Below are 44,342 nucleotides of genomic sequence, written 5' to 3'. Positions count from 1 at the left end.
TTTGTGACGGGAGCCAAGAATTTCATGACTGTTCCCTTTCCCTTCGCCGGCTTGCACACGAGCCGGCGGGCCTGACGTGCAACAAGGATATGACAGTCGAACCAGGCTCGGCTGTGGGAATTCCCACACCGGGGAAAACATTGGCGAAATCCGCTCCCAGTTTGCATCCCGGAAAGCGGGGCCTGCGGCCATCAAATTTCCTTGGATAGGGGGTAAGGTGAAGTACACTTGATTGAACAAGAGACCGTTGTGACAGGCTCTCTGGCCTTCATCTCAAGACTTTGCGATGCCGACCTCGCCGCCCTGACCAAACGGTGGCACGAGCGCAGCTATCGACATAACGAGCTAATCATTTCCCACGGCGACACTGGTCGCGATGTCTTCTTCCTGCTGGAAGGACGGGCTCGCGTGACACTGGTTTCAGCGGACGGCAGGGAGATAGCGTATCGCGATGTCGAACCGGGTGACATTTTCGGGGAGCTCGGAGGCATTGACGGGATTGCACGCTCTGCCAGCGTAGTCGCGCTGGAGGCAACCCGCGCTGCACGGCTGTCCGGCACAGCATTCCGGGATATCGTGATGACCCACCCGACTTTTGCCTGGATGCTGCTTGAGCATCTGTCTGCCCAGCTCCGGCGCATGACCGAGCGGGTATTCGAATACAGCACTCTGGTCGTGCGAAAACGGCTGGTCGTCGAGCTCCTGCATCGGGCGGAGAAAGCCGCAGTCGTGGACGGCGAGGTGTCCATAAGCCCGGCACCGACGCATTCCGAGCTGGCGGCAACGATGAGCACGCACAGGGAAGCGGTCTCGCGCGAAATGAGCGACCTCGCCAAGAGAGGCCTGATCGAAAAGCGCGGCAGCAGGTTATTGCTGCATGACGTCTCGGCACTACGGGCGCTGGTCGACAAGAAGGAATAGCGAAGGCTGTCGCTGCGGCGGGGGGCACCGCACGTTTCATACTCCTCGGCCGCAAGTGATTATTCCTTCCGGCAAACCGGGCAACCTAGCGTGCCAGCGCGCGGGTCGGCCTTTGATCGCTTCACCCCTTGCAAGAATCATGACTCGGCTTCTTGATGCGGGCCCGGAACGTTATCCCCAGCCTGCTTGCAGACTTACAAGGGCGGATCGAAGCGTGAAGCTGCATGGACGTTAAATACCAAATCTTCGTCAGCTCGACCTACGCCGATTTGGTGGACGAAAGACGGTCGGTCATCGAGGCAGTTCTTAACCTCGGGCATATTCCTGTGGGGATGGAGGCACACCAGCAGGGCGCGACGGCAAAAAGGGGGGTCGAGATCATTGTCTCGGCCGATCCCGAGGCGGGCTGACAACCAAAATCCATGCTCTTGTGGACGCCAAAGGCAGGGCCGATCAAGCTAACGCTCACGGGAGGCCAGAAGAGCGACATCGCCTCCGCAGCGGATCTGATCACAGATTTGCCGCCAGGTGCGATGCTGCTCGCCGAGAAGGGCTATGACGCTAACGCCTTGCGCACTGCCATCACCGATCAGAACGCTTGGGCCAGTGGTTCACCCACGGCGTTCGCGCGAGCCGATATTTGCCAACGATCTGTGCGTGGAGCTGGAGCGCGGCGCCAGTATCGTGCCACGGCAGATAGGGGATATCGGGCCACCGCTCATCCATGTCTCACTCCGTTCGCTTCGCCAACCACGAACGGATGACCTCACATCATTTGCGTCAAATTAACAGGTCCCGACCCAGTTGCATCGCTGGCATCAACCGCGGCGTGCGATCTTGCGCAGAGTGGGGCACCTGGATAGGCCCAAGCCTTGCGGTTGCTCCGTGTTCGGTCAACCCTTGAGTGTGTTTTGAAAAGCTTTGAAGGCACTCCCTGGCGGCTTGGCGGTCAGCTGCTCCTGGAACTTGGCGAAGTCGGCTACCTCCCAGTGCTCGGCGAGCTTTCCGTCGGCGATCCGGTAGAATTGAAAAGCAGCGCAATCGACGCGATTGCCGGTCGCCTTGATCTCACCGAAGTCATTCACCTGGGTGCCGCTGACGCGATTCATGACCGCCACCCGATCGCCCTCACCGATGATCTGCTCGATGGTCCAAGTGAAATCGGGAAAGCTGGACTTTAGGCCCTCGAGATAGCCGCGGATGACGTCGATGCCGGAGGATTATCCATTCAGCTTGTCACCATAGTCCTGCGAAACAATGTCGGCGAGCTGGGTCAGATCACCGGAATTGAACATATCGAAATAGCGGCGGACGATGGCTTTATTGGCATCAGAACCGGACATAGGCTGCTGTACCCGGTTCCATTCGCTGGCAGGCTGCATCGTCGGCAGTGACCGTGCTGAGCCGTCTGTGACTCGAAGAGTCGAGTAGATGAACGATGAACGAGCGCTGGCCGCGCCGAGATGGCGGTCACTTGGAGGGCGGTAGGTCTGGAAGGTTTGGTTTTTGTCTCGCTGGCGGAGAGGGACTTCATGCACGAGCGCAGCAACGGTTCAGGTGGAAAGCGTTTGGTCGTTGCCAAGACCATCGGCGACTTCTGAAATAGCGAGCGGGCGTGCTGGTCCTTCAGGGGATAATTCCCCGAGGGCCCCGGCGTAGCTGAATCTGGCGGGTACCGCAGCATTTCTTGAACTTCATACCTGAACCGCAAGGACATTGATCATTGCCGCCGCGTTGCAGCCGGCCGACCAGGGGCAGCAGCGCTGCTGAAGGCAGGAGCGCTGCCGCAAGGGCAGCCAACTTGCCCGAGATTCCCGGTACGACGAGGCGACGACCGGATTTGAACCCTCGCCACGCCCGTTCGGCCACATACTCCGGATCCACCTTGGGCAAGATGTTGAAGAGCGCCGTCTGATTGGCGCCTGATCTTGCGAGAAACTCCGTCGACACCGGGCCTGGTGCAACGCATGTGACCGTCACACCGGTTCGGCGCAATTCCTGGTGAAGCGCCTCTGAGAAGAAGCGCACGAAAGCTTTGCTGGCGAAGTACAGAGCCATATAAGGCCCGGGAACGAACCCGGCCACGGAACTGAGATTGAGCACCCCGCCCCGTCGGCGCGCCACCATTCCCGGCAGAAAATGGAGGGTCAGTTCTGTGAGGGAATGTATGTTGAGATCGATGATGCCCAGTTGATCATCAATAGGCAGCGCCGTCGTCGCGCCCCGCAGGCCATAGCCGGCGCTGTTGACCAGGACATCACAGACCAGGCCGTGTGTGGACAGAAAGCCCTCCATGCGCGTCGGCGCATCGCCTGCCACGAGATCCAACTCGAGCGTGAATGCCTCGCCGCCCGCCTCCCTAACCTCAGACGCCGCGGCGGCCAAACCCTCGGGCGAGCGGGCAACCAGCACAACCGCACCGCGCTCCCTTGCCGCGACGCTCGCAATCGCCCGGCCAATTCCACCCGAGCCGCCAATCACGACGATCGCTGGCCGGTATTCACAGTGCGAAATCACGTCGCGTTCCTCTGTCTTGCAGGAGCGGAAACTCCTTGACCGAGCAGCATCACTTCATTGGCGACAGTGCCGTTCAGGATCTTTTCGAATCTCTCCAGTGCTCGTGCGACGTTCGCTCCATCCATGACCCGGTGATCGTAGTGGATGCGGACATTCACCGATCCGTCTTTGCCGATCGGACCGTAGTTCAGAAGCGTGGTCAGTGGTGTCAGCGGGTTGAGTGATTCCGCACCGAGACCAGAATAGACCGACAGTTGGAAGGTACCGAAGTAATTTGCCCTTTGCCGGGCGATGTTCAACCCTAGCCACATAAGCAGCCACCTGACTGGCGCGGGCGCACCTGCCACCCGCAGGGCACGCCGAAACTCCGGGACCTCCAGGATCGGCCGTGATCGAGCCGCATGGATGGATCCCTCAAGTTCCGTGATGGAGTAGCGCTCCGGGCACTTGATGCAGCTCAGCAGAACGGCCGGCTCGCCATCATATTCGCGCTCGTGGGCAATCGAGGCTACGCTTGCCGGATACTCATAAAGCTGCGGCCAGGGCAACTTGACATAGGCGCGCCGCAGCTCCGGCATCTCTAGGGCAAGAAGCGCATATCCTTTCAGGAAGATCGCGGTCCAGGAGGGCCTGGTCTGCTGCGCCATTCTAGCCCTTACGAGTGGGCCGAGGTTCATCTGACGCTGCACCGCGACCCGTGGCACGCCGATCGAAAACCTCATCAGATCGCCAACAAGGCGCCGGGGCGCGGAAAGCTTGAGGGCTCGGCCTCGCATAAAACGTACCTCTAATAAAGATAAGGGACTATTCGCTTGGTCTTTTCCATATAGGCACGGTATTGCGGGCCGAAATTCTCCAGCATCATACGCTCTTCCTCGTCCACTCTCAGCAGGAAAAGGACTGCGAACCCAATCAAACCCGATATGCCCGCAATCCAGTTCGCCAGCAAAAAGACCTGGCCGAGGCCCATGAGCAGGAACGAGGTATACATCGGGTGGCGGACCAAAGCGTATGGTCCGGCGCAGATGAGTTCATGCCGTTCGCGAATCTCCAGCGTAATCGACCAGTTCCGGCCAAGTTCCTTATGGGATCTGCGAAAAACCCATAGCGCGGAGCAGAAGATGATTGTGCCGAGAGCCACGGCCCAAACGCTGGCCGGGTGGTCAGCCGCTGCGGGCATGCCGGTGACAACATAGAAGGCAGGCAGGATTGCGAGGCCAAACAGAGCAGATGCAAGCCCGACGATGTCGGAACGTGAGCGGTAGCCAGTTACAATTCGCACGCGCCTTGCCCGGCGCTCGAAGGGATACCGAATCACGTACCAAGCAACGATGCCGATCACCCAAATGACCTCGCCAAGTGAGGCTGCCGCAATGCTCACTTCAGGTCACCAGCGCCCTTTCTGCGATCGCGACTGTAGCAGCTGCCCCTGAGTATGGCCACTTCACCCATCGTCTCGATTTCGTCACCGGCCGACCTTCAGGCGCAGCGATCCTCTCCGAGTTAGTCCGCAGACGCGAAAGCCGGAGGGGCAGTACCGATCGCATTCGGTCCCATTCATCCCTCGAATCTTGGTTATGTATTCATCTCCCGAAGCTCGGTTATGAATTGTTGCGGCCGGAGCTGAATGGCGGGAGTCTTATATCCCATGGAATGAGCGATGTCCGCCACGAAGCCGTTGCAGTTCAAGACCGTCGCCTGCCAGACATGCGAGCTCGCCTGCAGCTTGCGGATGTAGGCAACGACTTTGTCGTATTCGGCCCGGGTCAATATGATTTGCCAGCTTGCGGATCTGTATGGTTCTTCCAGATCACCGTCGCTCCACCCGGTTTCGGCTGGCACCGGCACGATATGGCCCAGAACATAGGGAACCGCACTGTTCGAAGCCGGGTGAAGGCCCGCGACTTGGGGATCGATCATTCTCCCGGCCCGGTCCAGGCGCCCAAAAACTGCGTAGGTGTGGCCGTAGCTTAGGGCGTAGCGGGAGCGGAACTCGATGAAGTACCGCTCGTCGTTTTTTTGAGGCGCAGCTCCGCCATCGGCATAAGATACGAAATTCGGCTGGGGCGGCAGGTCTTTCGTCTGACATGCCGCTGCCGGGAGGGCCACCAACGCCACAAGCAAGAGACGGCTACTTAGAAGCGTCATCGCCGCGTCCATTCCCGAACTTCACAAAGCACAGACCTAATAACGGCCTATGCTCGCCAACCGCTATGAAGCCGGCCAAAGCCCCGGCTGCGTATGTATGGGGAAGGGCTTGGCACCCCTTCCCCATACAAGCCGGTCCTTACTTAATCACTGGCTGCTCTACCGGAGCGGGTGCCGGAGCCTTACCCTTTCCTTTGCCGATCCAGTCGTTCGCGCAGCCGCTCAGGCTGGCAACGGCGAGCACAGCAACCATTGCAATCAATATCCTGTTCATCAAGCAATCCTTTCCCCGAGGGCGGAATAGCCTATGGAATCGCCACAACTAAAACGATATGCAGCCCCACGAAGTTAGCTGCGATCTACACCAACGCCTAGTGCAGAAATGACACAGTTGGCACCCGGTTGCCGGCGGCACCTTTGCGGTGACGTGCTGGCAGGGTTCACCATCCAACGAAGATCAGGCCTGCCCACCATCAAACAACCACCACCGTCGTGCCCAAAGGAGTACGGTCGTAGAGGTCAATGACGTCGTCATTTATCATACGGATGCACCCGTTCGATACCGCTGTGCCTATCGTCCATGGCTCGTTTGTACCATGTATCCGGAAGTGGGTGTCGCGCCCGTCTCGATAGAGATAAAGGGCACGCGCACCAAGCGGGTTGTTTGGTCCGCCAGGGACCCCCCCTGCATACTGCACCAGGCGCGGCTTGCGCTGCATCATGCTGGCGGTGGGTGTCCACGACGGCCAGTCCGCCTTGCGGCCGACGGTCGCTGTACCCTTGAAGGAAAGTCCCTGCTCGCCGACGCCAACGCCGTAGCGCGTCGCCCACCCGTCAGACTCGACGGCATAGAGAAAACGGTGCGAAGTATCGACGACGATCGTTCCGGCCGGCTCGTTTCCGTCGTACCGCACATGCTGCCGTCGGTAACGAGGATTCAGGCCACGCCTTGGTCCGAACGCGGATGAAATCGACGTGCATCCGGAGATCATCAGAGCCAGACTACCCAGCACGAGCCCCCGGCGCGCAATGTGGTGTTCTTCCATTTGTACCTGCTAGGAAACTGGTCATCTACCGCCGCCCTCGTCTCTACCATTCCGAGGCCTGCGGGCCAAGTCTCGCTGTGTGGTGGCAAAAATGAATTCACAGGATTAAACAAGCGAATTGGAGCGAAACTTCTTGCGATGACCGTCTGCCTCTGTTCGGTTATGTCAGAAATGGCATAGGACAGAGCCGATGAAGCCTGACTTCCATGGTAAAGTCGCGATTGTGACCGGCGCAGGCTCCGGAATAGGTGCGGCTGTTTCACGGCAACTCGCGCAAGAAGGAGCCGAGATTGTTGTCGCCGACCTTGATGCCGAGGCCGCGCGCTGCACAGCCGCCGAAATAAGCTCGCAAGGAGGCAGGGCCTACGACTTTGCGGTAGATGTCACGGATGCGGCAGCAGTGGAAAAGCTGATCGAGTTCACTGTCCAGAAATGCGGCGGACTGGATATGGCGGTAAACAATGCAGGTATCGACGGCATTCGAAAAGCAACGGCAGACTATCCGCTCGACAACTGGCACAAACTGATAAACGTTAATCTCAATGGCGTTTTCTACAGCATGAAGTACGAAATCGCCGCGATGCTGGATCGAGGCGGAGGTGCCATCGTGAACATGTCCTCTGTTCTCGGTTCCGTCGGCTTGCCAACTGCGTCCGCTTACACGGCAGCGAAACACGGGGTCGTTGGATTAACCAAGGTTGCGGCGATTGAATATGCTAGGATGGGCATCCGGATCAATGTCGTCGGCCCCGGCTGGATCGAAACGCCTCTTTTATCGGAGCAAATGGAGGCATTAGCCAGCCGGCGCATGGCGGGTCTTCAGCCGATGGGCAGGCGAGGGAAACCGGAAGAGGTAGCGGCTCTTGTGTGCTTCCTGTTGTCCGACCAGGCCAGCTTTATCACTGGGAGCTACCATCTGGTGGACGGAGCTTACACCGCCCATTAGTGCAGTGGAGACCGGTAACTTCTCTGGGGTGAGCGCGGCCACGATTTGTTAGCGTCGACTGGGCCATCACCATCTCTTTGGTTTCGGAGGTAGTGATGGGAATGGAGTGGACGATTTCGATCGAAGGGACGAACGAATTCGGCGACATCTGTCGCCGAGAGGTCCGGATCGACAAAAGCGATGAGCGTCTGCGTGAAGGAGACCTGGGCCTGTCGATCGACGACGGCAAGAAGATCATGGCCACCCTGCAAACAGCGGTTGTGACCCAGGAGGCGGAAGCCTACACCCTGTTTCGACGGGTCTGTCCGGATTGCCACAATCTTCGGCAACCGACAGCAAGTTCCACGTGCGGCTGTCGGCGGCGTGATGCGGCATCCGTCCGCGGCAGGGTATGAAATCGCGCATCCTATTTATACGCCGTGACCGCAATTTACCGCAGGGCTTGATCGGCGCCCTTCCGGCGGAGGTTGATACAATCTAGATCCTGATCTCTGAACGGAAGTCCGTGCACCAGGGCGGACACATGCCGGCGGCGAGATCATGAAAAGCGACACCCTTTCCTATCCTCCTCGCGGCCTCTCTCGAGAAGAGGCCGCCCGATATATTGGCGTGGGCATAACCAAATTCGACCAGATGGTTGCTGACCGCCGCATGCCGAAGCCGAAGAAAGTTGACGGCCGCGTGATTTGGGATCGACTTAAACTCGAAGCGGCGTTTACCGAATTACATGGAGACGATGATGAGAATATCGTCGACTTCCTGTTGCAAGGGAATCATCGCAGGAAATAGATTCATTCTGCCATGACCGACAAATATCCAGGCCTCTCCTCCTACACCGATCGCCACGGAAAACTGCGGTGGCGGTATCGGACGAAGGAGCGTGTGGTCAGTCTGCCGGCCCCCAATCAGCCGGGCTTCAAGGATGCGTACCAAGCAGCGGTCGAGGGCCGGAAAGTCCCTAAAGCTCCCGTCGTGCGTATGCCTGGAGTCGCCCTGCCCGGGACGTTTGGAGCGGCCTTTCAACGGTTGAAGATCTCGGTCAAGTGGTTGGCGCTTGACGAAGCCAGCAAGCGCAAGAACACGCGGCTGATCGAAGAATTTTTAGAACTGCGCGTGGTCCCTGATCACCCGCTCATCTGGCGGGATGTAGCGGTTAAGAACCTTAGACGTATCCATATTGAAGAGCTTCTTGGCCGCTTCATCGCCACGCCCCACAAGGCCAAGCATCTGTTAGTGGGCATACGCAAGCTGGTCTATGTCGCAATGCGACAAGACTGGATCGAAATCGATCCGACAGCGGCGGTCGAGTGGCGGCCCGCCTATACCGGCTGGAAAGCGTGGCCCCGCGAAGCGATGGCGCAATTCGAAAACCGTTGGCCGCTCGGCACCGCGGCACGCACCTGCTACGGGTTGGCACTTTGGCTTGGCAATCGTCGCGGCGACGTTGCAGGGCTGCGGTGGAACCAACGGGTGACGCGTCGCGTCATCATTGACGGGGTCGAGCGTCAGTTCGACGGATTTGATATCGTTCAGGCAAAGAACAAGGGGCGGACCGGCGGCAAACGGCTCTTCGTGCCCATAACCCCGATGCTTTCGGAAATTCTCGACTCCGCTGACGAGCGCGGGGAAACCGTCTTGGTCAACGCTTATGGGCAGCCGTTCTCCGCCAAGTCACTGACTGGAATGATGGCGCACTGGTGCAAGCTTGCCGGTCTTCCGAAGGGCCTGACCCTGCATGGATTGAGGAAGTCGCTTGGCGTCTATCTGGCGGAGGCAGAGGCCTCAACCAGGCAGCTCATGGATGTGCTGGGTCACGACGACATCGATCATGCCGAACTCTATTCGCGCGAGGCATCGCAGGTTCGGCTGGCGGTGCAGGGCATGGATCGAGTCGTGCGTCTCGTGACGCGCAAGCCGATGCCTGGCGAACCTGTTGGCGAACCCCGTGGCGAACCACCCTATAAAGCATTGATAAATAACGATAATGGTGGGCCCGGAGGGTATTCAGAAAGCCATAAAAATCAATTGGTAAGAGATCAGTGGGACTTCAGAGCATTCAAATCTTTTCCAATGTTTTTCAATGTTGTTGTCCCACTCAGAAGTGCCTCAGTCCACCAAGCCGACGCACTGAACGCCTCACTCGGAAGGGAGGTTTGCGCGTCAGAGGACCGGCCGCTTCTCGCGCCAAGAAGCGGCTACCGCGACCTTTCTCAGGAAGGCTGCACACCGACGCGATCTTCCTTTCGCCTTGCGTCATTTGCGTGCGGCATTTGCGCCAACTGCTGACGCTCAGCGCGAAGACATCAATGTCCTGTTATGGGGCCCGTCTCGAAAGCGGATCTTTAGTGCTACCAGCACCAACGACCGTCTGCGGTCGTTCAGAACACGGGTTACCGTCTCTAAACCGTATATTGGACCGGGCAGCCGCCGGAAATTGATCGAATGGAGGTGATCGCATGTCAGGAGGCGTTCAAAAACGACCTACGACCGCGATCTTCATCGCGGCCGTTTTCATGGTGTCATTCCCGGCTATGCCGACAAGTTCTTTATGATCGGCAGCTTGCGGATCGTCTTGCCCGTCGCCGCCCGTAGCGCGTTGGCGACGGCCGGGCCGATCGGCGGCACACCCGGCTCGCCAACGCCCGTGGGCGGCTCGTCGGACGGCACAATGTGCACCTCGACGCGCGGCATCTGCTCGATCCTGAGCGGCATATAGGTGTCGTAGTTCTCTTGGTCTACGACACCGCCCGTCAGGGTCAGCTCCTCCTGGAGGATCGCGCCTAGCCCGAAGCCGATACCGCCCTCCATCTGAGCGCGGATCTGGTCAGGATTTATCGCGGTGCCGCAATCTACCGCGCAGACGACGCGGTCGACTTTGAAATCATTTCCATCGTTGAAGGTGATCTCGACCACCTCGGCGACATAAGTCGAGAGGCTTTCATGCAGGGCCACGCCGCGGAAACGGCCTTCCGGCAGAGGCTTGTCCCAGCCTGCCTTCTCAGCAGCCAATTTCAGCACGCCGGCATGCCGTGGATGGTGACCGAGCATCGACAAGCGGAAGTCGACCGGATCACGGTTCGCAGCGGCGGCGAGCTCATCGATCAGGGTTTCCATTGCGTAAGCGGTGTGGGTGGAGCCTACCGAACGCCACCACAGCACTGGGATTTTCACGTCCGTGGTGGTCAGCTCGACCTTCAGGTTCGGGATCGCATAGGGCAGGTTGGTGGCGCCCTCTACGGAGGTCGGATCGATGCCGTTCTCGATCATCGCCGCAAAGGGCGAACCGCCCGCGATCGATTGGCCCACGATGTGGTCATGGAGAGCGACGACATTGCCTTCCTTGTCGAGCCCCGCCTCGACTGCGTGCACATAGGCCGGCCGGTACCGCCCACCCCGCATGTCGTTCTCGCGGGTCCACTGCACCTTCACTGGCTTGCCGGGTCCCAGTGCACGCGCTGTGGAAACAGCTTCGATAATGAGATCTGCGTCCGAGACCGCTCGGCGGCCGAAGCTGCCGCCGGTCTTCATCACGTGCAGCCTCACCTTGTCCGGCGTGGTGCCGCCTACTTGAGCGGCAGCCGCCTGATAAAGGTCGGGCATCTGGTGTCCGCCCCAGACGTCGATGGTGCCGTCTTCGTTGATTCGGGCGGCCGCGTTGAGTGGCTCGATCGAAGCATGGACAAGATAGGGGAATTCGTAGTGCCCTTGGATGACTTTCTCAGCACTGGCCAACGCTGCGGGAGTGTTACCGTCGTCGCGCGCGGTGGCCGCGCCCGGATCGTCTGCTGCCTTAGTGTATTCGGCCATGATCTCGGCCGTGCCGCGCCTTTCGGCCTTCTCTTCGTTCCAGGTCACCTCCACGAGATCGCGGCCCTTGAGCGCCGTCCACATGTCCCTGCCGACCACGGCAATGCCGCGCGGCGTCTGGACGACATCGACAATGCCGTCGAGTGCCTTGGCTTTGGAGGCGTCGAAGCTCTCGATCTCAGCGCCGAACTTCGGCGGATGGATCATAACGGCCGTATTGAGTCCATCCATCTTCAGGTCGATCGTGTAGGTCTGCGCGCCATTGGTCTTGCCGGCGGAATCGTAGCGCTTGAGGCTGTCCGATCCGATCTGGGCCCACTTGTCGCGCGGCTTTAGCGGCACATCGTCGGGAACCGGCATTCCCGCTGCGGCTTCAGCCAGGTCACCGAAGCGCGCCTGCATCCCTGAGGCGTGCGACACGACCCCGGAAGCGACTGTGATCTCGCCGGCTGGCACGTCCCACCGCTGCGCCGCGGCCGCCACCAGCATGGCCCGTGCGGCAGCACCCGCCTTGCGGTAGCGCTCCCACGACGAACTCATCGACGTGGAGCCACCGGTTCCCTGCGCGGCCCCGCCCCAGGCGAGATTGCCGTAGAGCGCGGTATTGCCATATCCGCCGACCACGTGGACCTGCGCCCAGGCGCCGTCGAGCTCTTCCATAACCAGGGTGGCGATGCCGAAATAGGAGCCTTGTCCCATCTCGAACTGCGACGAGTGGATGACGATTCGGTTCTCCGGTGTGATCTCGACATAGGTCTGGAAGGGGTTCGCCTGGACCGCTGCAGGCGACGGTTGTGCGTTGGCGGGCGCGGCCATCATTAGCCGGTAACCCACGGCGAGGCCCGCGGTGGTGACGGCCGTGCCGAGGAGGAACTGGCGGCGCGTGGGCCCCACGGCATTATGCTTCGGGAGAAACTGCAACATGCCTCAAGTCTCCAGCCGGTTGGCGGTCTCGTGGATGGCCGCGCGGATGCGATGATAGGTGGCGCAGCGGCAGAGATTGCCGCTCATCGCCGAATCAATATCATCGTCCGTCGGCTTCGGCGTCTCGGTCAGGAGGGCCACGGCCGACATGATCTGGCCAGACTGGCAATAGCCGCATTGAGGTACGTCGAACTCGGCCCACACGGCCTGGACCGTTTCGCCGATCTTGCCCGACACGCCCTCAATGGTGGTGATCGAGGCTCCTTCGATGTCGCCGACTGCGGTCTGGCACGAGCGCGTCGGCATGCCGTTAACGTGAACCGTGCAAGCGCCGCACTGGGCAAGGCCGCAACCGAATTTCGTTCCTGTGAGTCCGATGCCGTCACGGATCGCCCAGAGCAGCGGCATCTCTGGATCGACGTCGAGTGTTCGCGCCTCGCCATTGAGGGTAAAAGCGACCATGGCTTGCTCTCCTTGTCCTGAGCTGGCTATCTCGTTGCGCCTCCGCCCGGCTAGGAACCGGACTCTTCTTGCTGAGGCATAGCGACCACAGACTAGGATCGCGCAGCTCGAGCAACAAGCCGCTAGCTGGCAATCGCGAGATCGTGAAGTGGCTCGTGTCGAAAGGCTGGAGGCAACTGAATGTCATTTTTGGGCCGACCGGCCGGTCAGTTTCCGGCTCGATGACCTGGTTGGCAGTCATTCCGCTTCTAAGCCTAAACCCCAGACATGAACTGTAGCAGCATCATAAAAGACGACATCAAGCGGCGGTTTTTCGTTGCGCTGCACCGCTAGCTCGTTCGCGTGGTTCATGATCCGCTGGTTATCCGCGGATGCTGGTTCACCATAGATGCCAGAAACTTGCCACGCGCTATGCGGTTAAGGATGTGGTCGTCATTCGTAGCGAGCGAATGGCCGAAAATGAAGAAGCAATGGCTGGCGGTCTTCACATTCGCGGTGAACTGCTTGAAGCCTTGGTACAGGTAGGCATTGTGACGGATCTTCGCCTTCTTCTGGGCGCTGGTGGGCTGATGAAGGGCGGCTTAGGGTCATGATTTCCCGCTGCAATGACCGATGAGTCACAGACGCTGCATTTCGCGCTAGACCGCAACTGCGGTATTCTCGATCATACGCTCAGCCATCCTATTCGCACCTCGTTGCCGCCGTTCGCCGCACCTATCGATCGGAGGCCTTCCAGCCTCGCGATAGCCGCGCTATGTGGCTGCACACAACCTGACGACGAACAGGAGCAAGATTGGACATAGAAGCCAGCACAAGATCGCCCTCCCCCGGTCCTTGCTCGTTTTCATGAGAAAACAATCGAACTGAGTGCTGCGGGGATAGCGAGGTCGATTTGGCCCACTTCAGAGCGAAGTCGGCCATAAGCCATTGATATAATTTTGGTGGGCCCTGAGGGTGCTTGGAAAGTCAGAATATCAAAGGCTATTCGACAGTGGGACTGTGTTGCGTTACTATGCTCTCCGGTCTTTTCCGGTTGATTTGTCCCACCCTGATGCCGATTGCGGTCATTCGCCGCTGCCTTGGTCAATTCCCGATTCCACAAGCATCCGGTCCTGAGTGGGCAGACGGCCTTCCTAGTGGTAATTAGTCAGCGACACGTTGACCGTTCTCGTCATGCGGGTGAAATCTACGTTCGACCATATACGTCGTCGAAGCGAACGATATCATCCTCGCCGAGATAATCGCCGCTCTGCACTTCAATGATCACCAGGTCAATTCTGCCTGGGTTCTCCAGCCGATGCTTATGGCCGCAGGGGATGTAGGCTGATTGGTTTGTCGCCAGGAACAACTCCTGCTCGCCATTGACGATTTTCGCGGAGCCGCTGACCACGACCCAGTGCTCCGAACGATGATAGTGCATCTGCAGGCTCAGCCGCCGACCGGGCTTCACCTCGATGCGTTTGATCTTGAAGCGCTCGCCTTCCTCAAGAACCGTGTAGGTACCCCACGGCCGGTGTACCGTGCTATGGACCAGGTGAGCTTCATGTCCTGAAGCCTTGAGGCCCTCGAACAGCTTCTTGACGTCCTGAACGCGGTCGCGGGATGCGACAAGCAAAGCGTCCGGGGAATCGACGATCACCAGATCGCTGACACCGACCGTGCCGATGACGCGCTTGTCGGAGCTCACATAGCTGCCGGTCGTGTCGACCATATGCACATCGCCGCGTATCCTGTTCCCGCTTTCGTCGGGGGCGATCAAATCGGCCATTGCGTTCCAGGATCCGATGTCGTTCCAATCCATGTCGCAGGCAACCACGGCAAGTTTGTTCGTCTTCTCCATGACAGCGTGGTCGAGCGAGATTCGCGGGGCGGAGCCGAAATGCTCAGGCGCGAGTTCGATTTTGGCAAAGCCTTCGCCTTGACTGAAGCGCCCGTTCTCGTAGCTGTCGGAGGCGGCCTGGATCACCGCGGGGCAATGCGATGCCATCTCGTCGAGCATGGTTTGTGCGCTAAAGCAGAAAATGCCGGCGTTCCAGAAGAAGCGCTTGGACGCGACATAGGCTTTGGCTGTGTCCAGATCCGGTTTTTCAACGAAACGGACGACTTTCTCACCATCCGCTTCGATATAGCCGAATGCCGTGTCCGGTCTGGTTGGGGTGATGCCCAATGTGGCGATCCGCCCGAGCTTCGCATGTTCGATGGCCCGGCACATGACGTCTAAAAATGCAGGCAGGTTGCCAACCATGTGATCGGCTGGGAAGACGCATAGAATCGCGTCAGGGCCTTGCGTTGCCTTGGCATGGATGGCGGCTGCCGCAACGGCTGCGGCCGTATCCCGGCCTTCAGGCTCGAGCAAAAAGGTGCGTGGCAGGACCACGGAATCTAGTTCGTCGAACTCGTCCTTGGTAAGGAAGAGGTGTTCCCCAGATGTCACGGCGACGAGTTCCACTACGCCCTTTATCGAACCGACGCGCAGCACAGTGTGCTGAATGAGAGAATGTCCATCTGCTACTTTAAGGAAAGGTTTGGGGTGCGATTGCCTCGAAGCGGGCCATAGCCGCGATCCGGCTCCACCGCTGATGATGACGGGAACCACTTTCATTAAACAACCTCGATTTCGTCTCTGGACGTCATTGCCCGCGCCCTTAGCGTCAGCGTCACGACCGCCGTCGCTCTAGGATGGTCTTGCGGCGCTCCGAGTAACAGCGAAGTTCTGGCGCGTTGCCGGACGGCCGCAGATGAATGATCTCGTCATTCTGTATTCGTGCCCTAAGGCCGTTGGTTTCATCGACGTCGGCAACAGTCCCGAATGGAGCCAAGAACTGCTGCAGTGTGTCCGGATCCTCAAGCCTGCGGATCAAGCTGAGCAGCTGCGGGACATTTAGCGTATGCCATGGCCCGCCTCTCGTGGATTGCGGTCGATGTCTCTATGCCTGTTCGTTCCATTTGCCGAATTGCCCAGGTAGCGGTCTTAATCAAGATGAGAGACTCTTTGGCTGCCTTCTATCAAAATCAAACGACTTGGGTCCTTCAGATCGAACTCAATTACCCGCGGTACGAAAAGGCGTGCATATCGTGTAAAGGCGCTCGTCGGAGGAAACCGAACTACAGTATCGCAGCGCCCGAGAAGATACATCTCAACGAGGGCGGAAATTGCGCCGTCCATCCCAAGTGCTGCAGTGTGTAAGGGGCCGTCTTGATCGGATCGGAAATGCTTGGGGACGGTGAGAAGATCGGGAAACTTGGCCGACAGATGATCCAGGATTTGCGCGCTGTCCGTGCACAAGAACAGCCGCACAGGCTTGGGGTGCGGCAACGCTTTAGCCTTATCAACCGCAGTGCACACTTGTCGAACGGCGAACTCCGGATCGGCCCAGTAGGGCGCATGGTCCATGATGTCTTCACCGTTACCATGTCGAACATGAACCCCGATGATGCTGTGCCCCACAAAACATTCTTGGTAAATGGCATCTATGCGTGTTTGAATTTCAGACCGAGGCTTGACACTCTGGAAGACCTGCCGCTCGGCATCCTCATCGCAGCGCCACATCAAGCAAGCGTCACACACTACTGTGTTCGCTTCGACATCGTGTTCGGCCTGAAAGAGCTCGCCCAACTCGTCGCGCTCTTGGAAAATCTGCTCATCTGGGCGGTAAAGGCAGTCGATCGCTGGCCTATTCCACCACTCCGGGAAGAATGGACCCGGGAAGGAAAAGTCGTTGATCCGGTCGTCGCAAATAGCCGGTACGCCAGCGATGTCATTGATCGGTTGGAAGAACACCGGAAAGGCATTTGTGAAGGGTTGGTCGAGATAGCAGGACCCGCGCCAGTCGACGGCTAGCGTTCGTCCCGACCGCTGAGCGTAGCGCCAAGCGGCCGCCAGCGACCACAGACAATCACCGAACCCCGTACGCCTCTGAGAGACGACGAACCTGCGCTTTACCAATCCACTGACCTGCATTTTCGGAAATCTCGTTTCAGAGACGAGGTTGCATCTGACTTGGGATCTCTTAATCGATACTAGTCGACCGTTACGCCGGGCGATTTGGTAGAGGCTGCGCGTGGGGCAGAAGAGCTCCTCAGCACTGCCTATCCTTATCTCTGTGACGCTCGCAAATCTTGACGCCGGGTACACTCGCTTCCGGTTTAAATTCAGCGTTCTCTAATGCGCCCGGCGACATGTGTAAAATTGATTGCGTGAATGTGGCCCATCCATGTGATGGATACTAAGGCGTTCCTTGACCATGAGCCTCTGCTGACGTGGGGCCGCGCTTTGCTAAGCGAAACAGCCGGTCGAGGCAGTCCACAAAGTCCCTTTTTCAAGTCCAATTCTTAACTGCCTCAACGTAACATGTCATTTGCGGGCGTTTCCTGAAGGACGGATGTGCAGGACCCGCCAGCCGTCGAATGTCAGGCGCAGGCCATCCACGTCATTTATGGCCATCATGGCGTCCGGTCCCATCGAAAGATGCGACACGGCGCCCTCTGACGCTTTCAAGTGCGCCAACATGGCGCAACTCCTGCCGGATAGCTTTCGAGCCGGCTGGACTGAGCGACTGGCACGCGATGCTGTGCGACGATGGCCGGGAGAGGAATTTTGGCGTCTGCAGCCATGTGGAGGATCGTTCCGACGGTTCTGCGGATTCTCGGTGTCAGAGCGGACACCTGTGCGAACCCGCTCTCGTCCGTTTTCGACAGGCCCTTGAGGTTCATGACCCTGTTGTTCGCCGAGATCACCCGCCAGTTCAGCGATCCAGGTGAAGATCGGCACGCCTGTCGATGCGGCGATCATCGCCTCGGCCAGCGAAGATGATGAAGAGGGCCATTGGGTCAAGTACAAGCGCCGACCAGCGTTTCATTGCTTCAAAGCCCATTTCGGTGCCTACGCCGATACGGCCCTTGTCGAGGAGATCGCCGTCACGGCGCCCACACCGAGGACGGCAACGCCGTTCCTGATGCTCTGCCCGACAATCCCGGCGAAGTGTTTGCCGACAGCGCCTACCGAGGCAATCATCTCGGCGACGCGGTGCGCGCCAAGGGTCGAAGGCCACGCATCGTCGCAACCGCTATGTGGGGGCGCGACGAGGCCGAAAGCTCGACGCCTGGAACCAACCGATCCACAGAATTTGTACTCGGATCGAGAAGATCTTCGGCACCTGTAGCCGGATGCGATGGCGAGGGCTGGCAAAGGCGGCCGTTCAAATTCGCCGCACTGCGATCGCCTACAGTATGAATCACAGTTTGATGGTCGCCTCGTCCCGCCCATCGTTGAAGCCCAGCCACCGTTTTCGGGCTAGCGCGCCCGAAATTCCTTGAGGTCAATACGTAATGCCCTACCCGGCTTTTCGCCGCCGTCTCAGATGTGCGGTTCGCCCAAGCCCCCGACTGCCACGAACTTTGTCTTCGCGCGGAGCGAAACCTCGCGCCCACGACTTTGTGCCGCCGATGGTGCCGCGCTGCCCTGTCAAACAATCCATTTTATGGATGCACCTCATCCAAACAATCGATTTCACTGATCAAAACAATTTCCATTAGAAGACGCTGAAGCAGGCAAAGATTACTTGGTCAGCGCAAAAGAGGGATGGTGGAGTTCTAGTGTGGGTTGGACCCACATGCTCGCCATTTTATCTGGGAACTGCTACGTGCCCTGTTGGCGCAGGGCAATACGATTCCACTGGCCACCCACTTCGTGGAAGAAGCGGAGCGGCTGGGCAACCGACTGTGCGTGCTTGAGAACGGATGTAGAATCCCAGAAGGGCGTCCTAACTCGCTGATTGATGAGCAAATCGGGTGCGACGTGATTGAAATCTATGTCGCTCACCCCGTGAGCTGAGTTCGGCACTCAGGCCGCATGTGCGACTTAGGCAGGTTAGCGGCGAGACTCTGTTTTGCTATGCCTCGAAGCAGGAGCAGGTGTGCTCGCTGGCTGACACTGTCAATGACGAGCTCCGCGCCGCATCTGTCGAAATCCTACCATAGGGTATGAGGCGGGCCGCCGGTGTGGCGAGCCAGATTCGAAACTTCAACTACCATAGAGCAGGAAGAAAATGGGCGAGAACAGGAAAGTTGCTCTGGTTACGGGCATAACGGGACAGGATGGTGCCTATCTCACGCGTCTTCTGCTGGAAAAAGGCTACGTCGTTCATGGGATTAAGCGACGTTCCTCTTCCTTCAACACGGGTCGCATCGAAGACATCTACCAAGACCCGCACGATCCCGATCCGCGCCTAATTTTGCATTACGGTGACCTCACTGATGCGACTAATCTCATCCGAGTAGTTCAGGAATCCCAGCCAGACGAGATTTACAACTTGGCCGCTCAGAGCCATGTCCAGGTGTCGTTCGAAACGCCGGAATACACAGCAAACGCCGACGGTATCGGAACATTGCGACTTCTTGAGGCGATCCGCCTTCTCGGTCTGAAGGACAAGACCCGCTTCTATCAGGCCTCGACTTCAGAGCTCTACGGCCTCGTGCAATCCGTACCGCAGAACGAAACAACGCCCTTTTATCCGCGCAGCCCTTACGCCGCCGCCAAGCTCTACGCCTACTGGATCGTGGTCAACTATCGCGAGGCCTATGGTATCCATGCTTCCAACGGCATTCTCTTCAATCATGAAAGCCCACTGCGCGGCGAAACTTTTGTGACGCGCAAGATCACCCGCGCCGCCGCTGCTATCTACCTCGGCAAGCAGGACAAGCTTTATCTCGGCAATCTCGATGCTCAACGCGATTGGGGCCATGCGCGTGAGTACGTGCGTGGTATGTGGATGATGATGCAGCAGGATCAACCGGATGATTACGTGCTGGCGACGGGCAAGACGACCCCTGTCCGCCAATTCGTCGAATGGGTTTTCAAAGATGTCGGCGTCGAGCTCGAATGGCGTGGTGAGGGAGTCGACGAAAAGGGCTATGATGTCGAGACCGGCAGATGCCTAGTCCAGGTAGACCCACGCTACTTCCGCCCCACGGAAGTCGATCTTCTCCTGGGCGATGCCACCAAGGCGAAGGAGAAGCTCGGCTGGGTGCATGAGACATCCGTGCGCGAGCTCGCCGCGGAAATGGTGCGGGAAGACCTCAAGGTCATGCAGACATCGGTAATCATGAAGGAAGCATAATGTACGATCTGAAGGGAAAAGCCGTGTGGGTCGCGGGCCACAAGCATGGTGGGCAGCGCTGTTGTAGGCCGCCTCGCGTCTGAAGACTGCAAAGTTATGGCCGCCCTGACGTTTCCCCCAAATTTTATCCAGTCTTGAGTTCGTTTCCGCGGGTGGATTTGCCCTGATGGCCAGTGGACGCGACGGGTGCTGGCGCGGAGCGTTTCACGTTGCGCAGCGCGAGCGACCGTCGCGGGTTGAAGGTCGATGCACATTCGTTGGGTGTCTGCCATCCGATGTGCGAGTGCGGACGCGCGCCGTTGTAATCGGCGCGCCATACATTGAGCCTCGCGCGGGCCTGGGCCAGGGACGTGAACCGCGTCTCGTTGAGGAGTTCATCGCGAAGGGGGCCGTTGAAGCTCTCGCGTTAGGGTCCTAGCCAACCTCCGACTGTGAACTCGCGGAAGCGATTTACGGCAAGCGCACACAGCAGCTCGTCCACGGCGTTCCTACATGAAGTTTGGAAACTTATAATACTGGTACACACCTCCATGGGGGAACATTATCTCCAATATCTCAGCGATTACCGGATAGCTATCTGCCTTCACCTACCTCGGCCTAGTGCAGAATCTTGGCCGAATGAACTCGGCGCTCTTGCTGCACACCAATGGTCCGTCCCGCGCGAAGTGCGATCATACCGCCGCAGCTTACCTTCAAATCCGGCACTGGCGAGGATCTAGATCCAAGCCGACGGCGCCGGGGATCAAATAAAAAGCCGCCGACCGAAGCCAGCGGGCTTGATTGGGATAGCCCGCGCGGACGGTCAAGGCTGCGCCGGCCGACCATGGCGGAGGGGCCACCTTGGTCAACGGCACGGCCCGATGACGGCGTGCCGATGTACCACAACATGCGGCGAGATAGAGCCTTCCGGCGTCGCGGAAAAAAAGCCCGCCGGTTTTGAGCCAGCGGGCAAGTTCTGGAGTGGCTGAGATCAACCCAGCATCAGTCAACGACCGGCGGAAGAGTTGGTTGCAGTGGATGCCAGCTAGCCGCAGCATGCTGTGAATCGTAGCAATGTGAAAAACAAAACTCTGGACTTCTAGGTCGGACTCGCCCCAATATTTGTTTGGGGGAATTCACATGAAAATTGGAGCACTCATCGCAAGTGCAGCCCTGTGCGTCAGCGGCTGCTCTACGAGCACTGTCGTGTCGGACAGCGATCTCACGGCAATGAATACCGTTGCGCTATGTCACGTTCTCGCCAGCAGCACGGACGAACAGTATCGTAGTCGGGTAGCGGCCCTTCTAGTGCGCAGGCGCGCAACAGCAGAGAAGTGCACCAGGCTTGTGAAAACCGACAATGCTGTCGCGACAGGAATAGCGGTCGCGGCTGTCGGCGGCGCAGCTGTGGGTGTCGCTGCCAACAACGGCTATGGAGGCGGAACATATTACCGGCCACCGCCACCACAAATCTATGGCGTCGCGTGGGACCAATTCTATGGCCAGAACTACAGCGTTATCTGGCGCTGCCGCGACCGGTCCACCGGGCGGTTCGTTGACGATTACTATTGCGCCGGCCTGCCCATGGTCGACAGCGCATGGCCGGGCTGGTCGGCGTAGCGGATGAGCAGGCCATACCGCAAATATCGATCCAATCGGTGGCAGAGACCCACCGGTGCCAAGCTGTGGCGGCGCAAACTTGCGAGCGTGCCGGCAATGCTCAGTCTTACGGCAGCGGCGGCAGTGGCTGCCTTCCTGGCGCCGTCGGGCGCGCAACGCAGCGACGATGCATCAAAGGCCAGCCCACGAAGGGCGGCGCCCGCCTTGCTTACCGGTGTCGCATCCGTCATTGACGGCGATACGATCGAAATCCACGGCCAGCGCGTCCGCTTCAACGGCATCGACGCGCCAGAGAGCCGACAGCTGTGCCGCGATGCGAATGGCGCCGAGTATCCTTGCGGCCGGCGATCGGCCGAAGCGCTGGACACTTTCCTGGCCGCGTCGAGGCCGCTCGAATGCACATTCGTGACGTGGGATCGCTACCACCGCTTTGTCGGCGATTGTCGGCGCGCCGACGGCGCGGGCGTGGCCGCCTGGATGGTCCAGCACGGCCAGGCGCTGGATTGGCCTCACTACAGTCAGGGCGCCTATGCGGGGCAGCAGGCGCAAGCCCAAGCCTCAAAGATCGGCCTGTGGGCCGGGACGTTTCAGGCACCCTGGGAATGGCGCGCTGCGCACGCCGACGGCGCGGCGCCGTCGAGCCGCCCACTGGGCATCATCAGCCGTAAGCTGGTCGCGCAGAGCGGCTATTCTTGCGAGCCGCGGAGAACGTGCAAGCAGATCGGTTCCTGCGACGAAGCCAACTGGTACCTGCAAAACTGCTCATGGGGCGGAAAACTCGATCGCGACAAGGATGGGATCCCATGCGAAACACTCTGCTAGCTGAAATGCGCGCTACGGCCTGTTCGGCTTTCCGCTTACACCGATCTAACGAAGACCATGCATGGGCGGCGCGGTCTGCTAACCCCATTTTTTGACGAGGTATTCTATATCTGAAGGGCAGAAAAAGTTATTGCGACAATAGAGAGAAGACGCCTTAACTAAGACTTTCAAAACCGTTAAGTGTATGCTGCCAGGCGATCAAGGCGTGATGTCGCCCTGTCGGGGGGGGCGAGTAAAATGCAGACTGTGATGAGTCAAAAGCTGGCAAGCTATGGCCAGTGGACCTACCGTGGTGCCTGGGCCCTAGAGATTGCGGCCGCAGCGATTGGTCTTACGACAGGTGTAGCATTAGGCGTACAAGCGTTTTCTGCAAGCGAGTCTGTCACTGCAATGGATTTGACGCTCGCCAGTGCACCCTTTCTCATGGTGGCAATCGCGGAGCTCACCAAGATACCGATAGCTACACTGCTTTTCAGCGCGTCTTGGCTCTGGAAGCCCATAATCTTGGTCTTCCTCCTGGTTCTTGCAGGCATCACTTTCGAAACTGTCTTTATGGGGATGGAGAGGGCAGGCGCATTGCGTCAGCTGCGTTATGAGGAGCTCGTAAACAAGATTGATGCCCTTGAGCAGGAAGCGACAAAGCTCGCCTCTGCTGACGAACTTGGTCGAAGAGCCGATCAGGTCGATCAAGCCCGTTCCGAAATTGAGCAGCTGACTTCTCTTGCGGAAAAATCGCGTGCGACCTTTCAGTCGCAAATTGCCGAGGCCAATGCGGAATTGGAGGGAACGACAGCCCTTACCCCAGAAGCCTCGCGTGTTCGCGATCAAGTGGAGGAGAAAAACGCGGTTCGATCGGCGCTGATTCAACAGCGTGATCGCGAAGTTAAAGAGGCTGTCGATCAGTTTGAGCGCCAACGCGACAGCTTTGTTGAACGTATCAAGATGGCGCGCGATTCAGGGGACAGCGACTCGGCACGCAGGCTAGAATCGGAAGTGGCTAAACTTGCGAACCCCCGCACGAAAATTATCACCAAGTTCGACACTCAGATTGACCCGCTCGATCAAGAGATTGCCGCGCTGCGCGAAAATTTCGATCGTTTGCGGGCAAATAGCCCTCCTATGACTACTGACCAGAGGCAGAAGCTTGTCGATAGGCGTTCGTCTCTGGAGCAAACGCGCGATAGTGATGCCGCGGCTTGGCAGCGTCGATTGGATGAAGCGGGCAAACGGCTCGCAGATGCCCAGGCGGCAGAAGCCAACAAGGCAAACACCTCGGCGCAAAACCAGGTCAGACAGGACCAGATTGCCAAAGCCCTCAGCGCCTTGGCCAAGGAGCGGATCCCAATGGCGCGGACAGATCAGGTCCGCCGTATTGCCTCACGGTGGTACGGCAGCAAACCTGAACTGGTGACTGAGGCACAGGCCGGAATAATCTCTGTGATTTGGTTCGGCTCGCTCGCGCTCATTGCCGCGCTCGCGGGACCAATTACGGCAATGGTCGCTCTAGCGCTCCAGCGCATTGCCGCCCGAGAAGAGGACAATTCAGACAGCAAGACTTCCAGGCTGCTCCGCAGAATGCTTCTGAGTTGGCGGTGGCGCCGAATTCGAACGATTAAGGTACCAGTCGAAGTTATGGTCGAGAAAGAGGTTGAGAAGCGGGTTGAGGTGCCTGTGGAAAAGGTGGTCAAAGAGATCCTCTATGTTCCGCTCTTCACCGATGATCCCGAAGTCCTTCGCAAGGCCCTCGACCAGGATTTGCCGCCTGAGGTCTCAGACCTCGTGACGGTATCAATGAAGGGTCGCAAAAGTGCTCGTCCGGCATAACACCACCCTGCTCGAGCAAGCCGTCGATCTCGCCGTCAAAAGGTCAGCGATTCCAACCTTGCAGGCTCAAGCCGCGGCCCAAGAGAAGACAGCCCGGGCGACCGCCTTTCGCCGAATGGCGACTGGCGGAGCCATTGCAGTGGCGGCGGTCGGGATTGGGCTAGGCATCAATCTTGGTCTATGGGACAAAACCTTGCCGGAGCCGGCGGCTTTGCCGACCATAGAGCAGCCAAGCGATCTCACCTCCCCAAAAGATGAGCCGCCTATTCCTGTTCCAACTCCAAAGCCAACTCAGGAGCAGGCGCCTCAGGCTGACGTCCCTACCAAGCCTGACGTGGTGACCGTCGACTTCAACAAGTTCGCCACCAAGAACGTCGAGTTCCAAGGCACCACTTGGGAGTTAATCACAGGTCACCACTTCAAGGATGAGAACGACCAAACCTGGGACCGAGCGTGGTGTTACTCTCGGCGGAGTGTGAACGGCGTAGACGTAAATGTATCATTGGCAGCTCGTTCTGCCCCGACAGCGCCACCAGCCGGGCCTGGCGCTGCTGCTCAGACGCTTCAGTTGGTCGGCCTTAATGATTCATCCGCCGTCGATCTTGCAACAAGATGCGCGTGGTTGGATGGTCGCACATTTGCGTCTTCAGACATCATTCCTGACTCGTCACGAGAGCAGGCCGCAACTGTCCCCGCAGAAACTCCTGCGACAGAGGTCGATCCAGATAGTGGATTTGTTGTCGTGTCCGGGTGGGACGCGATCGGAAACGACCTGCCGGATATGCCAATTAGGAACGTGAGTTCTGAGCAGTGTCAAACCGCCTGCGACACCGACTTCAGGTGTCTAGCGGTTACTTATAACACAAAATTTCGAGCTTGTTTCATGAAAGGGGACGCATCGCTACTGGTCAAAAGCGAAGAGTCGATCATGGCCGCAAAAAAAGTGGTCGAGAGCAATTTGCGCTACTCGAATTTGGTGTTCGCCACAAAAACGGAAATTTCTGGCAACGCCTATTGGACCTCTCCGCTCCGATATCCAGACTGCATACTGCAATGTGCAAACGACAAATCCTGCTTAGGGTTCAATTTCCGCAAAAAAGAAAGTGCGTGTGTCCTTTTCAACAGCATAACCCAATCCGCTGATAACGCAGCGGTCGCGTCTGGCATCAAGAGCGTCGCCAACTAAAGTTGAAGCGAAGAACCTATCCTCAAGGAGCGATTGAAACCAAGCTGCTTGTCAAAGAGAGTGGCTAGCAAAATTCCACGATAACCTTTGGGTTAGCGGCAGGAATGTTCTTCGACGAAGCTCCAGCAGAATGCAAAGTGGAGCCAACTGAGGCATCTCAGAGAAAGAATTGTCGTCGGCGCATTGCGGGACCGTCTGACTTAATGTCAAAAATGGGGCCGAAAGCAGTCAGGCGGCTTAAGGCTACCGATTCGCGAAGACCAGACGTTCGCTGGCGCGAGAAGCGTCGTAGCCGTTCCGCTCGAAGAGGCTACTTGCCCGAAGGCACTGACACATCCATTTCTGGACGTAGCTGGAAATGAAGTTCGAGCATCGCCACATCAGCATACGGACCGGCAGTCTGATGGCACTATTGTCATTGATAACAATCTTTGCGACCGACGAAGCGTCTCGCGACTGCCGTTGATGTTTGAGGATTGTGAATGACGGTACGCTTTGCATTTGACAACAGCTATGCTCGGCTGCCGAGCTCGTTTTATGCGCGTGTTTCCCCGACCCCGGTCTCCGCACCGCACCTCCTCAAGCTTAACCAGGAGCTGGCCGTCCAGCTCGGGCTCAACCCGGTAGAACTCGCCACGCAGGCGGGTGTTGAGATTCTTGCCGGCAAACGGATTCCCGAAGGTGCCGAGCCGATCGCTACCGCCTATGCCGGACACCAGTTCGGCCAGTTCGTGCCGCAGCTCGGCGACGGAAGGGCAATCCTGCTAGGCGAGATCGTCGATCAGGAAGGAGTGCGCCGGGATATCCAGCTAAAGGGCTCCGGCCGAACACCGTTTTCCCGCGGCGGCGACGGGCGGGCGGCGCTTGGCCCCGTTCTGCGCGAGTACATTGTCAGCGAGGCCATGGCGGCTCTTGGCATTCCGACCACTCGGGCGCTTGCTGCGGTCATGACGGGTGATGAGGTGATACGAGAAACCTACCTGCCAGGCGCAGTGCTGACACGGGTCGCATCCAGCCACATGCGGATCGGAACCTTCGAATTCTTCGCGGCGCGCGGGGACGTGGATGCGGTGAGGGCTCTCGCTGATCACGCGATCGCCCGGCACTACCCGGATGCCGCGGGTGCTGCTCGCCCCTACCTGGCACTGCTGGAAAGTGTGATTGCGCGCCAAGCGAACCTCGTAGCGCAGTGGCTGCTCGTCGGCTTCATTCACGGGGTTATGAACACCGACAACATGTCTATCGCCGGCGAGACGATTGACTATGGCCCCTGCGCTTTTCTGGACATCTACAATCCCAAGACCGTATTCAGCTCGATCGACCAGTTAGGTCGCTACGCTTATGCCAATCAGCCTGCGATCGCCCAGTGGAACCTGACGCGGCTGGCGGAGTGTCTGCTGCCCCTCCTGGCTGAGGATCAGGACAAATCCGTGGAGCAGGCCCAAGAGGCGCTTTCTGCCTTCGCAGCACGGTTCAGCGACGCGTATAATAGTGGCTTGCGTAGCAAGTTGGGACTTTTGTCGGAGCGGGAGGGCGATCTTGCGCTGACGCAGGATCTTCTCGATCGGATGGTCGCTGGCAAGGCGGACTTCACCCTGACTTTCCGACGCCTGAGCGAGGCCGCTATGGGACCCGAAGGCGACGTCGCGGTGCGCAGCCTCTTCGAAGACCCTGCCCCATATGACGACTGGGCCGAGCGCTGGCGCAAACGGCTCGGGCAAGAGCCGCAGGAAGGTTCAGCGCGCCGGGCTTCCATGCAGCGCGTCAATCCGGCCGTTATCCCCCGCAACCACCGCGTTGAGGCGGTCATCGCGGCCGCCGTGGAGAAACAGGAGTTCGGACCGTTCGAGGACCTTCTGACCGTGCTCGGCAAGCCATACGAAGTCCAGCCAGGCTTCGCGAGCTATGCCGAGCCACCACCGCGCGATGGCCGCGTCTATAAGACCTTTTGTGGGACCTGAACCTGAGGTTCGTTGCGAAGAGATGCGTTGGATGACGAAAAAGAGCGCTCGATCGCGCGAGCGACGTTCCGGCTAGCATTCCAAGCTTTGCGCTCCGGCATCGCAGGATCGTGCTGGAAATGTCCCATCGTGCTTCTCCTTCGGGCACTATCGGCCGGAAGGGAAGCGAAAGGGGACCAGTCGGCAGCGGGGCCGTTTGCCGACCTTCCGGTTCTGGGTCGACGGCAGCGGATAGCCGCCATTTCAATCGGCTGTCCTAGTTGGAATGAAAACGAAAGTTCAATCTCATCGAGCCAGCCATCGCCAATCCTTTTCCCAAAGGGGTGGTAGTGATAGAAGCGGGTTCTGCTGGGAGGCCCTCGTAGGCCGAAGACGCGGCCACCGAAGGGGCGGACGGTTGCTCTCGGCCTCGATCTCCGAGTTTTCACAGGAAGTTGCGTGTGAACGAGGGGCTGGTTATGCATTTGGCTACCGGAAGTACCCTTATGAAAACTGGGCATTAAGGAAGACAACCTAAAATTGCACAGTCAGTAGACTGCGGCATTTTTATCGGAGCCTCTGGCGGCGGCCTCCTTTTGGCTTATCATTGTGAGAGAGAGAGAGGACGCCTGCGGCGCGAGTCGTTGGTGGAAGTAGCGAGATTGGAGATGACAAGAACCGGAGCGATACGTAGGACAGAAGACACTGGCTATTCCGGTGACCGTACGTCCTCGCAGTTTTCCCTGCAGGCCCTGGTGGCTGAGGCGCGTGCCCAGCAGCAGAACGGGATCGCCGAGCGTATCGTCGACGCGATGGCCTCCGACAGCAGGAAACGAAGAAGCGTGGCCCGCCCGCAAAGTTATCATGTCCCGCTGGAACTGAGCGAAATGCTCGTTGAGCTCAAGGCAGATCGCAGGCTCAAGGACCTGATCCTGTCTCCCGAGGTCTCGACAGAGGTGCAGGAATTCATCAGCGAGTACGCCGACATGGCGTTGCTGAGGTCGCATGGCCTCGAGCCGCGACACAAAGTGCTGCTCGTAGGCCCGCCCGGGACGGGCAAGACGAGTCTGGCCGAAGTCTTTGCCCATGAGCTGAGGATGCCGTTCTATGTCGTGAGATACGACGGCCTGATCGGCAGCTTCCTTGGTGAGACGGCCACTCGCCTCCGCAAGCTCACCGATTTCGTGGCCAGCCAGCGATGCGTCGTGTTCTTCGACGAATTCGACACCGTCGGCAAGGAACGGGGTGACACTCAGGAGACCGGCGAGATCAAGCGCGTCGTCAGTTCGCTCCTCCTTCAGATGGACTCGATCCCAACGAACTGCGTGATCGTATGTGCCACGAACCACCCCGAACTTCTCGACCGCGCTGTGTGGCGGCGGTTCGAACTCCGGGTGGACGTACCCCTGCCAGGGTCGCAGGAAATTTCGCAATGGTTTAACAGACTACGCAAGGACTTCGGTGCCGCCATCGCATCAGTTGAGAAAGAATTCGTCAGCACGTTGAATGGAATGAATTTCTCGGATATCGAAGCCTTTACCTTGGATGTTAGGCGAAAGATCGTTCTGTCCCGAGGAAAGCTTGCGGCCGATCAAGCACTGGCTGAAGGGTTGGCGAAGCTACGGCAGAAGCGGTCAACGCCGGGGGAGACGGATCATAGCAGACAGACCGATAATAAGGATCCGTCGAAGAGACGACGTATTAAGGCGGATAAAAGGCCGCCGGAAGGCCCGCTTCCCGAGGGCACGCTCATCTGAGGAGCAATCGAGGCGCCTTGCCCCGGGCATAGCCCTCATTAGGGATTCGCTTGCGGCCCAGGCTTCGACGAATCCCGTCTTCGCATCGCCGGAACGCGCCCTGGTTTTCGAGACCATAGGTCCCGTAGACAGGTTCGTCGCCGCCGCATCTCAGCTGGGATTCGAATGGCTGACGGAAGACTACGCTGGCTCGGAGCCTGATACAGTTAGCGACGACAACGCAGTGCTGGACGACCTTCCGGCGGACGATCCGGCGATGGCTCGTCTTTACCTCACCATGCCAACTGAGAACGGCATGCGCCAACTGCTGGCAATGTGGCGGAGATTCGAGACGAAGCTCGCACCCAGGGAGGACGAGAAGGATTGGTGGAAGATATTCGGTTACCTGTCGAAGATCCGCGTCTGGAACGCAACGGACCGCATTGAACCGGCGACGCAGTTGTTCATCGACCGCCGCATGGCCCGTGACGCCGCGGGATCTGTCCGGCTTGAACTCGACCTCTGGTTCCACGAGGACGAAAGCGTTCGCATGAACGCCAAGGAGTCGCTGGAAGGAATCCTTGCCGCGATTGGCGGCAGGATTGTCGACTTCGTCACCATTGAGCCAATCCGCTACCAGGTCGCGCTGATCGAGGTTCCAGCCCAGCAGGCCGTGGATGTCCGCTCCCGGACAGGCGCCCTGGCCAATGCCGACCAAGTTATGTCGATCCGGCCGCAGTCTCTGTATTCCGCGGCTCCGCTGAGTGAACCGATAGAGTCCGAACAAAATTCTGCACAGGGGCCGGTGCAAGAACTCCGCCCCGCGGTCGCGGCGATCCTCGACGGTTATCCTATGCAGAACCACGCCCTGCTGGCCGGCAGGGTCGACGTCGTCGAAGTGGACATCACGGGCGACTCGGTCCCTGTCGAGCGTCGCTTCCACGGGACCGCGATCGCATCGCTCGTGCTTCACGGCGACCTCGCGAACGGCGAGGACCCTCTGACACGGAGGCTTAAGGTGGTCCCTGTCTTGGCCGCACCGCAACACCTGAATGACGAACGCACCCGCGAGGATCTGCTTCCCCTCGGCGTCATCTACCGGGCGGTAGTGGCGCTCAAAGAGGACGATGGCCTTTTTGGACCATCCGGTCCCGATGTCCTGATCATCAACCATTCGCTTTGTGACGCCGAAGGGCCATTCGTCCGGCGGCCCACCCCATGGGCAAAGCTGCTTGACTGGCTCTCCGAGAAGTATGGGATCCTTTTCGTAGTCAGCGCCGGGAACATCACGGGACAGTTCCCTTCGGGCTATTCCGACCACGCCTCGTTCAACTCCGCCGCCCCGCTCGAACGGCAGATCGCTCTCCTCCGCGCGGTCGAAGCCAGTAAGGGGATGCGCAGCCTTCTCAGTCCGGCTGAAGCCATGACCGCCCTCAGCGTTGGCGCCGTCCACGCGGACGGAGCAGGAGACTGCCCGTCTGAAGCGATGGACCCTTTTTCTGCCGTTGGCGTCACCAACATAGGCTCCGCTATCGGTCCGGGGATCAACCGCGCGCTAAAACCCGACATCGTGGAAGCGGGAGGAAGACAGGTTGCGAACGCTTCTAACCAGCCGGCCGGGCATCATATATGGCCCAGCGAGATTGGCCACATAGGCCTGAAAGCCGCCGCACCCGATCCCTTCACCGGATCCTCCTCCAAGACGAGGCGTTCAACAGGAACCAGCAACGCGGCCGCGCTCGTTACCAGAGCCGGCGTGCGGATCATCGATGCGCTGGAAGAAGTGCTGGCCGAAGACGGGACAGCGCTCCGGGATTTCAGTCGGGCATCCCTTGCGACGAGAACCCTCCTGGTGCACGGCGCGAGGTGGGGCGACGCCGGGACCTTGCTGGAGGCCGCATATCCACCCCCGGGATTGGGCCAGTGGCGGAGGCGCAGGGGTATCATCACGAAGTTCCTGGGATATGGCAGGCCGAGCTACGATCAAGTGATCGAAGGCGCGAGCAACAGGGTCACGCTACTTGCCGATGACGAGATCAGGCATGAACAGCTTCACGAGTATCGCGTACCGATTCCGACGAGCATGGTCCGGTCACGGGAAATCCGCAGAATCACGATGACGCTCTCCTGGATGCCTCCGATGCATCCGACCTCCATCGCCTATCGCGGAGTGACGTTGGACGTGGTGGATCAGGCGGGACAGCGCAAGTTCTGGCGCGGAGTGAAGACGATCATGCAGCCTCATCCCGACGACATGCGCAGAGGCACGTGCGCCCATTTCATCCTTGAAGGGAACAACAGCACCGCCTTCGTCGATTCCAACGGCCTGTTCATCGGTGTGCAGGCGAGAGCGCTCAACGCCCACTTCCACCAGAGTTCGGTGCCGTACGCGCTGGCCGTCACGCTCGAAGTCGCGCCCACCGTCCAGGAGGACATCTATGCATCGGTTCGGAATGCCATCCGGCCAAGGCCGCGCGTTCGCGCCTAAGGAGGTCTCATGGAATTCAGCAAGTCTAACAGCATCGGCTCGAAACATCCGACGGAAATTGCTGCCTATCTCGAGCTGATAGGCGATACGGAGGCTGCGGCCCGCTTCTATGAGATGGGACAGCGAAGCCAAGGCGTGCGCATTCCGTACTTTACGAATGACCACTGGGCTTATTCTGGAGCGGTGGTGGGATTCATCCCGGAGGGAACTGCCTCCAGCGGCGAAGTACAGATCGTCAACGCCACTTCGATGCAGCCGGATAACGCGCTTCAGGACGCAAGCCTGAAAATCACTCTCGATCGCTTCTACGTCCATAACTACCCGGGCACCGGCCGGCACGAGATATTGTGCGAATTCATGGGAAAGAACCAGGCAGGTAGCAAGTCTGAAGAAATGAGGTTCGCGTTGAAGACCTCGGCGACCGACAGGAGCGCGGCGCCGCTCATGAGCCTGCCGATCTTCGTCGGGGTGAACGTCGGCAAGGATGGTCTCAGCTTTGAAGGCCGCACCATAAACATCCGGAGCGGTGGAATGGACATGTTGGTGGAAGCCCTCGACAATTCCGCCTTCAAAGAAGGACTCGGCCTCCTGACGACGGCTCAACCCGCTCTTGTGCCGTTCGTCCAACTCGCCAAAGGTGTGGTCTCGACAATTGAGAAGCAGGGAGAGAACAAGCAGGTCCTGCAGTTCAGCCTGGGCCTAGATTTCTCCAGCACCGCGACTTCGGCTAAACTTGGCCTCGGTTCCTACGTGGTCGTCCAGACCAATGATGTTGACTGGAACTGGGATGAATTCGTCCTCAATCGCCAGAGCAATGCAATCGTCCCCAAGCTGAACGGATCGGGTCCGATCGAGCTCAACTACCTGATCTTCGGGGTCACGCGCGCGGGCGGCTGACGAGATTCCAAAGGCAAACAGAACGTTCTCCCTGTGGTCGGGCGGAGCCAAGGGCACACAGAGGTCCGCTTTCGGGGGCGGCAAAGCCACCCTGCTATGACCGAGATTGGGCGCAGAGCCGGCATTGGTTCGGGGCAGATCAGCTCGTCTATTGTGCCCTATGTTTCGGCTTGCCGCCGGCAAATTGCTTCAATGCATTTGCCCGCCTAGAAAGGTGCCCCCTCGGATTCACTGGTCGCTGTCACTTATTCGGACCCTGAAATTGCCTGCCGCCGCGATTTCTCTGACATGTCGACGACAGGGAGCCCTTCCTTTCTGGCCTTGGCAAACGCTCGATCGCTTTCCAGGAACTCCGCCAGCATGAACGGGATCAGTTCCGCTACCGATTCGGACTCGCCATAGGTCTGACGATAAAGCGCCGCATAGTCCTTCAGTGCTTGGTTCAGGTCTGCACTTACGCTTATGGTGATCTTCGAAGGTGTCCGATCCGGAAGTTTGCCGAGTTTCAGATTGGTCATGATGACTCCAGTCAATTCGGGTACGGCCGTAGCACAAGATCCTTGTGCACGATGACGCGCAGTGGCCAACCAGGGCGGACGGTGATCGTGGGCTGAATATTGAGGTTCTTCTCGGTGATGCGCTGGCCAGCTCGACTGACGTTCTGCTGAGCGGATTCGCGGATTGCTTTGACCAGGTCGCTTTCCTCTTCCCCGAGGCTCAGCTCCGTGCCGACCCCTAGCAACGTGGCCAGCGCAACGCCTTTGATCAGCTGCCAGGTGTGGAAATCCACCTTGTCCTCAAGCCCGGCATAGCCGGCGGTGTCCGTCGCCGGCAGATTGTCGATTTCGATCGAAGAGCCGTCGGGCAGCAGTATCCGTTGCCAGACCAGCAGCGCGCGCCTTTGTCCAAAGGCAACAACGCTGTCATAGGTGCCAATCAGGCGAGAGCCTTGCGGAATGAGCAAGGTGCTGCCGGTGACTGTGTCGTGCACATTCTCGGTGACCTGTGCGACGACGAGGCCGGGCAAGTCGGAATTGATGCCAGTGATCAGGCTCGCTGCGATGACGCTGCCGGCCATCAGCTGATAGGGCGAAGCCGGCGTCTGCAGTGCATGCAGATTGTAGATTCCACTTGTGTTCCGCTGGCTGACAAAATCGAGCTTGCGCTGTTGATTGTTTTGGTCGCCCTCGGCCGGTGCAACGGAAGCTGAATCGCGTGCGGCATCGGATTGTGGAGCCGTTGCCTCAAAGGGTGGACGCCCGCCCTGCCCGTTGCCGGCGGCATCTGCTTGCCGGGGTCGATTTTCGATCCGGAAGAAGACTTGCGATTCGCGCGCCTCGATCGCCTGCTGTGCAAGGCGCTGCTCCTCCGCCGAAACCTCCTGGCCCGGCGCGATGCCCAGCTGGCGTTGGTGCTCAAGGATGGGGCGGCCGAGGTCGCCGGGCAGCGGTGGTCCAAGCACCGGAGGCTTGGGCTTGATCCCGGAATAGTCCTTAGGCAGCCTTTCAATTGCCTCCGCGGTTGGCTTCCGCTCAGTGTTGTAAAGCTCTTCAGCCTGCTCTTTGATGCGCAGCGCCGGTCCCTGCAGCGCCATCATGGTGACGCCTAGAACGGTCCCGGAACCAACAGCAGCAATGGCGACAATAATGCTGCGCTTGAAGCGCACAGCGCGGCGAGGCGAGGCCCGCAGCTGCAGCTGTTCTGGATCGAGTTTCGGTGGAGCATCGGAGCGGGAAGTATCCGTCATGGGCCGTCCCTCACCTGCTGGAACGCGAAAAGAGCAATATCCGCCTCGGCGCTTGCCTGCCGTCGGTCCTCGTGATGCGCACCACCTGCTGCTGCTTGGCGCCGAGGCGCAGTTCGGCTGCGGCGAAGAGGCGATCGACGATGTAATAGTTGCCCCGTATGCGGTAGTTGACGAGCTGGTTGTCCCCGTCAGCACCGACGATGAAGAGCGGCGGAGCCTCGCCCTGATCGATGCGGCGCGGAAACTCGATATAGACCTTGCTGCCATCATCGAAGGCGCGCGTCGGCCTCCAGGGCGGCATGTCGCCCGTAATCGAATAGCGGAAGCGAATATTTTCGAGAGCCACATTCGACGCCACTGGCATAGCGGCGTCGGCCTGCGCATTGCGCCGGCGTAGCGCGATGATCTGGTCCTCGCTGTAAGTCCAGGAGATGGCTGCCATGGCGGTCTTATCCGTGCTTTGAAGCTGCAGGTGATAGCTTCGCCGGTCCGTGGTGATCACCAGATTGGTGGCAAGTCCTGGCGCGAAGGGCTTCACCAGCACATGGGTGCGCTGGTCATCGCCGGAGCCACTGACGGTGTCGCCAATTACCCAGCGCACTGTATCGCCGGCCGACACGGATTGGAGTTTCTCGCCTGACTGCAGAGCGATATCGCTGACGCGCTCCGGTGCGGCATAGAGCTGGTAGAGCGCGCCTTCGGCAAAGGGGTAAACCTGCACCGCATTCACATAGCCATATTTGGTGGGTTGCTGCGTCGCCGCCTTGTTGGCATCGGCGACACGTTCTTCAGGCGAGCGCTTGTCTTCAGCAGCCTTGCCCGGCTCGGGCTGCAACTGGCCGGGCAGCGGCAGCGGTTTCGGCACTTCCACGACTTTGACGGGCTTCCCCGGCGCCTTCTCAATCGCGGCCGGCTTGAAGTCAGCATGGTCATAGGAAATCTGCGGCGGCGGCACCGGCTTCGAGGCACAGGCGGAAATGACCGCAGCCGACGCCGACAGGATCAGCGCAGTGCGGAGAGACGAGAGTCTATTTATCATTGGCGGGCTCCTTTGGGGGAACGGAAGTTTGCGCGGCACTGTCGAGCTCGCGCGACCAGTCGATTGCGTTGATGAAGACGCCGAGCGGGTTTTTGCGCAGCTGATCGGTATTGTTCGGCGGCCGGATCACAATGGTGAGAATCCCGGTCCAACGCGTTGTGCTGGCGAGGCTGCCGCGCTCAAAGACCTGCTCGGTCCATTTGACTTGAAAGGAGTTGTCGGACGCTCGAACCACGCTCGTCACCTGCACCGAGATGCTGCGCGTGCCGATCTTGCCGAACGGGTCATTGGCCTTAGCGTACTCATTGAGAAAGAGGGCTGCACGGTCGGTGGCGAAGTCGTAGGCCGAGAGCCAATTCTGCCGCACCAGCACCGCATCGGTGGAGACGGAGCGGACATTCTGGATGAAATGGCCGAGGTGCCAGGCAATCTGGGCATCGTCGGGCTCGTAGGTTTGGATTGCCGGCGCGACAGCCCGTGTTTCACCGAAGCGGTCGACCTCGACAACATAAGGCACGACGCGGCCCTGCATCGACTGCCACAAGAGTCCACCAGAGAGCCCGATGGCCAGAGCGAGGCAGCCAAAGGCCATCAGGCGCCAGTTCCTTGCCTGCACGCGCGCAGTGCCGATGCGCTCGTCCCAAAGTTGGGCGGCCTTCTGGTATGGTGTGACGGGGTGGGGCGTCTTCCCGTAACGCTGAACAGGTCGCTTGAAGAGCATCTAGTCTTCCTTATCGTTGAGAGAGGGGTTGGCCCCGCTTCCACCCCGATCGCCATCGCGGACGGCCTGCGTGGCGGCGTGGCGATGGGCGCGCGCGGTCTGTTGGGAACGCAAGCGCCTCGCCCACGCCGGCGCGGCATTGGCACCTGACGCGGCAGGGTTTCCGGTCATTGATGCGGTCGGCGTGCCGCCCGTCGCGGTCCAGGCGGGATTGCGGCCGGCATCGGCGCTGCGCCGGAATGGTTCTGTTGCAGATCGCATTCCCCGCATCGCGGCGCCGCCAGCTGCGCCGGCAACGCCCTGCAGTCCAGCCGCTACGCCGGAGAGGCCGGACTCGGGCGATGTTGCACGCCGCATCTGCCAAGCTGTGGAAGCAGCCGATCCCATGGCCGTGCCGGCTCGAACGGCGGCGAGACCGCCGCCGGTTGCCATGCGCGCGCCGGCAAGCGCCGCACCTCCGGCAACGAGCGTTGATCCGGCGGCCGCCGCGGTGGTTCCGAGTGCGGCTCCCGCGCCAAGCTGCGGCGCGCCCGAGACAAGACCCGAGGCAATTCCCGGCCCGAAAATGCCGAGCCCAAGCAGCGCCAACGCGCCCAGTACCTGTGACATGGCCGCGGCCAAGTCCGGCTCCTTGCCTTGCAGCGCGGAAGCGAACTCGCCGAAGAGCGTGGAGCCGATGCCGACGATGACAGCAAGCACCATCACCTTAATGCCCGACGAGATCACATTGCCGAGCACGCGCTCGGCCAGAAACGCCGAGCGGTTCCAGAGCGCGAAGGGCACCAGAACAAAACCGGCCAATGTGGTGAGTTTGAACTCCAGGATAGTGATGAAGAGCTGAATTGAAAGAATGAAGAAGGCGATGAGGACCAGAAACCAGGCGAGAAGCAGCACGAAGATGGTCAGCGCGTTGCCAAAGATCTCGGGGAAGCCGACTAGCTGGCTCGCTTGATTGAGCAGCGGCCAGGCGCCCTCGAAGCCGGCCGCGGCAATGCGGCCTGGCCGCAGGAGACTGTCGGCGGACAGATTGCCGGCCGATGCGTTGATGCCGAGCCCGGCAAAGGAATGGTAGATGATGTCGGCGAGGTTCTTAAAATTGTTCAGGATGAAGGCGAAGGCGCCGACATAGAGCACTTTTCGGACAAGCCGGCCAAGAACATTGGGCTCGCCGCCGAACGCCCAGACCAGGCCTGCCAGCGTGATGTCGATGCCGATCAGGATGGTGGTGAGAAAGGCGACGTCGCCCGAAAGCAGACCGAACCCGCTATCAATATAGCGGGTAAAAGTCTCCATGAAGCGATCAATGACGCCGAGGTCGTTCATGTCGCCGCCTTCCTCGTTGTCTCGAAGAACTGCTGATCAGTTGCCGGGATAGGCCGTTCCGGTGCCCAGGAAACGCTTCGTCGTCTCGCGGGCGGCTTCCTCGGACTGCGCCTTGCGGGCAGCATCTTCGGCTTCAGCCCGGAACTGGGTCGCGAGCAGCGTCTGGATCTGAATCTGCTGCTTGGTCGAAAGCGCGATCAGCTGATTGGTGGCCTGGCTTGCCTCAAGGGCACCTGCCGCGCCCTGACTGCGGTTGACGAGATCGGTAAGCAGGTCGCCGTCGGCCCGCACGTTCTCCACGATCTGCGACTGCGCGCTCATGGTTTGGCGGAACGCCTGCATGGCGTTTTGCCAGCGCTCGCGCGCGGCGCTCGCCACATCGCTGACCTTGATTGTGGCGTCGTAGCTTTCCGGATATTGCACACGCCACTGGTTCTGAAGCTTGTCGAGATCGAAGCTCAGGCCGCTGGCCTGGGTCATCAGGCCGTCGATCCGTTGGAGCGAACCTGTGAGCTGGCCGACGGAAGAAAAATCCAGGCGCTGAAGGTTGCGCGCCATGTTCTGCAGCATCGTCGCCTGGTTCTGAAGCGACTGGATCTGGTTGTTTATCTGCTCCAGGGAACGTGCCGCTGTCAGCACGTTCTGCGCATAATTCGACGGATCGAACACGATTAGGGCGTGGGCCGGCTGGACGTAGTCGGCCATCGGTTTTGCGATTAGGGAAACGGTGATCAGGCTGGTGAGAAGGCGGCGCCGCATCATGACGATTGCTCCTTGTCTGGTTGAGGGAATTGCTGGAGAAGCTCGGCAGCCCAATCGAGGCCGCGCGCACTCAGGAACCGGGAAGCAAAGCTGTCCTGCCCGTGCTCTGACAGGACGCTGTCGATCAAAGCTTGCGTGGCCGGATCAGAGGCGCCGCAGAGCGCAAGAGCGATCGGGCCGAGCCCGAGCTCGAAGAGGCGGTTGCCGCGGCGCGACTGCAGATAATACTGGCGCTTCGGTGTGGCACGGGCGACCAATTCGATCTGCCGCTCGTTCAGGCCGAAGTGCTCATAGGCTGCCCGCGCCTGCGGTTCCACGGCACGGTCATTGGGGAGAAAAATGCGCTGTGGGCAGCTCTCGATGATCGCCGGCGCGATGGAAGAGCCAGCGATGTCTGCAAGTGACTGCGTGGCGAAAATGACGGAGACGTTCTTCTTTCGCAGCACCTTCAGCCATTCGCGGATGCGGGCGGCAAAGAGCGGGTTGTCGAGATAGACCCAGGCCTCGTCGAGCATGAGCAGTGTTGGCCGGCCGTCGAGCCGCTCCTCGAGGCGATGGAAGAGATAGGTGAGCACCGGCAGCACGGCGCCTTCCTGGTGCATCAGCTCTTCGGTCTCGAAACACTGCACATCCGACAAAGCCAGCCGATCTTCATCGGCATCGAGCAGCCGGCCGAAGGGACCGTCGAGCGTGTAGGGCATCAACGCGGCCTTGAGCCCATTGGACTGAAGCAGAACCGACAGGCCAGTCAGCGTGCGTTCCTGCACCGGCGCAGTGGCAAGGCTGATGAGTGCCGACCAGATCGCCTCCTTTACCTCGGGCGTAACGCTGACATTCTCATGGGCAACGAGGCCGGCGATCCATTCCGCCGCCCAGCTGCGAGTAGCCTGGTCGCCGATATTGCTCAGTGGCTGGAAGGCAAGCGCACCATCCGAGCCCAGCGCGTGGTGTTCTCCGCCCATGGCCAGTGTTGCCGCACGAGCCGAATTGCCCTTGTCGAAGACATAGACCTGCGCCCCGGCATAGCGTCGAAACTGCAGAGCGACTAGCGCGAGCAGAACCGACTTGCCGGCACCGGTCGGCCCAACGACCAGCATGTGGCCGACATCGCCGACGTGGGTGGAAAGCCGAAACGGTGTCGACCCGTTGGTCTCTGCGAACAGAAGCGGCGGGGATTCGGTCCCAGTCACGTTGGCGAGATGCTCGTTATCCACCGGACCGGCCCACGCCGACGACAGCGGCATGACATGGGCAAGATTCAGCGTGTGAACGAGCGGCTGGCGAACGTTAGCGTAGACATGACCGGGCAACGAGCCGAGCCACGCCTCGACCGCATTGATGCTTTCACGGATCGTGGTGAAGCCGAGCCCATTGACTATGCGCTCAACCGCTCGGAGCTTTTCCGCGGCGGCCTGCCGGTCCTGGTCCCATACCGTCACCGTTGTGGTGAGATAGCCGAAGCCGACGTGATCGCCGCCCAATGCCTGAAGGGCGGCATCCGCATCGAGCGCCTTGTTGTCGGCGTCACTATCGACGAGAGGGACGGGTTCGTTGGTCACGACCTCGCGCAGGATGGCTGCGACCGATTTGCGCTTGGCAAACCACTGACGGCGCAACCGGGTCAGTGTCTTTGTGGCTTCCGTCTTGTCGAGCGGGATGAAGCGCGTCATCCAGCGGTAGGCGAAATCCTGATGGTTGAGCGCGTCGAGGATCCCTGGCCGGGTGACGTTCGGGAAACCAAGGATGGTGAGGGTGCACAGATGCTGCTCACCCAGCATCGGCTCCAGGCCGCCGGTAAGCGGCGCGTCAACCAGAACACCGTCGAGATACATTGGCGTTTCCGGCATGGCGACCGGATGGCGGTAGGTCGAGATTGTGCCGTGCAGATAGGTTAGCGTCTCGGCATCATCGAGGGCGCGCACTTCCGGCATGAAGCCGGACAGCAAATCCAGGACGCGGTCGGTCCCGTCGCGAAACCACGCCAGCTCCTGGCGCCAGTCTCTAGCCCCTCCCGAGTGATGCGAGTCGACCAGTGCGCTTTCCGCCCGCGCCTGGCCATCTGGCGCCGGCATGAAGACCAAGGTCAGATGATAGCCACTCTCGAAGTGCGCGACCTTGCCCTCGAAGGCCGCGCGCCGTTCCTCATCGACCAGCCATGAGGCAGCATCGGGAAAAGCCGAGCTCGGATAGCCCAGCGCTTCAACGCGCTCGGCCTCGAAAAACAACCCCCATCCGGAGCCCAACCTTCGTAGCGCATTGTTGGCTCGTGCGCAGATGCCGACCAACTCGGCTTCGGTCGCACTTTCAAGGTCGGGGCCACGGAACCGGAAGGTTCGCTGGAAGCTACCGTCTTTATTTAGCACGATGCCGGGCGCGACCAAAGCGGCCCAGGGCAGATGATCGGCAAGCCGATCGGCTTTGCCGCGATACTCCGAAAGGTTCAGCATGCAAGCCACCCCTTCAGGCGAAGATGACGGACAAGCACGCTGGCGAAGTCCGGATCGCGGCGAGCGGCAAAGACCGCGAGCGTGTGGCCGGCCATCCAGAGCGCCAGTCCGGCGATCCACTGCTGCAGGCCAAGGCCTATTGCCGCGGCCACCGTGCCGTTGAGGATCGCCACCGCTCGCGGCGCGCCGCCCAGCAGGATCGGCTCAGTCAATGCCCTGTGAACGGGGACTTCGAAACCCTCGATATGCTGCTCTCCGGTGGCCATCAAACGAGTGCCCCGCCGCCGAAGGAGAAGAAGGAGAGAAAGAAGCTCGATGCCGCGAAGGCGATCGACAGGCCGAAGACAATCTGGATCAGCCGGCGAAAACCGCCTGCCGTGTCACCGAAAGCAAGGGTCAGGCCGGTGGTGATGATGATGATCACTGCGACGATCTTGGCGACCGGTCCCTGCACCGACTCAAGGATCTGCTGCAGCGGCTGTTCCCAAGGCATGCCGGAGCCCGCTGCGTGGGCCGGGACGGTGAGAAGAAACGCGAGCGCGGTGGACGAAAGGAAGCGAAGCTTCTTGCGCATGAGTGACCTTTCAAAACTGCTGGAGTTGCGGAAGCGTGAGCGGGGTGACGGCGTAATCACCGCTGCTGTCGAGACCGGTGACCTCAGCGATCGCGTCAATGCGGCGCGAGGATCCGCGCCCAGCGATGAAGACGATCAGATCTACCGCATCAGCGATGAGGCGGCGGGGAACGGTGACGACGGCTTCCTGGGCGAGCTGCTCGATACGGTAGAGAGCGGAGCGCGCCGAATTGGCGTGAACCGTCGCGATGCCGCCGGGATGCCCGGTGTTCCATGCCTTCAGCATGTCCAGGGCTTCCGCGCCCCTGACTTCGCCCACGATGATGCGGTCGGGTCTGAGCCGCAGGGTCGAGCGCACGAGATCGGCGAGCGTGACCGCCCCCCGCCTCGTCCTCAAGGCAACGCAATCCTTCGCCGCGCATTGCAGTTCGCGTGTGTCCTCGATCAGGATCACCCGCTCGTCGCAATCGGCGGCTTGTGCCAGCAGCGCATTGGCAAGTGTTGTCTTGCCCGACGACGTGCCGCCGGCGACCAGGATGTTGCGCCGCTCGCGGACCGCCTTCTTCAGCGCATCGGCCTGCAGCGGCAGCATGACCCGGTCGGCGACATAGTCGGCCAACGTGTAGAGTTTCGCCGCAGGCTTTCGGATGGCGAAGCATGGCCCCAGCACGACAGGCGGCAGCAGACCCTCGAAGCGCTCGCCCGATGGCAATTCGGCGCTGACAATCGGATTGTCAGCATGCGCCTCGGCGCGCACGTGGGAGGCGACCAGGCGGATGATGCGTTCGGCCTCAGAAGGATGCATGTGCACGCCGGTGTCGACCCGGCCTTCACCCAACCGGTCGAGCCGCAGCGCACCGTCGGGATTGACCATCACCTCAATGACGGTCGGATCGGCAAGGGCTTCGGTGATCGCCGGACCCATGGCGGTGCGCAGCATGGCGCGGCGGCGATGGTCGGCTTCCGGATGAGAACTCATCCTTCCCCTCCCCTGCGATCGTCGGTGCCAAGTGACCGTTTCCCGGAAGCGATCTGGCGGCCGACCTGTTCAACGAATTTGTCGAAGCGCTCCTGGGCAATCGCTTGCGTGGCCCTGTCCGGCACCGGCGTGTGAGCATGAAGCGTGATCGAAAAGCGGATGAAGAGCGCCAGGCTCTCCAGGATCATCTCGACATCGCGCCTGACATGTCCGAGGTCGCGGGAAAGACGGTCGAGCCTCTTGCCGTAGCGCTGGTCGAGTTCATTCTCCCCACGCTGCTCGATAAAGGTCTCGACCGCGTGCGCCACAATGGCCGATTTGGTGGTCGATGAATTGCGGCTGAGGTTCTCCAGCTTCTCGCTCAACTCGGGTTCAAGCAAAAACTGGTGACGAATGCGGTGGGGCTTCATGCTGCTCGTTCCCTCTGACCGGCGCTGATGCACCGGCGACGGGAACGAGCATCGTCGAGATCCTCGAAATCGCTTACGGCCGTTATCTACGCTGAGATGCGCCCGCGTATGGCGCGCCGTTCAGAAGCCGGGCACGATGTCCTTGTCGTCGCCCATTCCCTCGTTGAGGCCGTACGCACGTGCGGCGGTGGAAATCCGATCCATGACGCGCTTGTCGGCGAGCGTCTCGCAGTCATCGTCTGCGGGCGTGAACAGATCGCCCTGATCAGGCTCCTGGACGACGAGGGTCCGTTCTTCGCGCAGGCCCGGATGGCGCTGCTGCTGGACACCTCCGTCTTCGATTGCCGCGCCGGCACTGTCGTCATCGCCAGCAAGACGCCGATCCACGCCGCGCACCTGTCCACTCCAATCGTCCGGGCGCGACGTGGGCCGGTCCGCGTAGGCACCGTCGCGCAGCACCGGCGAAGGCAGCACTCGCTCCGTGAAATTCGGATCCTGGTAATAACGCAACTTCTTGGCGCGAATCGGCGGCAATCCCGAAACCAGGATTAGTTCGTCAGCCTGCGGCAACTGCATCACCTCACCCGGCGTCAGCAGGGGGCGAGCGGTCTCTTGGCGGCTTACCATGACGTGGGACAACCAGGGCGCCAACCGATGGCCGGCATAGTTGCGCATCGATCTGAGTTCCGTCGCGGTACCGAGCGCGTCCGAGATGCGTTTGGCCGTGCGCTCGTCATTTGAGGAAAAGGCAATCCGCACATGGCAATTGTCGAGAATGGCGTTGTTCTCGCCATAGGCCTTGGAGATTTGGTTCAACGATTGCGCTATCAGATAAGCGCGGATGCCGTAGCCTGCCATGAAGGCGAGCGCAGTCTCGAAGAAGTCGAGCCGACCGAGCGCCGGAAATTCATCCAGCATCATCAGGAGCTGATGCTTGCGGCTCTTCTTTGGATCGCCCTCCAGGCGCTCGGTCAGCCGCCGGCCGATTTGATTGAGCACCAATCGCACCAGGGGCTTAGTGCGCGAGATATCCGACGGCGGCACGACCAGATACAGCGACATCGGTCGCTCGGCATCCACAAGGTCGGCAATGCGCCAGTCGCAGGCCGATGTTGCCGCGGCCACCGTTGGATCACGATAGAGCCCGAGAAACGACATGGCGGTCGAGAGAACGCCTGAGCGCTCGTTCTCTGACTTGTTCAGCACCTCACGAGCCGCCGAGGCCACGACCGGATGGACCTGAGGCTTGTCCACCGTGCCGAGGTGGTTTGTGGTCATCATCCGCTGCAGTGTCGCAGCGAATGAGCGTTGCGGGTCCGACAGGAAGGTGGCGACACGGGCGAGTGTCTTTTCCTCTTCGGCGTAGAGCACGTGCAAGATGGCGCCAACTAGGAGTGAATGACTGGTCTTCTCCCAATGGTTCCGCCGCTCCAGCGCGCCTTCCGGATCGACGAGAATGTCGGCGATGTTCTGAACGTCGCGGACCTCATCTGGACCTTTGCGCACTTCCAGCAGCGGGTTGTACCGCGCCGATCTCGGATCGGTCGGATTGAACAAGAGACAGTGCGAGAACTTCGACCTCCAGCCAGAGGTCAGCTGCCAGTTCTCGCCTTTGATGTCGTGAATGACGGCCGAGCCGGTCCAGGAAAGAAGGGTTGGAACAACGAGTCCGACGCCCTTGCCCGAACGTGTCGGCGCAAAGGCCATGACGTGTTCTGGTCCGTCATGGCGCAGATAGCGATAATTCAGTCCGCCAAGGAAAACGCCGGCCGGCTGAAACAGCCCCGCCTTCTCGATCTCCAGCTTCATGGCCCATCGTGAGGACCCATAGGTGGTGACCAACCCCCGCTGCCGTGCGCGCCAGAGGGACCCAGCTATCGCGGCGGCACAGCCCAGGAACCCGCTGGCTCCGGCAAGTATGCCAGCCTTGTCGAAGACTTCAGGCGCATAGGCGTCAAA

The 44,342-nt window shown here is 59.9% G+C and carries 44 protein-coding genes and 3 pseudogenes (1 of these 47 running past the window's edge); 18 read left to right on the top strand and 29 right to left on the bottom strand.

Features of this window, described 5'->3' with window-relative positions:
- Positions 1 to 249: 249 nt before the first annotated feature.
- The 3 genes and pseudogenes from NKH67_RS25085 to NKH67_RS25075 form a co-directional block, all read left to right on the top strand.
- Positions 250 to 921 carry a Crp/Fnr family transcriptional regulator gene (locus NKH67_RS25085; protein WP_353031952.1) on the top strand — a complete coding sequence of 224 codons (672 nt, stop codon included), beginning with the start codon at positions 250 to 252 and terminating at the stop codon, positions 919 to 921.
- A 224-nt stretch (positions 922 to 1,145) separates the two neighbouring features.
- The gene (locus NKH67_RS25080; protein ID WP_352503870.1) at positions 1,146 to 1,331 is read left to right on the top strand and encodes a DUF4062 domain-containing protein; all 186 of its coding nucleotides are present in this window, start codon (positions 1,146 to 1,148) and stop codon (positions 1,329 to 1,331) included.
- Positions 1,280 to 1,496 (top strand): annotated as a pseudogene (locus NKH67_RS25075) (transposase); the annotation flags it as partial. The gene NKH67_RS25080 and the pseudogene NKH67_RS25075, both read left to right, overlap by 52 nt.
- A gap of 7 nt (positions 1,497 to 1,503) precedes the next feature.
- Here the strand turns inward: NKH67_RS25075 and NKH67_RS25070 are convergent.
- The 9 genes from NKH67_RS25070 to NKH67_RS25030 all read right to left on the bottom strand — a co-directional run bounded on the left by NKH67_RS25070 (position 1,504) and on the right by NKH67_RS25030 (position 6,632).
- Positions 1,504 to 1,647, bottom strand: coding sequence for a DUF5996 family protein (locus NKH67_RS25070; RefSeq protein WP_352503871.1), 144 nt, complete (start codon positions 1,645 to 1,647; stop codon positions 1,504 to 1,506).
- 167 nt (positions 1,648 to 1,814) lie between these two features.
- Complete coding sequence (locus NKH67_RS25065; protein WP_352503880.1) at positions 1,815 to 2,132, bottom strand: ester cyclase; 318 nt, start codon at positions 2,130 to 2,132, stop codon at positions 1,815 to 1,817.
- Between the two features lie 9 nt (positions 2,133 to 2,141).
- Positions 2,142 to 2,459, bottom strand: a complete 318-nt coding sequence (locus NKH67_RS25060; protein WP_352503872.1) for a nuclear transport factor 2-like protein — start codon at positions 2,457 to 2,459, stop codon at positions 2,142 to 2,144.
- Positions 2,460 to 2,547: 88 nt separating this feature from the next.
- Positions 2,548 to 3,435 (bottom strand): SDR family NAD(P)-dependent oxidoreductase, encoded by an 888-nt coding sequence (locus tag NKH67_RS25055; RefSeq protein WP_502893803.1) that lies wholly within the window; start codon positions 3,433 to 3,435, stop codon positions 2,548 to 2,550.
- On the bottom strand, positions 3,435 to 4,214 hold the full coding sequence (locus tag NKH67_RS25050) for a hypothetical protein (RefSeq protein WP_352503874.1): 780 nt from the start codon (positions 4,212 to 4,214) through the stop codon (positions 3,435 to 3,437). The genes NKH67_RS25055 and NKH67_RS25050 overlap by 1 nt, the downstream gene beginning before the upstream one ends.
- A gap of 11 nt (positions 4,215 to 4,225) precedes the next feature.
- On the bottom strand, positions 4,226 to 4,813 hold the full coding sequence (locus NKH67_RS25045; protein WP_352503881.1) for a protein-S-isoprenylcysteine O-methyltransferase: 588 nt from the start codon (positions 4,811 to 4,813) through the stop codon (positions 4,226 to 4,228).
- 200 nt (positions 4,814 to 5,013) lie between these two features.
- Positions 5,014 to 5,586, bottom strand: coding sequence for a hypothetical protein (locus NKH67_RS25040; protein WP_352503882.1), 573 nt, complete (start codon positions 5,584 to 5,586; stop codon positions 5,014 to 5,016).
- Between the two features lie 139 nt (positions 5,587 to 5,725).
- The gene (locus tag NKH67_RS25035) at positions 5,726 to 5,860 is read right to left on the bottom strand and encodes an ABC transporter (protein ID WP_352503875.1); all 135 of its coding nucleotides are present in this window, start codon (positions 5,858 to 5,860) and stop codon (positions 5,726 to 5,728) included.
- A gap of 199 nt (positions 5,861 to 6,059) precedes the next feature.
- On the bottom strand, positions 6,060 to 6,632 hold the full coding sequence (locus tag NKH67_RS25030) for a L,D-transpeptidase (protein ID WP_352503876.1): 573 nt from the start codon (positions 6,630 to 6,632) through the stop codon (positions 6,060 to 6,062).
- A 190-nt stretch (positions 6,633 to 6,822) separates the two neighbouring features.
- Between NKH67_RS25030 and NKH67_RS25025 the strand changes: the two genes are divergently transcribed.
- The 4 genes from NKH67_RS25025 to NKH67_RS25010 all read left to right on the top strand — a co-directional run bounded on the left by NKH67_RS25025 (position 6,823) and on the right by NKH67_RS25010 (position 9,864).
- Entirely contained in the window at positions 6,823 to 7,578 is a 756-nt protein-coding gene (locus tag NKH67_RS25025) for an SDR family NAD(P)-dependent oxidoreductase (protein WP_352503877.1), read from the top strand.
- Between the two features lie 95 nt (positions 7,579 to 7,673).
- Positions 7,674 to 7,973, top strand: coding sequence for a hypothetical protein (locus NKH67_RS25020; RefSeq protein ID WP_352503878.1), 300 nt, complete (start codon positions 7,674 to 7,676; stop codon positions 7,971 to 7,973).
- Between the two features lie 145 nt (positions 7,974 to 8,118).
- Positions 8,119 to 8,367: a hypothetical protein gene (locus NKH67_RS25015; RefSeq protein ID WP_352503879.1), complete on the top strand. Its 249-nt coding sequence runs from the start codon at positions 8,119 to 8,121 to the stop codon at positions 8,365 to 8,367.
- A gap of 12 nt (positions 8,368 to 8,379) precedes the next feature.
- Positions 8,380 to 9,864, top strand: coding sequence for a tyrosine-type recombinase/integrase (locus NKH67_RS25010; protein WP_353031948.1), 1,485 nt, complete (start codon positions 8,380 to 8,382; stop codon positions 9,862 to 9,864).
- Between the two features lie 243 nt (positions 9,865 to 10,107).
- Here the strand turns inward: NKH67_RS25010 and NKH67_RS25005 are convergent, their stop codons facing one another.
- The 7 genes from NKH67_RS25005 to NKH67_RS24975 form a co-directional block, all read right to left on the bottom strand.
- Entirely contained in the window at positions 10,108 to 12,309 is a 2,202-nt protein-coding gene (locus NKH67_RS25005; RefSeq protein WP_353031946.1) for a xanthine dehydrogenase family protein molybdopterin-binding subunit, read from the bottom strand.
- A gap of 3 nt (positions 12,310 to 12,312) precedes the next feature.
- Positions 12,313 to 12,771 carry a (2Fe-2S)-binding protein gene (locus NKH67_RS25000; protein WP_352467057.1) on the bottom strand — a complete coding sequence of 153 codons (459 nt, stop codon included), beginning with the start codon at positions 12,769 to 12,771 and terminating at the stop codon, positions 12,313 to 12,315.
- 347 nt (positions 12,772 to 13,118) lie between these two features.
- On the bottom strand, positions 13,119 to 13,292 hold the full coding sequence (locus NKH67_RS24995) for a hypothetical protein (RefSeq protein ID WP_352479198.1): 174 nt from the start codon (positions 13,290 to 13,292) through the stop codon (positions 13,119 to 13,121).
- A 665-nt stretch (positions 13,293 to 13,957) separates the two neighbouring features.
- A complete protein-coding gene (locus NKH67_RS24990) occupies positions 13,958 to 15,373 on the bottom strand; it encodes a mannose-1-phosphate guanylyltransferase/mannose-6-phosphate isomerase (RefSeq protein ID WP_352479100.1) in 1,416 nt (471 codons plus the stop codon).
- Between the two features lie 55 nt (positions 15,374 to 15,428).
- Complete coding sequence (locus NKH67_RS24985) at positions 15,429 to 15,590, bottom strand: hypothetical protein (protein ID WP_352479197.1); 162 nt, start codon at positions 15,588 to 15,590, stop codon at positions 15,429 to 15,431.
- Between the two features lie 152 nt (positions 15,591 to 15,742).
- Positions 15,743 to 16,732, bottom strand: coding sequence for a nodulation protein NodZ (locus NKH67_RS24980; protein ID WP_352910875.1), 990 nt, complete (start codon positions 16,730 to 16,732; stop codon positions 15,743 to 15,745).
- A 393-nt stretch (positions 16,733 to 17,125) separates the two neighbouring features.
- Entirely contained in the window at positions 17,126 to 17,281 is a 156-nt protein-coding gene (locus tag NKH67_RS24975; RefSeq protein ID WP_352483792.1) for a hypothetical protein, read from the bottom strand.
- Positions 17,282 to 17,528: 247 nt separating this feature from the next.
- Here NKH67_RS24975 and NKH67_RS24970 point away from each other — a divergent pair, with 247 nt between their 5' ends.
- The 3 genes and pseudogenes from NKH67_RS24970 to gmd all read left to right on the top strand — a co-directional run bounded on the left by NKH67_RS24970 (position 17,529) and on the right by gmd (position 19,889).
- A complete protein-coding gene (locus tag NKH67_RS24970; RefSeq protein ID WP_353031944.1) occupies positions 17,529 to 17,933 on the top strand; it encodes a hypothetical protein in 405 nt (134 codons plus the stop codon).
- A gap of 437 nt (positions 17,934 to 18,370) precedes the next feature.
- Positions 18,371 to 18,687, top strand: a pseudogene (locus tag NKH67_RS24965) (nodulation factor ABC transporter ATP-binding protein NodI); the annotation flags it as partial.
- A 131-nt stretch (positions 18,688 to 18,818) separates the two neighbouring features.
- Positions 18,819 to 19,889, top strand: a complete 1,071-nt coding sequence (gmd, locus tag NKH67_RS24960; protein ID WP_352479096.1) for a GDP-mannose 4,6-dehydratase — start codon at positions 18,819 to 18,821, stop codon at positions 19,887 to 19,889.
- A 124-nt stretch (positions 19,890 to 20,013) separates the two neighbouring features.
- On the opposite strand, the pseudogene NKH67_RS24955 reads toward gmd, so the two are convergent.
- Positions 20,014 to 20,292: pseudogene (locus tag NKH67_RS24955) on the bottom strand (integrase core domain-containing protein); the annotation flags it as partial.
- A 923-nt stretch (positions 20,293 to 21,215) separates the two neighbouring features.
- Between NKH67_RS24955 and NKH67_RS24950 the strand changes: the two are divergent.
- From NKH67_RS24950 to NKH67_RS24915, 8 genes are all read left to right on the top strand, one after another.
- Positions 21,216 to 21,488 carry a hypothetical protein gene (locus NKH67_RS24950; protein WP_352517225.1) on the top strand — a complete coding sequence of 91 codons (273 nt, stop codon included), beginning with the start codon at positions 21,216 to 21,218 and terminating at the stop codon, positions 21,486 to 21,488.
- Between the two features lie 123 nt (positions 21,489 to 21,611).
- Positions 21,612 to 22,310 (top strand): thermonuclease family protein, encoded by a 699-nt coding sequence (locus NKH67_RS24945; protein WP_352810641.1) that lies wholly within the window; start codon positions 21,612 to 21,614, stop codon positions 22,308 to 22,310.
- Positions 22,311 to 22,547: 237 nt separating this feature from the next.
- A complete protein-coding gene (locus tag NKH67_RS24940) occupies positions 22,548 to 24,134 on the top strand; it encodes a hypothetical protein (protein WP_352797376.1) in 1,587 nt (528 codons plus the stop codon).
- The gene (locus NKH67_RS24935; protein ID WP_023680065.1) at positions 24,118 to 25,320 is read left to right on the top strand and encodes a PAN domain-containing protein; all 1,203 of its coding nucleotides are present in this window, start codon (positions 24,118 to 24,120) and stop codon (positions 25,318 to 25,320) included. The genes NKH67_RS24940 and NKH67_RS24935 overlap by 17 nt, the downstream gene beginning before the upstream one ends.
- A gap of 482 nt (positions 25,321 to 25,802) precedes the next feature.
- A complete protein-coding gene (locus NKH67_RS24930) occupies positions 25,803 to 27,281 on the top strand; it encodes a protein adenylyltransferase SelO (RefSeq protein WP_352914166.1) in 1,479 nt (492 codons plus the stop codon).
- 647 nt (positions 27,282 to 27,928) lie between these two features.
- A complete protein-coding gene (locus NKH67_RS24925; protein ID WP_352810635.1) occupies positions 27,929 to 29,017 on the top strand; it encodes an AAA family ATPase in 1,089 nt (362 codons plus the stop codon).
- A gap of 223 nt (positions 29,018 to 29,240) precedes the next feature.
- Complete coding sequence (locus NKH67_RS24920) at positions 29,241 to 31,484, top strand: S8 family peptidase (protein WP_352885399.1); 2,244 nt, start codon at positions 29,241 to 29,243, stop codon at positions 31,482 to 31,484.
- A 9-nt stretch (positions 31,485 to 31,493) separates the two neighbouring features.
- Complete coding sequence (locus NKH67_RS24915; RefSeq protein WP_352810630.1) at positions 31,494 to 32,381, top strand: hypothetical protein; 888 nt, start codon at positions 31,494 to 31,496, stop codon at positions 32,379 to 32,381.
- Positions 32,382 to 32,626: 245 nt separating this feature from the next.
- Here the strand turns inward: NKH67_RS24915 and NKH67_RS24910 are convergent, their stop codons facing one another.
- From NKH67_RS24910 to NKH67_RS24855, 12 genes are all read right to left on the bottom strand, one after another.
- On the bottom strand, positions 32,627 to 32,899 hold the full coding sequence (locus tag NKH67_RS24910; RefSeq protein WP_352517831.1) for a DUF2274 domain-containing protein: 273 nt from the start codon (positions 32,897 to 32,899) through the stop codon (positions 32,627 to 32,629).
- Positions 32,900 to 32,910: 11 nt separating this feature from the next.
- Complete coding sequence (locus NKH67_RS24905; protein ID WP_352718533.1) at positions 32,911 to 34,128, bottom strand: TraB/TrbI/VirB10 family type IV secretion system protein; 1,218 nt, start codon at positions 34,126 to 34,128, stop codon at positions 32,911 to 32,913.
- A 10-nt stretch (positions 34,129 to 34,138) separates the two neighbouring features.
- Positions 34,139 to 35,167 carry a P-type conjugative transfer protein TrbG gene (gene trbG, locus NKH67_RS24900; RefSeq protein WP_352528987.1) on the bottom strand — a complete coding sequence of 343 codons (1,029 nt, stop codon included), beginning with the start codon at positions 35,165 to 35,167 and terminating at the stop codon, positions 34,139 to 34,141.
- Positions 35,157 to 35,888 carry a conjugal transfer protein TrbF gene (gene trbF / locus NKH67_RS24895; protein ID WP_352910885.1) on the bottom strand — a complete coding sequence of 244 codons (732 nt, stop codon included), beginning with the start codon at positions 35,886 to 35,888 and terminating at the stop codon, positions 35,157 to 35,159. The genes trbG and trbF overlap by 11 nt, the downstream gene beginning before the upstream one ends.
- Complete coding sequence (gene trbL, locus NKH67_RS24890; RefSeq protein WP_352910887.1) at positions 35,889 to 37,211, bottom strand: P-type conjugative transfer protein TrbL; 1,323 nt, start codon at positions 37,209 to 37,211, stop codon at positions 35,889 to 35,891.
- A 36-nt stretch (positions 37,212 to 37,247) separates the two neighbouring features.
- Positions 37,248 to 37,973 carry a P-type conjugative transfer protein TrbJ gene (trbJ, locus tag NKH67_RS24885; RefSeq protein ID WP_023718720.1) on the bottom strand — a complete coding sequence of 242 codons (726 nt, stop codon included), beginning with the start codon at positions 37,971 to 37,973 and terminating at the stop codon, positions 37,248 to 37,250.
- Complete coding sequence (gene trbE / locus NKH67_RS24880; protein WP_352917937.1) at positions 37,970 to 40,420, bottom strand: conjugal transfer protein TrbE; 2,451 nt, start codon at positions 40,418 to 40,420, stop codon at positions 37,970 to 37,972. The genes trbJ and trbE overlap by 4 nt, the downstream gene beginning before the upstream one ends.
- The gene (locus NKH67_RS24875) at positions 40,414 to 40,686 is read right to left on the bottom strand and encodes a VirB3 family type IV secretion system protein (protein ID WP_352746273.1); all 273 of its coding nucleotides are present in this window, start codon (positions 40,684 to 40,686) and stop codon (positions 40,414 to 40,416) included. Before NKH67_RS24875 ends, trbE begins: the two co-directional genes overlap by 7 nt.
- Positions 40,686 to 40,994, bottom strand: a complete 309-nt coding sequence (locus NKH67_RS24870) for a TrbC/VirB2 family type IV secretion system protein (RefSeq protein WP_352528997.1) — start codon at positions 40,992 to 40,994, stop codon at positions 40,686 to 40,688. The genes NKH67_RS24875 and NKH67_RS24870 overlap by 1 nt, the downstream gene beginning before the upstream one ends.
- 10 nt (positions 40,995 to 41,004) lie before the next feature.
- On the bottom strand, positions 41,005 to 41,973 hold the full coding sequence (trbB, locus tag NKH67_RS24865) for a P-type conjugative transfer ATPase TrbB (RefSeq protein ID WP_352720257.1): 969 nt from the start codon (positions 41,971 to 41,973) through the stop codon (positions 41,005 to 41,007).
- Positions 41,970 to 42,383, bottom strand: coding sequence for a CopG family transcriptional regulator (locus tag NKH67_RS24860; RefSeq protein WP_352910894.1), 414 nt, complete (start codon positions 42,381 to 42,383; stop codon positions 41,970 to 41,972). Before NKH67_RS24860 ends, trbB begins: the two co-directional genes overlap by 4 nt.
- Before the next feature lie 120 nt (positions 42,384 to 42,503).
- Positions 42,504 to 44,342: the 3' portion of a conjugal transfer protein TraG gene (locus NKH67_RS24855; protein ID WP_352610158.1), read on the bottom strand. 189 nt of this gene lie beyond the right edge of the window; the window shows 1,839 of its 2,028 coding nt (coding positions 190–2,028); the start codon falls outside the window, past its right edge; its stop codon occupies positions 42,504 to 42,506.

Origin of the sequence: Mesorhizobium sp. M0968 (assembly GCF_040319065.1) — a bacterium.
Classification (GTDB): domain Bacteria; phylum Pseudomonadota; class Alphaproteobacteria; order Rhizobiales; family Rhizobiaceae; genus Mesorhizobium.
The sequence above is the reverse complement of the archived record's forward strand: the minus strand, read 5'-3'. Positions and strand labels throughout refer to the sequence as shown.

Excerpts from the sequence above, each read along its gene's own strand:
- NKH67_RS25080 (WP_352503870.1), top strand. The coding sequence starts at position 1,146 with ATGGACGTTAAATACCAAATCTTCGTCAGCTCGACCTACGCCGATTTG.
- NKH67_RS25070 (WP_352503871.1), bottom strand. The coding sequence starts at position 1,647 with ATGGATGAGCGGTGGCCCGATATCCCCTATCTGCCGTGGCACGATACT.
- NKH67_RS25050 (WP_352503874.1), bottom strand. The coding sequence starts at position 4,214 with ATGCGAGGCCGAGCCCTCAAGCTTTCCGCGCCCCGGCGCCTTGTTGGC.
- NKH67_RS25040 (WP_352503882.1), bottom strand. The coding sequence starts at position 5,586 with ATGACGCTTCTAAGTAGCCGTCTCTTGCTTGTGGCGTTGGTGGCCCTC.
- NKH67_RS25035 (WP_352503875.1), bottom strand. The coding sequence starts at position 5,860 with ATGAACAGGATATTGATTGCAATGGTTGCTGTGCTCGCCGTTGCCAGC.
- NKH67_RS25030 (WP_352503876.1), bottom strand. The coding sequence starts at position 6,632 with ATGGAAGAACACCACATTGCGCGCCGGGGGCTCGTGCTGGGTAGTCTG.
- NKH67_RS25025 (WP_352503877.1), top strand. The coding sequence starts at position 6,823 with ATGAAGCCTGACTTCCATGGTAAAGTCGCGATTGTGACCGGCGCAGGC.
- NKH67_RS25020 (WP_352503878.1), top strand. The coding sequence starts at position 7,674 with ATGGGAATGGAGTGGACGATTTCGATCGAAGGGACGAACGAATTCGGC.
- NKH67_RS25015 (WP_352503879.1), top strand. The coding sequence starts at position 8,119 with ATGAAAAGCGACACCCTTTCCTATCCTCCTCGCGGCCTCTCTCGAGAA.
- NKH67_RS25010 (WP_353031948.1), top strand. The coding sequence starts at position 8,380 with ATGACCGACAAATATCCAGGCCTCTCCTCCTACACCGATCGCCACGGA.
- NKH67_RS25005 (WP_353031946.1), bottom strand. The coding sequence starts at position 12,309 with ATGTTGCAGTTTCTCCCGAAGCATAATGCCGTGGGGCCCACGCGCCGC.
- NKH67_RS25000 (WP_352467057.1), bottom strand. The coding sequence starts at position 12,771 with ATGGTCGCTTTTACCCTCAATGGCGAGGCGCGAACACTCGACGTCGAT.
- NKH67_RS24990 (WP_352479100.1), bottom strand. The coding sequence starts at position 15,373 with ATGAAAGTGGTTCCCGTCATCATCAGCGGTGGAGCCGGATCGCGGCTA.
- NKH67_RS24980 (WP_352910875.1), bottom strand. The coding sequence starts at position 16,732 with ATGCAGGTCAGTGGATTGGTAAAGCGCAGGTTCGTCGTCTCTCAGAGG.
- NKH67_RS24975 (WP_352483792.1), bottom strand. The coding sequence starts at position 17,281 with ATGTTGGCGCACTTGAAAGCGTCAGAGGGCGCCGTGTCGCATCTTTCG.
- gmd (WP_352479096.1), top strand. The coding sequence starts at position 18,819 with ATGGGCGAGAACAGGAAAGTTGCTCTGGTTACGGGCATAACGGGACAG.
- NKH67_RS24940 (WP_352797376.1), top strand. The coding sequence starts at position 22,548 with ATGCAGACTGTGATGAGTCAAAAGCTGGCAAGCTATGGCCAGTGGACC.
- NKH67_RS24930 (WP_352914166.1), top strand. The coding sequence starts at position 25,803 with ATGACGGTACGCTTTGCATTTGACAACAGCTATGCTCGGCTGCCGAGC.
- NKH67_RS24925 (WP_352810635.1), top strand. The coding sequence starts at position 27,929 with ATGACAAGAACCGGAGCGATACGTAGGACAGAAGACACTGGCTATTCC.
- NKH67_RS24915 (WP_352810630.1), top strand. The coding sequence starts at position 31,494 with ATGGAATTCAGCAAGTCTAACAGCATCGGCTCGAAACATCCGACGGAA.
- NKH67_RS24910 (WP_352517831.1), bottom strand. The coding sequence starts at position 32,899 with ATGACCAATCTGAAACTCGGCAAACTTCCGGATCGGACACCTTCGAAG.
- NKH67_RS24905 (WP_352718533.1), bottom strand. The coding sequence starts at position 34,128 with ATGACGGATACTTCCCGCTCCGATGCTCCACCGAAACTCGATCCAGAA.
- trbG (WP_352528987.1), bottom strand. The coding sequence starts at position 35,167 with ATGATAAATAGACTCTCGTCTCTCCGCACTGCGCTGATCCTGTCGGCG.
- trbF (WP_352910885.1), bottom strand. The coding sequence starts at position 35,888 with ATGCTCTTCAAGCGACCTGTTCAGCGTTACGGGAAGACGCCCCACCCC.
- trbL (WP_352910887.1), bottom strand. The coding sequence starts at position 37,211 with ATGAACGACCTCGGCGTCATTGATCGCTTCATGGAGACTTTTACCCGC.
- trbJ (WP_023718720.1), bottom strand. The coding sequence starts at position 37,973 with ATGATGCGGCGCCGCCTTCTCACCAGCCTGATCACCGTTTCCCTAATC.
- trbE (WP_352917937.1), bottom strand. The coding sequence starts at position 40,420 with ATGCTGAACCTTTCGGAGTATCGCGGCAAAGCCGATCGGCTTGCCGAT.
- NKH67_RS24875 (WP_352746273.1), bottom strand. The coding sequence starts at position 40,686 with ATGGCCACCGGAGAGCAGCATATCGAGGGTTTCGAAGTCCCCGTTCAC.
- NKH67_RS24870 (WP_352528997.1), bottom strand. The coding sequence starts at position 40,994 with ATGCGCAAGAAGCTTCGCTTCCTTTCGTCCACCGCGCTCGCGTTTCTT.
- trbB (WP_352720257.1), bottom strand. The coding sequence starts at position 41,973 with ATGAGTTCTCATCCGGAAGCCGACCATCGCCGCCGCGCCATGCTGCGC.
- NKH67_RS24860 (WP_352910894.1), bottom strand. The coding sequence starts at position 42,383 with ATGAAGCCCCACCGCATTCGTCACCAGTTTTTGCTTGAACCCGAGTTG.